Source organism: Cellulophaga sp. RHA_52 (assembly GCF_007827205.1).
GTDB classification, from domain to species: domain Bacteria; phylum Bacteroidota; class Bacteroidia; order Flavobacteriales; family Flavobacteriaceae; genus Cellulophaga; species Cellulophaga lytica.
Window position 1 is genome coordinate 461372 of the sequence record NZ_VIRZ01000001.1, and the last position, 57671, is coordinate 519042.

Annotated in this window: 51 protein-coding genes (2 of these 51 running past the window's edge); 29 read left to right on the forward strand and 22 right to left on the reverse strand. The window is 33.0% G+C overall.

Translation table 11 applies throughout. The annotated features are described in order from the left end of the window. Positions 1-3464 carry the 5' portion of a DNA polymerase III subunit alpha gene (gene dnaE, locus JM80_RS02000; protein ID WP_034644823.1) on the reverse strand. It extends 976 nt beyond the left edge of the window, so the window shows 3464 of its 4440 coding nt (coding positions 1-3464); the start codon lies at positions 3462-3464; its stop codon lies off the left edge, out of view. A gap of 151 nt (positions 3465-3615) precedes the next feature. Further along, positions 3616-4086 carry a PA2169 family four-helix-bundle protein gene (locus JM80_RS02005; RefSeq protein WP_013621270.1) on the reverse strand — a complete coding sequence of 157 codons (471 nt, stop codon included), beginning with the start codon at positions 4084-4086 and terminating at the stop codon, positions 3616-3618. 258 nt (positions 4087-4344) lie between these two features. Between JM80_RS02005 and JM80_RS02010 the strand changes: the two genes are divergently transcribed. From JM80_RS02010 to JM80_RS02045, 8 genes are all read left to right on the forward strand, one after another. After that, entirely contained in the window at positions 4345-4863 is a 519-nt protein-coding gene (locus JM80_RS02010) for a 30S ribosomal protein S16 (protein WP_013621269.1), read from the forward strand. Between the two features lie 18 nt (positions 4864-4881). Further along, positions 4882-5409 (forward strand): ribosome maturation factor RimM, encoded by a 528-nt coding sequence (gene rimM, locus JM80_RS02015; protein WP_038505755.1) that lies wholly within the window; start codon positions 4882-4884, stop codon positions 5407-5409. 53 nt (positions 5410-5462) lie between these two features. Beyond that, positions 5463-6155, forward strand: coding sequence for an NUDIX domain-containing protein (locus JM80_RS02020; protein ID WP_013621267.1), 693 nt, complete (start codon positions 5463-5465; stop codon positions 6153-6155). A gap of 63 nt (positions 6156-6218) precedes the next feature. Beyond that, positions 6219-7061: a ribose-phosphate diphosphokinase gene (gene prs / locus JM80_RS02025; protein WP_034644812.1), complete on the forward strand. Its 843-nt coding sequence runs from the start codon at positions 6219-6221 to the stop codon at positions 7059-7061. 26 nt (positions 7062-7087) lie between these two features. Next, positions 7088-8536: a nicotinate phosphoribosyltransferase gene (locus tag JM80_RS02030; RefSeq protein WP_144709085.1), complete on the forward strand. Its 1449-nt coding sequence runs from the start codon at positions 7088-7090 to the stop codon at positions 8534-8536. Positions 8537-8609: 73 nt separating this feature from the next. Next, positions 8610-9347, forward strand: a complete 738-nt coding sequence (locus tag JM80_RS02035) for a tRNA1(Val) (adenine(37)-N6)-methyltransferase (protein WP_013621264.1) — start codon at positions 8610-8612, stop codon at positions 9345-9347. Between the two features lie 64 nt (positions 9348-9411). Then, entirely contained in the window at positions 9412-10590 is a 1179-nt protein-coding gene (locus tag JM80_RS02040) for an acyl-CoA dehydrogenase family protein (RefSeq protein WP_013621263.1), read from the forward strand. 497 nt (positions 10591-11087) lie between these two features. Continuing rightward, on the forward strand, positions 11088-12605 hold the full coding sequence (locus tag JM80_RS02045) for a carboxypeptidase-like regulatory domain-containing protein (RefSeq protein ID WP_144709086.1): 1518 nt from the start codon (positions 11088-11090) through the stop codon (positions 12603-12605). Between the two features lie 8 nt (positions 12606-12613). Here the strand turns inward: JM80_RS02045 and JM80_RS02050 are convergent, their stop codons facing one another. Genes JM80_RS02050 through JM80_RS02080 form a run of 7 tightly spaced genes read right to left on the reverse strand, consistent with a single transcriptional unit; the run spans position 12614 to position 18121 of the window. Further along, complete coding sequence (locus JM80_RS02050) at positions 12614-12994, reverse strand: DUF423 domain-containing protein (RefSeq protein ID WP_144709087.1); 381 nt, start codon at positions 12992-12994, stop codon at positions 12614-12616. Between the two features lie 20 nt (positions 12995-13014). After that, positions 13015-13446 (reverse strand): hypothetical protein, encoded by a 432-nt coding sequence (locus JM80_RS02055; RefSeq protein WP_144709088.1) that lies wholly within the window; start codon positions 13444-13446, stop codon positions 13015-13017. 42 nt (positions 13447-13488) lie between these two features. Further along, positions 13489-14649, reverse strand: coding sequence for a metal ABC transporter permease (locus tag JM80_RS02060; RefSeq protein WP_144709089.1), 1161 nt, complete (start codon positions 14647-14649; stop codon positions 13489-13491). Then, complete coding sequence (locus JM80_RS02065; RefSeq protein WP_013621258.1) at positions 14642-15766, reverse strand: metal ABC transporter permease; 1125 nt, start codon at positions 15764-15766, stop codon at positions 14642-14644. The genes JM80_RS02060 and JM80_RS02065 overlap by 8 nt, the downstream gene beginning before the upstream one ends. Positions 15767-15788: 22 nt before the next feature. Next, complete coding sequence (locus JM80_RS02070) at positions 15789-16526, reverse strand: metal ABC transporter ATP-binding protein (protein WP_144709090.1); 738 nt, start codon at positions 16524-16526, stop codon at positions 15789-15791. 6 nt (positions 16527-16532) lie between these two features. Then, on the reverse strand, positions 16533-17456 hold the full coding sequence (locus tag JM80_RS02075) for a metal ABC transporter solute-binding protein, Zn/Mn family (RefSeq protein ID WP_144709091.1): 924 nt from the start codon (positions 17454-17456) through the stop codon (positions 16533-16535). An 8-nt stretch (positions 17457-17464) separates the two neighbouring features. Next, complete coding sequence (locus JM80_RS02080) at positions 17465-18121, reverse strand: metal-dependent transcriptional regulator (RefSeq protein WP_013621255.1); 657 nt, start codon at positions 18119-18121, stop codon at positions 17465-17467. Positions 18122-18200: 79 nt separating this feature from the next. Here JM80_RS02080 and JM80_RS02085 point away from each other — a divergent pair, with 79 nt between their 5' ends. Genes JM80_RS02085 through JM80_RS02095 form a run of 3 tightly spaced genes read left to right on the forward strand, consistent with a single transcriptional unit; the run spans position 18201 to position 22030 of the window. Beyond that, the gene (locus JM80_RS02085; protein ID WP_144709092.1) at positions 18201-20495 is read left to right on the forward strand and encodes a TonB-dependent receptor; all 2295 of its coding nucleotides are present in this window, start codon (positions 18201-18203) and stop codon (positions 20493-20495) included. Positions 20496-20500: 5 nt separating this feature from the next. Continuing rightward, positions 20501-20980 carry a thioredoxin domain-containing protein gene (locus JM80_RS02090; RefSeq protein ID WP_089118413.1) on the forward strand — a complete coding sequence of 160 codons (480 nt, stop codon included), beginning with the start codon at positions 20501-20503 and terminating at the stop codon, positions 20978-20980. Between the two features lie 54 nt (positions 20981-21034). Beyond that, entirely contained in the window at positions 21035-22030 is a 996-nt protein-coding gene (locus tag JM80_RS02095; RefSeq protein ID WP_144709093.1) for a hypothetical protein, read from the forward strand. A gap of 4 nt (positions 22031-22034) precedes the next feature. Here the strand turns inward: JM80_RS02095 and JM80_RS02100 are convergent, their stop codons facing one another. After that, a complete protein-coding gene (locus tag JM80_RS02100) occupies positions 22035-23009 on the reverse strand; it encodes a polyprenyl synthetase family protein (protein WP_144709094.1) in 975 nt (324 codons plus the stop codon). A 144-nt stretch (positions 23010-23153) separates the two neighbouring features. Here JM80_RS02100 and JM80_RS02105 point away from each other — a divergent pair, with 144 nt between their 5' ends. From JM80_RS02105 to JM80_RS02120, 4 genes are read left to right on the forward strand one after another with little or no spacing between them, the layout of a single operon-like run. Continuing rightward, positions 23154-23759, forward strand: coding sequence for a TetR/AcrR family transcriptional regulator (locus JM80_RS02105; RefSeq protein WP_034644782.1), 606 nt, complete (start codon positions 23154-23156; stop codon positions 23757-23759). After that, the gene (locus JM80_RS02110; protein WP_144709095.1) at positions 23760-25094 is read left to right on the forward strand and encodes a TolC family protein; all 1335 of its coding nucleotides are present in this window, start codon (positions 23760-23762) and stop codon (positions 25092-25094) included. A 31-nt stretch (positions 25095-25125) separates the two neighbouring features. Next, positions 25126-26292, forward strand: coding sequence for an efflux RND transporter periplasmic adaptor subunit (locus tag JM80_RS02115; protein ID WP_013621248.1), 1167 nt, complete (start codon positions 25126-25128; stop codon positions 26290-26292). A gap of 4 nt (positions 26293-26296) precedes the next feature. Next, positions 26297-29779, forward strand: coding sequence for an efflux RND transporter permease subunit (locus JM80_RS02120; protein WP_013621247.1), 3483 nt, complete (start codon positions 26297-26299; stop codon positions 29777-29779). Between the two features lie 71 nt (positions 29780-29850). Here JM80_RS02120 and JM80_RS02125 read toward each other — a convergent pair whose 3' ends face one another. Both JM80_RS02125 and JM80_RS02130 read right to left on the reverse strand, forming a co-directional pair. After that, positions 29851-30051: a hypothetical protein gene (locus tag JM80_RS02125; protein WP_013621246.1), complete on the reverse strand. Its 201-nt coding sequence runs from the start codon at positions 30049-30051 to the stop codon at positions 29851-29853. A 12-nt stretch (positions 30052-30063) separates the two neighbouring features. Beyond that, the gene (locus JM80_RS02130) at positions 30064-30645 is read right to left on the reverse strand and encodes a MarC family protein (RefSeq protein WP_013621245.1); all 582 of its coding nucleotides are present in this window, start codon (positions 30643-30645) and stop codon (positions 30064-30066) included. Between the two features lie 123 nt (positions 30646-30768). On the opposite strand from JM80_RS02130, the gene JM80_RS02135 reads away from it, so the two are divergent. After that, positions 30769-31356 carry a DUF3109 family protein gene (locus JM80_RS02135; protein WP_034644776.1) on the forward strand — a complete coding sequence of 196 codons (588 nt, stop codon included), beginning with the start codon at positions 30769-30771 and terminating at the stop codon, positions 31354-31356. Here the strand turns inward: JM80_RS02135 and JM80_RS02140 are convergent. Beyond that, entirely contained in the window at positions 31336-33303 is a 1968-nt protein-coding gene (locus JM80_RS02140; protein ID WP_144709096.1) for a tetratricopeptide repeat protein, read from the reverse strand. The two genes, JM80_RS02135 and JM80_RS02140, sit on opposite strands and share 21 nt — an antisense overlap. A gap of 7 nt (positions 33304-33310) precedes the next feature. Continuing rightward, positions 33311-34045 (reverse strand): LytTR family DNA-binding domain-containing protein, encoded by a 735-nt coding sequence (locus JM80_RS02145; protein WP_013621242.1) that lies wholly within the window; start codon positions 34043-34045, stop codon positions 33311-33313. Between the two features lie 240 nt (positions 34046-34285). On the opposite strand from JM80_RS02145, the gene JM80_RS16400 reads away from it, so the two are divergent. The 3 genes from JM80_RS16400 to JM80_RS02155 all read left to right on the forward strand — a co-directional run bounded on the left by JM80_RS16400 (position 34286) and on the right by JM80_RS02155 (position 38537). Continuing rightward, positions 34286-34450, forward strand: a complete 165-nt coding sequence (locus JM80_RS16400) for a hypothetical protein (protein ID WP_161633457.1) — start codon at positions 34286-34288, stop codon at positions 34448-34450. A 507-nt stretch (positions 34451-34957) separates the two neighbouring features. Further along, positions 34958-35944 carry a ribonucleotide-diphosphate reductase subunit beta gene (locus tag JM80_RS02150; protein ID WP_013621240.1) on the forward strand — a complete coding sequence of 329 codons (987 nt, stop codon included), beginning with the start codon at positions 34958-34960 and terminating at the stop codon, positions 35942-35944. A gap of 115 nt (positions 35945-36059) precedes the next feature. Further along, positions 36060-38537 (forward strand): ribonucleoside-diphosphate reductase subunit alpha, encoded by a 2478-nt coding sequence (locus tag JM80_RS02155; RefSeq protein WP_013621239.1) that lies wholly within the window; start codon positions 36060-36062, stop codon positions 38535-38537. Between the two features lie 523 nt (positions 38538-39060). On the opposite strand, the gene JM80_RS02160 is transcribed toward JM80_RS02155, so the two are convergent. Genes JM80_RS02160 through JM80_RS02170 form a run of 3 tightly spaced genes read right to left on the reverse strand, consistent with a single transcriptional unit; the run spans position 39061 to position 42355 of the window. Next, the gene (locus JM80_RS02160; RefSeq protein ID WP_144709097.1) at positions 39061-39978 is read right to left on the reverse strand and encodes a hydroxypyruvate isomerase family protein; all 918 of its coding nucleotides are present in this window, start codon (positions 39976-39978) and stop codon (positions 39061-39063) included. Positions 39979-39989: 11 nt separating this feature from the next. Next, the gene (locus tag JM80_RS02165) at positions 39990-40637 is read right to left on the reverse strand and encodes a gluconate 2-dehydrogenase subunit 3 family protein (protein WP_013621237.1); all 648 of its coding nucleotides are present in this window, start codon (positions 40635-40637) and stop codon (positions 39990-39992) included. Further along, positions 40637-42355 (reverse strand): GMC oxidoreductase, encoded by a 1719-nt coding sequence (locus tag JM80_RS02170; protein ID WP_034644771.1) that lies wholly within the window; start codon positions 42353-42355, stop codon positions 40637-40639. Before JM80_RS02170 ends, JM80_RS02165 begins: the two co-directional genes overlap by 1 nt. A 133-nt stretch (positions 42356-42488) precedes the next feature. Here JM80_RS02170 and JM80_RS02175 point away from each other — a divergent pair, with 133 nt between their 5' ends. Next, positions 42489-43478, forward strand: coding sequence for a sugar phosphate isomerase/epimerase (locus JM80_RS02175; RefSeq protein ID WP_013621235.1), 990 nt, complete (start codon positions 42489-42491; stop codon positions 43476-43478). Between the two features lie 25 nt (positions 43479-43503). After that, entirely contained in the window at positions 43504-44640 is a 1137-nt protein-coding gene (locus tag JM80_RS02180; RefSeq protein WP_144709098.1) for a Gfo/Idh/MocA family protein, read from the forward strand. Positions 44641-44711: 71 nt separating this feature from the next. Here the strand turns inward: JM80_RS02180 and JM80_RS02185 are convergent, their stop codons facing one another. Further along, the gene (locus JM80_RS02185; RefSeq protein ID WP_013621233.1) at positions 44712-45173 is read right to left on the reverse strand and encodes an ASCH domain-containing protein; all 462 of its coding nucleotides are present in this window, start codon (positions 45171-45173) and stop codon (positions 44712-44714) included. A gap of 178 nt (positions 45174-45351) precedes the next feature. Between JM80_RS02185 and JM80_RS02190 the strand changes: the two genes are divergently transcribed. The 6 genes from JM80_RS02190 (at position 45352) to nadD (ending at position 50222) form a co-directional block, all read left to right on the forward strand. Then, positions 45352-46404 carry a sugar phosphate isomerase/epimerase gene (locus JM80_RS02190; protein WP_034644767.1) on the forward strand — a complete coding sequence of 351 codons (1053 nt, stop codon included), beginning with the start codon at positions 45352-45354 and terminating at the stop codon, positions 46402-46404. Positions 46405-46428: 24 nt separating this feature from the next. Then, positions 46429-47187: a DUF1080 domain-containing protein gene (locus JM80_RS02195; RefSeq protein ID WP_034644765.1), complete on the forward strand. Its 759-nt coding sequence runs from the start codon at positions 46429-46431 to the stop codon at positions 47185-47187. A 2-nt stretch (positions 47188-47189) separates the two neighbouring features. Continuing rightward, positions 47190-47999 carry a DUF1080 domain-containing protein gene (locus JM80_RS02200; RefSeq protein ID WP_144709099.1) on the forward strand — a complete coding sequence of 270 codons (810 nt, stop codon included), beginning with the start codon at positions 47190-47192 and terminating at the stop codon, positions 47997-47999. A gap of 183 nt (positions 48000-48182) precedes the next feature. Next, complete coding sequence (locus tag JM80_RS02205) at positions 48183-49040, forward strand: YicC/YloC family endoribonuclease (RefSeq protein WP_034644762.1); 858 nt, start codon at positions 48183-48185, stop codon at positions 49038-49040. After that, positions 49040-49633, forward strand: coding sequence for a guanylate kinase (gene gmk / locus JM80_RS02210; protein WP_013621228.1), 594 nt, complete (start codon positions 49040-49042; stop codon positions 49631-49633). The genes JM80_RS02205 and gmk overlap by 1 nt, the downstream gene beginning before the upstream one ends. 1 nt (position 49634) lies before the next feature. Beyond that, positions 49635-50222 (forward strand): nicotinate (nicotinamide) nucleotide adenylyltransferase, encoded by a 588-nt coding sequence (gene nadD / locus JM80_RS02215; protein ID WP_038505722.1) that lies wholly within the window; start codon positions 49635-49637, stop codon positions 50220-50222. Between the two features lie 4 nt (positions 50223-50226). Here nadD and JM80_RS02220 read toward each other — a convergent pair whose 3' ends face one another. Beyond that, positions 50227-51252: a YiiG family protein gene (locus tag JM80_RS02220; RefSeq protein ID WP_144709100.1), complete on the reverse strand. Its 1026-nt coding sequence runs from the start codon at positions 51250-51252 to the stop codon at positions 50227-50229. A gap of 165 nt (positions 51253-51417) precedes the next feature. On the opposite strand from JM80_RS02220, the gene JM80_RS02225 reads away from it, so the two are divergent. Continuing rightward, on the forward strand, positions 51418-53874 hold the full coding sequence (locus tag JM80_RS02225) for a zinc-dependent metalloprotease (protein WP_144709101.1): 2457 nt from the start codon (positions 51418-51420) through the stop codon (positions 53872-53874). Positions 53875-53942: 68 nt separating this feature from the next. On the opposite strand, the gene JM80_RS02230 is transcribed toward JM80_RS02225, so the two are convergent. Beyond that, the gene (locus JM80_RS02230; protein WP_144709102.1) at positions 53943-54656 is read right to left on the reverse strand and encodes a DUF6503 family protein; all 714 of its coding nucleotides are present in this window, start codon (positions 54654-54656) and stop codon (positions 53943-53945) included. A gap of 92 nt (positions 54657-54748) precedes the next feature. On the opposite strand from JM80_RS02230, the gene JM80_RS02235 reads away from it, so the two are divergent. After that, positions 54749-55111: a hypothetical protein gene (locus JM80_RS02235; protein ID WP_013621223.1), complete on the forward strand. Its 363-nt coding sequence runs from the start codon at positions 54749-54751 to the stop codon at positions 55109-55111. Between the two features lie 71 nt (positions 55112-55182). Here JM80_RS02235 and JM80_RS02240 read toward each other — a convergent pair whose 3' ends face one another. Continuing rightward, the gene (locus JM80_RS02240) at positions 55183-57474 is read right to left on the reverse strand and encodes an inorganic phosphate transporter (RefSeq protein WP_013621222.1); all 2292 of its coding nucleotides are present in this window, start codon (positions 57472-57474) and stop codon (positions 55183-55185) included. Between the two features lie 74 nt (positions 57475-57548). Beyond that, positions 57549-57671, reverse strand: partial view of a porin gene (locus tag JM80_RS02245; RefSeq protein WP_144709103.1) — the end only. Its footprint extends 1083 nt past the window's final position; 123 of the gene's 1206 nt are visible here — the last part of the coding sequence; its start codon lies off the right edge, out of view — the gene reads right to left on this strand; it ends in the stop codon at positions 57549-57551.

A 57671-nucleotide genomic window follows, 5' to 3' on the forward strand; every position in this document is an offset into this window, starting at 1 on the left:
GTTTCTACAGCACCACGACCAACACCTTTAACAGCTCCCATACCAAAACGAACTGCACCAGCGTCGTTTACAGCAAATTTATAGTAAGATTCGTTTACATCTGGCCCCAAAACCTCTAACCCCATACGTTTACACTCTTCCATAAAAAAGGTAACTGTTTTAATATCATTCATATTATTAGACAGTACCGCAGCCATATATTCTGCTGGGTAGTGTGCCTTACAATATGCAGTTTGGTAAGCAATCCATGCGTAACAGGTAGAGTGAGATTTATTAAATGCATATGCCGCAAAAGCTTCCCAATCTTTCCAAATTTTTTCTAATTTATCTACTGCATGTCCTTTTGCAGAAGCCTGTTCTATAAATTTAGGCTTCATTTTATCTAGAACGTGCTTTTGCTTTTTACCCATTGCCTTACGCAAGACATCGGCTTCACCCTTGGTAAAATCTGCCAATTTTTGAGACAAAAGCATTACTTGCTCTTGGTAAACCGTAATACCATAGGTTTCTGCTAAATACTCTTCACAGGCATCTAAATCATAAATAATTTCTTCGGTACCGTGCTTACGAGCAATAAAGCTTGGTATGTATTCCATTGGCCCTGGACGGTACAATGCATTCATGGCAATTAAATCTGCAAACACTGTAGGTTTTAGTGATCGCATGTGTTTTTGCATTCCAGGAGATTCATATTGGAAAACCCCTACTGTTTCTCCTCTCTGGAAAAGCTCATATGTTTTTTGATCATCTAACGGAAAATTCTCTGGATCTAGCTCAACACCATGTTTTGCTTTTACAATTTTTACGGTGTCTTTAATTAGGGTTAGAGTTTTTAATCCTAAAAAGTCCATTTTTAACAATCCAGCACTTTCCACAACAGAGTTATCAAACTGCGTACAATACATGTCTGAGTCCTTTGCTAGTGCAACAGGTACAAACTTTGTAATATCGTCTGGAGTAATAATAACTCCACAGGCGTGTATACCTGTGTTACGTACAGAACCTTCTAAAACATAAGCTTGGTTTAGTGTTTCGGACTCTAAATCATCTCCTTCAGAAATTTCTAAAAGCTCATTAATTTTGGCTAGTTCCTCACTATTAAACTTACTTTTTAAAGTTTTTTCATCTACACCAATAATTTTTTTAAGCTTAGACATGTTAGGAATAAGCTTTGCCATACGGTCTGCATCACCCAACGGCAAATCTAACGCGCGGGCAGTATCTCTAATTGAAGATTTGGCTGCCATTGTACCATAGGTAATAATTTGCGCCACTTGGTTAGAGCCATATTTATCTATTACGTAATCCATTACACGGCCACGCCCTTCATCATCAAAATCTATATCAATATCTGGCATAGACACACGATCTGGATTTAGGAAACGCTCAAAAAGTAAATCGTACTTAATAGGATCTAAATTGGTAATCCATAAACAATAGGCAACAGCAGAACCTGCTGCAGAACCACGACCAGGACCAACAGACACGTCCATTTTACGAGCCGCTCTAATAAAATCTTCTACAATTAAGAAGTATCCTGGATATCCTGTTTTTTCAATTACCTTAAGCTCAAAATCTAAACGCTCATCAATCTCTGGTGTAATTTCACCATATCGTATTTTTGCGCCTTCGTATGTTAAATGCCTTAAAAACTTATTTTCTCCACGCTTACCACCATCAATTTTATCTTCCTCAAAAACAAACTCTTCAGGAATATCAAAAGCAGGTAACAGTACATCTCTAGCAAGTGTAAACGTTTCTATTTTATCTACAACCTCTTGTATATTGGTTATTGCCTCTGGTATATCTTTAAAAAGCTCCTTCATTTCATCAGAAGATTTAAAATAATACTCCTGATTAGGCAAACCGTAGCGGTAACCACGACCACGGCCTATTGGTGTGCTTTGTTTTTCTCCATCTTTTACACACAATAAAATATCATGTGCATATGCATTTTCTTTTTCTACATAATATGTATTATTGGTTGCTACCAATTTTACGTTATGTTTTTTTGCAAACTTTATTAAAACCTGGTTTACACGGTCTTCATCTTCTTGGCCATGGCGCATAATTTCCATGTACAAGTCGTCTCCAAACTGCTCTTTCCACCAAAGTAACGCATCCTCTGCTTGATTTTCACCCACATTTAAGACCAAACTTGGCACCTCTCCGTATAAATTACCTGTAAGTACAATTAAATCTTCTTTGTACTGTTCTATAATTTTTTTATCAATCCTAGGCACATAATATTTACCATCTACAAAGGCAATAGAAGACATTTTAGCCAGGTTATGATACCCATTTTTATTTTTAGCTAAAAATACTATTTGGTACCCATTGTCTTTTTGAGACTTGTTGGTATGATCCTCACACACCTGAAACTCGCATCCTATTATTGGTGTAATTTCTTTTTCTGGAATAAATTCATGCAAAGGCTCTTCGCCTTCTTCCAATCTATTTTCCTGCGTAGCTTCATACCGTATTTCATTAGCATCATTTCTAGATTTTACACCTTTGTTGTGGTTAAGAACACCATTTACAAAGTGAAAAGCTCCCATCATATTAGCATGATCTGTCATTGCAACAGCAGGCATATTGTTTTTAGCTGTTGCTTTTATTAAATCTGGGACACTAATGGTAGATTGTAATATAGAAAACTGTGTATGGTTGTGTAGGTGAGAAAACTCGGCCGACTCTAAAGTTGCTAAATTTTCTTTAATTTCTTCTTTACTAACACCACCAGTATCTTTAGCCCAAAGTGCATCTGCTATTTTTTTTGATGCCTTTTTTAGGTTAATGTGTTTTAACCCTATAAGTTCTATTGGCTTAGGATTAGCTTCTGAAAAGTTTTTAAAATAATCTGGCTGAACATCTAACTGTTCTGCGGTATATTGTTGCTTACGTATAAGCTCTAAAAAACAACGTGTAGTTGCCTCAACATCTGCTGTTGCGTTGTGCGCTTCTCCAAAAGGTTCACCAAATAAAAATTGATGCAATTCTGTTAGTGTTGGCAATTTAAATTTACCTCCACGACCACCGGGAATTTGACACAAGCTAGCTGTATGCTCTGTACACGTATCTAACACTGGCAGCTCTTGCAACTGGTTTTCTACCTGAAGACGATGAAACTCTGCTCCCATAATGTTAAGGTCAAACCCAACATTTTGCCCAACTACAAATTTTGTTTTTTCTAATGCAGCATTAAATTTCTCTAAAACCTCTGCCAAAGGCACACCATCTTGTTCTGCTAAAGCAGTAGAAATGCCGTGTATTTTTTCGGCATCATACGGAATATTAAATCCGTCTGGCTTCACCAAATAATCTTGATGCTCAATAACATTACCCATATCATCATGCAATTGCCATGCAATTTGAATACACCTTGGCCAGTTATCTGTATCTGTATAAGGAGCATCCCAGCGCTTAGGTAATCCGGTAGTTTCGGTATCAAAAATTAAGTACATAGTGTAATGTTTGTAGTCTTAAAAAAGCAGTGGATAAAAATACCAAAAACCATTGGTTTTATAAAGCCATTTAAAGAAGAGTTATTAACGGCATAAAAAAAGCAGGACTTTCGTCCTGCTCCCTCAACAATTAACCAAACATACAAGATAATTATGAAACCATTTCCTGATACACCTTTGCAGTGTTTAACGCAGATTGCACACTATTGCGCTGCGCAATTAACAGGTTTTCTGTAGATGGTGCTAACACCATATCTTTGTCATTTAATATATCATCATACTCTTCTATAAAAGATTGTTCTCCGCGTTCTACCTCGTCTAAAATGCGTTCTTCTTCATTAGAAGATAAAGTAGCCGTTAGGTTCATCCAAGTTCTATGTAAGTCACCCTTAATTGTTCCACTTTTTTCTGGCAAGTGTCCGTATGCCAAAATCTCAGACTTTAATTGGTGACCAAAATTGTAACGTTGTTCTGCTTTACCCTCTAAAAATCTTTTTACAGACGGGTTTTCTACTTTTTCTGCGCCAAGCTTGTACCCTTTCTCGGCGTCGTAAGTTTTTTCTAATAAATTGTTTAATCTGTTTGTAATTTCTTCAGTATACTTCATAATATCTCTTATCATTTAAATTAATTAACATTGCTGACTATCAACAATCTTGTTCCTCTAAATTATAAACTGAAAAACCTAATAACAAGAAAATACATCGGTTTAGCCTAAGTTTAACGCCAACTCTTAATAATTGTTAAGTTAAAACCATTATTTTTGCTGCATAAAGTATTGCAGATTAAACAGAAAGTGTATATTTGCACCCGCTTTTAAGCCAAAAGCAATTAAACGAATTAATAACAGGGGTCGGGCACCCTACAAATTTAATGTGATATGCCAGTTAGAATTAGATTACAAAGACACGGAAAAAAAGGAAAACCTTTCTATTGGGTAGTAGCAGCAGATTCTCGTGCTAAAAGAGATGGTAAATTCTTAGAAAAATTAGGAACTTACAATCCAAACACTAACCCAGCAACAATTAACTTAGACGTAGATAGTTCTGTAAAATGGTTATCTAATGGTGCGCAACCATCTGATACTGCTAAAAGAATTTTATCATACAAAGGTGTATTATTAAAGCACCATTTACAAGGTGGTGTACGTAAAGGTGCATTAACTGAAGAGCAAGCAGAAGAAAAATTTAATGCTTGGGTTGCTGAAAAAGAAAAATCTGTAGCTGGTAAAGTTGAAGGTTTAGATAAAGTTAAAGCTGATGAAGCTGCAAAGAAATTTGAAGCAGAAAAAGCAATTAACGAAAAACGTGCAGCAGATGCAGCAGCGGCAGCAGCTCCTGTAGCAGAAGAAGCGCCAGCAGATTCTGAAGATGCAGCAGCAGCTTCTGAAGAAGAATAAATTTATACAAAAAACGATATGCAAAAGGAAGATTGTTTCTACTTAGGTAAAATCGTTTCAAAATATAGTTTTAAGGGTGAAGTGTTAATTAAGGTTGACGCAGATGAACCCGACTTATACGAAAATATGGAATCAGTGTTTATTTCTTTAGGAAATAACCTGGTTCCATTTTTTATTGATAAATGTAGGTTACATAAATCTAGTTTATTACGTATTAGGTTTGAAGAGGTTTTAAACGAGTCTGATGCAGACCGTATTATGGGCTCTAAACTTTACTTACCACTTACAATGTTACCCAAATTAACTGGTAACAAATTTTACTTTCACGAAGTTATAGGTTTTACTTTACAAGATGATGTACACGGAGATATTGGAGAAATTACCAGTGTTAACGACACCACATCACAAGCACTTTTTGAGGTTGAAAAAGGAGATAAACAATTGCTAATACCTATTAACGATGAAATTATCAACAAAGTAGATCGTGAAAATAAAACCATTTTTGTAACCACACCAGAAGGCTTAGTAGACTTATACTTAAGCTAAATTTAGCTTGCACATAATAAAACCTGTATTTTTGCGTATATACTACACATATTATGCAGAACAATCAGAATATAAAAGTAGCAGTAGATGCCGTTGTTTTTGGCTACCATAACAATGCACTTTATGTATTGTTAGTACAACAAAAGTATGGTGTTTATAAAGATCAGTGGGTTTTACCTGGCGGCTTAGTACATAATGGAGAAACATTAACTAATGCCGTACACAGAGAATTACAAGAAGAAGCAGGCATAAACATTAACTACCTAGAGCAACTGTATACTTTTGGTGATGACGTTGAGCGAGATAAGAGAAACCAAGTAATATCTGTTTCCTATTTTGCCTTGGTAAATCCAGATAATTTAAAACTATCTGCCGCTACAGATGCACAAGACGTAAAGTGGCAAAACATTAATAACATACCAAAACTACCGTTTGACCATAATTTAATAATAGATACTGCTTTTAAAAGAATAAAAGCAAAACTACACTACCAACCTATTGGCTTTGATTTGCTTCCTAAAAAGTTTCCTTTTTCGGATTTAGAGCATTTGTATGCAACTATTTTAGAACAAGAAATAGACCGAAGAAACTTTAGAAAAAAGATCTTAAGCTTTGGTTTTATAAAAAAATGCAACGAAAAACAAAAAAATGGCAGCGGTAGACCAGCACAGCTATATACCTTTGACCCCAACAAATACAAAGCTTTAGAGAAAAATGGAATGCACTTTGAAATTAAGTTTGCGTAAATTTAACACAAATAATTTTTGTCAATTCATTTTCTCGATTAACTTTGTGTAAAAATAACGCAAATGATATTAAATTTAGATCCACAGTTTAACCCGTTCCCAAATCAGAAAAGCATCGAATTTAAATCGTTTTTATTTTCTGGTGGTGAACCTCACATTAAAATTGAAAACAATTTTAATACCTCAGATACTATAACAGTAACACACAGACTGCAGTCCTTTAATGATGTTGGCTTATTGCTACTTACTATAGACGCCTTAAAACGTATGGGCGTAAAAACAATTAATGCTTTTATACCATATTTTCCGGCTGCTAGGCAAGATAGGCTAATGGTTCCAGGAGAATCATTATCTGTAAAAGTGTATGCAGAATTAATAAATAATCTTCAATTAAATGAAGTTATTGTTTATGACCCACATTCTGAGGTTACCCCTGCTCTATTACACAATTGCACTACAATTACAAATTACACTTTTATACAAAAGGTTATATCAATCTTAAATAACAATGTTTTATTAATTTCTCCAGACGGAGGTGCGCTTAAAAAAATTTATAAAGTAGCCGAATATCTAGGAGGCAAAGAAGTAATAGAATGCTCCAAAACTAGAGATGTTAAAACCGGCAAGTTATCTGGTTTTAAAGTGTACGCAGATGATTTACAAGGCAAAGATTGTTTGGTTGTAGATGATATTTGCGATGGTGGTGGAACTTTTAATGGTTTAGCTCAAGAATTAAAAAATAAAAATGCTGGCAACTTATACCTAGCTGTTAGTCACGGTATATTTAGTAAAGGATTAGAGAGCTTAAGCAGTTATTACAGTGGCATTTTTACTACAGATTCTTTTAACTCAATTGACGAACAACCAAAGGTTACACAAATACCACTTGCTACCATACTACAATAAGACATTAAAAACAAAATATAGATATTATGAATCCACTATTATATACAGACGGTTACAAAGTAGACCACAGAAGACAATATCCAGAAGGTACAACCTTAGTATACTCTAACTGGACACCAAGAAAAAGTAGAATAGACGCTATAGATGAAGTTGTATTTTTTGGACTTCAATATTTTATAAAAAAATACATTATTGAAGAATTTAACACCAACTTTTTTAACAAACCTAAAAAGGAAATTGCAGAAAAGTACAGCAGAAGAATTAATAATTATTTAGGACCAAATGCTGTTGGTATTAAACACATAGAAGATTTACACGACCTTGGTTATTTACCAATGGTAATAAAAGCATTACCTGAAGGATCTAGTGTGCCTATACGTGTACCTATGATGACAATGTACAATACATTACCAGAATTTTTTTGGCTAACTAATTATTTTGAGACTATTTTAAGCACTACTATTTGGATGCCTTGTACCTCTGCTACCATTGCTAAACAGTACAGGAAAATATTAGATAAGTATGCAGAAGAGACATCTACAGCTCTTGAATTTGTAGATTGGCAAGGTCACGATTTTTCTATGCGAGGTATTGCAGGTATGGAAGCTGCTGTTATGAGTGCATCTGGACATTTACTTAGCTTTTCTGGCACAGATACAATTCCTGCTATAGACTTTTTAGAGGAATATTACAATGCCAATTCTGATACTGAACTAGTTGGTGGCTCTGTAGCAGCCACAGAACACTCTGTAATGTGTATGGGAACAAATACTGGAGAGCAAGAAACTTTTAAAAGATTAATTACAGAAGTTTACCCTAACGGAATTGTTTCTATTGTTTCTGACACTTGGGATTTATGGAAAGTACTTACCGAATACTTACCTAATTTAAAGGAAGATGTGTTGGCAAGAGATGGCAAAGTTGTAATTAGACCAGATAGTGGAGATCCTGCAGATATTATTTGTGGTAATCCTAACGGAAAAACCGAAGAGGAGAAAAAAGGAGTTATTGAATTGCTATGGGAGATATTTGGCGGACAAACTAACATCAAAGGCTACAAAGAATTAGACTCACACATTGGTGCTATTTATGGCGATAGTATTACTACAGAACGCGCTACAGATATTTGTGAACGATTAAAGCAAAAAGGGTTTGCGTCTACAAACGTAGTTTTAGGTATTGGCTCTTTTACGTACCAATACAATACTAGAGATACTTTTGGTTTTGCAATGAAAGCTACATATGGCGAAGTAAATGGTGAAGGAAGAGAAATTTTTAAAGATCCTATTACAGATAATGGAACAAAAAAGTCTGCCAAAGGTTTACTTAAAATTGAAAAAGAAAACGGAACTTATAAACTTGTAGACCAAGTAAATTGGGAGCAAGAAAAAACAGGAGAATTAAAAGAGGTATTTAAAGATGGTAAATTACTTATTGATGATTCTTTACAAGATATTAGAAATAGAGTAAGATAAACTTCTTAATTTTGCAACCGTAAGAGGCAAGCTTTTTTACAAGCTTGCCTCTACTGTTTTAAAAAACTTTATAATGAGCAAACCTTTTATTTTTAAACAGTTTACAATAAACCAAGACCGTTGTGCTATGAAAATTGGTACAGACGGAGTTTTATTAGGTGCTTGGGCATCTGTAGACCACAATCCGTATTCAATTTTAGATATTGGTGCTGGTACAGGAATCATAGCGTTAATGTTAGCACAGCGTAGTGCTGCAGACAATATAGAAGCTATAGAATTAGATGCTGATGCCTATGAGCAGTGCACAAATAACTTTGAAGCATCGGACTGGGCAGATAGACTATTTTGTTTTCACGCTGGTTTTGATGAGTTTGTAGATGAATACGCTACAGATGAAACAGAAGAAGATGAGTTGTATGATTTAATTGTATCTAACCCTCCTTTTTACGCAGAAGAAGTTACTAGTGGTAATAAAGCAAGAGATAATGCACGCCAAAACACATCCTTACCTTTTAGTGAGTTGGTAAGTGGCGTGGCCAAATTATTAACTACAAACGGAAGATTTGCTACCATAATACCATATAAAGAAGAAGAAGAATTCATAAAACTAGCAGAAAATTTTAAACTATACCCGCTAAAAATTACCAGAGTTAAAGGCAATGTAAAAGCAGAGGTTAAACGTAGTCTGTTAGAGTTTCAAAAAACACCTTGCACCAACATAAAAACAGAAGAGCTTGTTATAGAGAACGATAGACACGTATACACCGAAGATTACATTAATCTAACTAAAGATTTTTATTTAAAAATGTAACATTTAGTCTTTGTATTGTTATATTTCTTTACCTATCTTTGGTTACATATCCTAATACATAGCTATGAAACCAGACTTATTTGAAGCACCAGATTATTATAACATAGACGATTTATTGTCTGAAGAACATAAGTTGGTGAGAGATGCAGCCCGCCAATGGGTTAAGAGAGATGTATCTCCTATAATTGAAGATTATGCTCAAAAAGCAGAATTTCCAAAACAAATAATAAGTGGTTTAGCAGAAATAGGGGCTTTTGGTCCGTATATACCAGAAGAATATGGCGGTGCAGGATTAGACCAAATTAGTTACGGTTTAATTATGCAAGAGATAGAACGTGGTGATAGTGGCGTACGCTCTACAGCATCTGTACAATCATCACTAGTAATGTACCCAATATACACTTACGGCACAGAAGAACAACGCAAAAAGTATTTACCTAAACTTGCCAGTGGTGAGTTTATGGGCAGTTTTGGACTTACAGAACCAAACCACGGATCTAACCCTGGTGGTATGGAAACCAAGTATAAAGATATGGGCGACCATTACCTTTTAAATGGTGCTAAATTATGGATCTCTAATGCTCCTTTTTGTGATGTAGCTGTTGTGTGGGCAAAAAATGAAGAGGGTAGAATAAACGGACTAATTGTAGAGCGAGGAATGGAAGGCTTCTCCACACCAGAAACTCACAACAAATGGTCTTTAAGAGCATCTGCTACAGGTGAGCTTATTTTTGACAATGTGAAAGTGCCAAAAGAAAATTTACTACCAAATAAAAACGGTTTAGGTGCTCCGTTGGGTTGTTTAGACTCGGCTCGTTACGGTATTGCTTGGGGTGCAATAGGCGCTGCAATGGATTGTTATGACACCGCATTACGTTATGCAAAAGAACGCATACAATTTGGAAAACCAATTGGTGCATACCAATTACAGCAAAAAAAGCTAGCAGAAATGGTTACCGAAATTACTAAAGCACAATTACTAGCGTTGCGTCTAGGACAGCTTAAAAATGAAGGTAAAGCAACAACAGCACAAATATCAATGGCAAAACGTAACAATGTAGATATGGCTTTAAATATTGCTAGAGAAGCTAGGCAAGTATTAGGAGCTATGGGCATAACTGGTGAGTACAGTATTATGAGACATATGATGAATTTAGAAAGTGTTATTACCTATGAAGGTACACACGATATTCACTTACTTATCACGGGTATGGATATTACAGGGCTTAATGCCTTTAAGTAAAAAATAATTCCTTATCTTTACACAGTCTAAATAAGGGTTGTCTTGTTTACAAAAACAACCCTTAAATATGTAAGATTATGGAAACACTACAACACATTTTAGTTTTTATTACTGCAACTATTGCATTTGGGTATATTGCTAAAAAATTCTCTCTTCCTAAATCTCTTTTCACAAGTAACAAAAGCAAAAAGTCTTGCGGGTCTGACAATTGCGGCTGTAGCTAAATAGGCTGCCAAATACTCAGTACTTTTCTTAAAACATTCACAATTTCGTTAAAGAAATAAGAATTGTATATTAAAATTATCAAAAAACGCTTTTTTGTAGTCTTTATATTACTTTAATTAGCCGTCAGCTAAAAAACTACAAAAAAAGAGACCTATTAAACTACTTACAACCAAAGTATTACACTATTTTTTTAGTTGTTTTAGCTTCATTGGGCAACACAAACCACATTGTTGTTGTCTATACTAACAAGAAACAAAACTAAAAAATCAAAAATGCGTAAAACTATTCAGCTTGCTCTACTTATCATCATTTTACTTACGGGTAACTTTTTAAAATCCCAAGAATTAAATGCTAGTATAAAAGATGCAAACAGCAAAGAGCCAATACCATATGTTTCAGTTGTTTTATCTAACAAAAAAGGTGTTATTACAAATGGCGAAGGTAAATTTTCATTAAGCACTGCAAATACAACTGCTATAGATTCTATTTTTATTTCTTGTATTGGCTACAATACCATTGCGCAACCAGTATCTACTTTTACAGATAGTATTATTTATATGAAACCTAAAACAATAGAGCTTAGAGAGGTACTGGTTTCTAATAAAAACTACACTGGAGAAGAAATTATAGATATGGTTAAAGATAGTTTAGACAAAAACTACAACAAGGATTTCACTAGAAAAAAAATGTTCTTTAGAGAGTCTTACTACCAAGGTTTCGATAAAACGAATTACACATTTATGAAGTCTACAATTAAGGAATTAAATAAACCTTTTATTGATAGTATTTTAAATGCTGTACCCAAAAGAGATAATAGTTATTCGGAAATTTTATGTGACTTGTACGGGAACTACAATAGAGAAAATATGAAGATTGACGGTATAAAAGCTTGCAAATTATATGATGAAAAATCGGAATTAGATATAAACAACCTTGAGGAAAAGTTTAATGAAATTATAAAAGATAACGTAAGACCAGATTCTTATTTTAAAATAAAATCGGGCATATTTAGCACAAAAGTAGATGCAGAAGAAATGGGCGTTGCAGACGTTAAAAAAGACAGCACAGAGTTACAGAAAGAGCTTGAAAAAAGGAAAGAAGAAGAACGTATAAGAAATGTAGGCTTTGCAATTCATAGAAAACACACTATAGGAAGGCAGTTTGAAAACTTGTTTTATATGGATGATGCCAAATTAAATGTAATAACAAAATCTGGCCGTTACAATTTTACTATTACAGACTACACATATTGGGGAAATGCGCCAGTATACATATTAAATTTTGAACCAAAAAGAGGTGAAGATTACAAGGGTACAATGTATGTAAACGCAGATGATTTTGCGGTTATAAGAATAGACTATCAAAATGTAAAAAACTTAAAAAGCATAAAACTATTTGGCATATCTTACCAAGAGCATTTAGCAAATGGTAAAATGATTTTTGCTAAAAATGAAAATAACACCTATGACTTACAATATTTAGAAAGAGAAACCGGAAGCAAATCTGGTATTAATAGACCATTAAAAATAATTGAAAAGAATAAAGTTGTAAAAGGAAGAAATAAGCAGAATGAACTTTATGTTAAGTTAGATATGGCTTTTACTAATGTTATAAAATATGAAATTGTTGTTTTTGATGCAGAACCAATAACAAAAGCTGACTTTACTAATTTTGAAGAAAAGAAGGGTGTTAAACCAGAGCTCTTGCGTAAATACGATCCTGAGTTTTGGAAAGGATATAATATTATAGAGCCCAACCAAGCTATTAAAGAGTTTACAGCAGAAGAGTAACTACAATATTACGCCTGCAAAAAAATAATTAATAAAAGCGCCCAACCTAGGACTAGCCCCAAGCCTCCTAGGGGCGTAATTGGCCCTAAGAATTTCATTTTTTTTCCTTTGGCAGATGAAATACACAAACCGTATATGCTAAAAGAGAATAAAAATATACCTATAACAAAGGCATAGCCCATTACAACCTCTATGGTTGAAGAAAAACTATAGTTAAAACCTAAAACTAACAACACAATAGCATGATACATTTGATACTTTACACCAGTTTCAAAATTTTTGAGTTGGTCATCTGTGAATACCTTTTTTAAGGCGTGAGCACCAAAAGCTCCAAAAATAACGGCCAACATACCGTAAAGAGCTCCAAATACTTTTATAGTAATAATCATAAGTATAATTTATAAATGAATTATTTAATACTAGACAAGCTATCTAACTTATTAGAAAAAACAGTATATAGTTTCTCTGTCTCTAAAGAATCTGAAACGTTAAAAAATAGCTGAAGAGAGTCTTTATAAGTAACCTTTACCTTATGCTTAGATAATTTATCTACAAAAATATAGACTTCTGTATTGTAGACAGAATCTTTAAAAATACCTTTTTCTGTTTCACTTACAGAAAACCCATTAATACGTTCTAAAGATGGAATTTTTTCTACCATTTCTACAGCATTAACATCTGTAAAATTGATTGTTTTATAATATACACCAGATAATATTTTAAATTGATTGTTTTCAATCTTTATCCAGTTTTTATAATGAGCCATAAAAGCAATAACTACCACCATAAGTGTTAGTACTATTACTATATTCCAAAGCCAGTGTTTTTTTCTATTCTTCATTGTAAATACGAATGTACAATTTTTAAAAAATAAGAAGAATAATTACCCTCTAAATAAAAAGAAATCTTCTTTCATTTTTTCAATAGCTACAGTACTATTTGTTGTAATATAATCTATAGCTTTATCTGTAAAACCCTGGCCTTTTTCTGTTAAAGATATAATATTGTTGTTTATTACTATCATATTATTTTTCAAAGCCAAATCTACTACTGTTTTAGATTGCATTTTACCCCAATTTATATGCTCGTTTAAGTGGTTTATGTGTCGTTCAGACTCCTCACTATGGTTTTGTAAATGCAACATAAATGTAAGTAAATACACTTCTACCTGTTGTCTTTTTTGCCTAAACAACACAGATATTAAGCCTTTACTTGGTGCAAACAAATACACTAATAAAAATAAAACTCCTAAAACCGTAGTCATAGATCCAGCTATAGAAGCGTCTAGATAATGCGCAACCCAATACCCTATTAAAGCAGAAGCCACAGCCGCAACAACAGCTATTACTAGCATTTTTATTAAGTTGTTTGTTAACAAGTAAGCCATTGCTGCAGGAGCAATCATAAGAGCTACAACTAATATTGCACCAACAGCATCAAAAGCACCAACAGTTGTAATAGAGGCTACAGACATTAAACCATAATGCAATACTAAAGGAGAAAAACCCAAGGTTGCAGCAAGTTGCTTATCAAACGTGCTTACTTTTAGCTCTTTAAAAAAAGCAAACAACAATACTAATGTTACTAATACAATACTACCAATAACCCAGAGCGATTTTGCACCTATATCTACACCATTTATAATAAGCCTATCAAAAGGAGCAAAAGCAAGCTCACCTAATAAAACAGCATCTACATCTAAATGCACATCATTAGCATTTTTTGCAATTAAAATAACGCCAATACTAAATAGTGAAGGAAAAACCAGTCCTATAGCGGTGTCTTCTTTTACGAGTCCGGTTTTTTGAATATACTCTACTAAAACTACTGTAATAACGCCTGTAACAGCAGCAAGTAATATTAACCAAGGTGAGTTTAAATCTTCTGTTATAAAAAAACCAATTACCAAGCCTGGCAGTATAGAGTGACTAATAGCATCGCTAATCATTGCCATTTTACGAAGCACTAAAAAAGTACCAGGTATAGCACAAGCAATAGCCACCAAACAAGCAATAAGTTGTATTTCTAATTGTGCACTACTCATTTTCTTCTAATTGATTATATAAATTTGCAGCCGTACTAAAGCCTTTTTCTGTTAAAGACCACATTGTTTTGGTTACTGTTATTAGCTCTCTGTCTTCTAATTTTTGAAGTGATTTACGTGTAAAACCGTGAAAATTATTTAATATTTTTATAGCGTGAGGATGATTTATATTGTCATGAGACGCTACAATTTGATACATAAAAGCTAACGTTTTATTTAACTCTAAATCTTTACGGTTGTTACGGTATCTAATCTCCTTAAACAACAATCCTCTTTTAGGTGAAAAAATAAACGAAAACAACACAAAAACAGCCGCTATTAATACAATTACTGGTCCTGTAGACAAATTATTAGAACTTGCACTAATTGCCGTGCCAAAAACTCCAGAAAAAGCACCAAAAACAGCAGCCAAAACCACCATTACACCTAAACTATTTGTCCACTGTCTTGCTGCAGCTGCAGGAGCTAACAGCATAGCACTCATTAAAACAACACCAACAGTTTGCAAGCCAACTACAATAGAAATAACTATAAAAAATGTAATTAAGACATCTAAAAATTTCACATTAAAACCTAGTGATTTAGTATAATCAGCATCAAAAAGCAACAGTTTAAACTCTTTCCAAAACACCAACAAAATAAGCAAACTTAAACCAGCTATAACACACATTGTCCAAACATCACTGGCTACTAAAGTTGCCGCTTGCCCAAATAAGTATTTATCTAAACCAGCTTGGTTTGCATTGGGCATTTTTTGTATAAAGGTTAACAACAACATTCCAAAACCAAAGAATAGAGATAATATAAGTCCTAAAGCGGTATCAGATTTTAAATGTGTTTTTTTTACAATGCCTCTAATCCAAAAAGTACCAACCAAACCGCTTACCAAAGCACCAATTAATAAAGTATTGCTGTCTTTAGCTCCTGTAATTAAAAAAGCCAAAGCAATACCAGGCAAAGCTGCATGGGATATTGCATCTCCTAGCAAACTCTGTTTACGCAACACCGCAAAACTCCCTAGCATACCACACAAAGCACCTAAAATTGCTGTACCTAATGTTATTGTTTGCAGGGTATAATCTGTAAATAAAAGATTAAAATATTCTGTTATGTTCACAATTTAATTGTTTTATATAAACTTACTCTTGCACACTTACTTTATAGTTTATACCATAAGTTTTAGTTAGGTTACCATCATTAAAAATATCTTTAACAGGCCCTGTTGCTATTTTCTTCACATTTAAAAACGTAACCCAATCAAAATATTCTGGTACCGTTTGCAAATCATGATGTACCACAATTAATGTTTTTCCGGCTTTACGCAATTCTTTTAAAATATTAATAATGGCTTTTTCTGTTGTAGCATCTACTCCCTGAAAAGGTTCATCCATTAAATAAATACTTGCATTTTGCACTAATGCTCTAGCTAAAAATATACGTTGTTGTTGTCCGCCACTAAGCTGACTAATTTGTCTTGATTTAAAAGACAACATACCCACTTTTTCTAATGCTTCTAATGCTGCTTTTTTCTCTTTTTGCCCAGGTCTTTTAATCCACCCCAAACCACCATAAGTTCCCATCATTACAACATCTAAAGCAGTGGTAGGAAAATCCCAATCTACACTACCTTTTTGCGGCACGTAAGCAACCTCTTTAAACTGTTTTTTATAGGGTTTATCAAAAATTTTTACACTACCAGCAATAGGCTTAATAATACCTAAAATAGATTTTATTAGAGTAGATTTACCTGCACCGTTAGGACCAACAATAGCCATAAGCACGCCTTCTGGTATTGCCAAATCTATATCCCATAAAACAGGTTTATAGTTGTAAGCAACCGTAAGGTCATCTACAGTAATAGCGTATTTAGTTTTCATAAGTTGTTATTTTAACGCATTTACAATTGTAGTTACATTGTATTTAAACATTCCTATATATGTACCTTCTACAGTTCCTTTATCACCTAAAGCGTCAGAATATAATGTACCTCCTATGGCAACATCATGATTTTTAGATGTAACAGATGCCTGTAAAGCCTCTATTGTACGTTTAGGTACAGAACTCTCTACAAAAATAGCTTTCACTTTATTTTCTATTATAAATTTAGACAATTCTTGTACATCTTGCACACCAGCTTCTGTTGCTGTAGATAATCCTTGCAAACCAACCACATTAAAATTATATGATGCTCCAAAATAATTAAAAGCATCATGGGCTGTTACTAAAATTCTTTTGTCTTGTGGTAGCTCATTAATTTTTTCTCTTACTTCTGCATCTAGTTTTGTTAATTCTTGCAAGTATTTTTTGCTGTTTTGCTCATAAACAGCAGCATTTTTAGGGTCTGCCTTTTTTAACTCATTTGTAACATAGGTAGTTATTTGTTTCCAAAATGTAACATTAAACCAAATATGCGGATCGTAATTAGAAGCAAAATACTCAGAACCAATAAGTTCTTTTTTATTTAAAGCATCAGAAACAGCTATTGTTTTTTTTCCTGTTCTTTCCATTTTTTCAAACACCTCAACAAGCTTACCTTCTAAATGTAAACCGCCATAAAAAACTACGTCTGCGTTTACCAATTTCGTTACATCACCCTCACTAGCCTTGTACAAGTGCGGATCTACACCACTGCCCATTAAACCAACAACATTTATAGTATTACCGCCAATATTCTGTAATAAATCTGTAATCATTGTAGTTGTTGTAACTACGTTTAATTTTCCGTTAACAGCTTTTTTAGCATCCGTTTTACAAGCAGATAAACTCACCATTAAAACGCTAATTAGTACATATATAATCTTTTTCATTTTGTTATTTATTCTGTTATCTGCACAAACAAATTAGAAGCAATTTGGTTAGACACGTTAAAACTGTTTGCATTAATTTTTAATTGAAAAGATCCGTCAAAATCTTCCTTATCTATTACTTCTATCACATCTCCTAATGCAATTTTATTTTTATCTAAAAACTTTAAAAACTGACTAGAAGAATCCTTTACCCCTACACAAATACCTTTATCATTTACAGAAAGTTCACTCAAAAGCTTTTTATCTATCACTTTAAAATTACCATTCTTATCTGGTATTGGGTCTCCGTGCGGATCATACTTAGGGTAATCTAAAAGCTTATCTAACTTATCTATTAATTTTTCACTTTTAATATGCTCTAATTGTTCTGCTACCTCATGCACTTCATCCCAAGAAAACTCTAACTTTTCTACTAAAAAAACTTCCCATAACCTGTGCTTTCTAATAATAGACAAAGCCATAGATTTACCAGTATCTGTTAATGAAACACCTTTGTATTTTTTATAGTTTACTAGATTTTTTTCAGATAATTTTTTAATCATATCTGTTACAGAAGATGGCTTAGTTTCCATTTGCTCTGCAATAGCATTTGTAGAGATCTCATTAACTCCTCCTTTACCAATGTGAAAAATTGCTTTTAAATAATTTTCCTCGGAATGCGTCATCAAATTTAATTTTTACCAAAAATACATTTTTATTTCTAAAAACAAATTTTTAGATTTGTCTAAATTTAATTTTAAACTTATGAAAAAAATAATTTTACTATTAATAATTATTCCCTATTCTATTTTTTCTCAAGACTTTAACATTAAAGGAAAAGTAAGTAATTACAACACACCATTAGCATATGCATCTGTACACGTTAAAGGAAAGCCTATTGGCACTACAACAAATGAAGAGGGATTTTACAGTTTAAAACTAAGTAAAGGGGATTACATTTTAGTATGCCAAAGTGTAGGCTTTACCACTATTGAAAAGCAAGTTACAGTTAACAACAACCAAGCTCTTAATTTTAACCTTAAGGAAGATGTTTTGGGCTTAGACCAAATTGTGGTTACCGGTACCAAAACAGAAAAAAGAAGAACAGACTCTCCTGTAATTGTAAACCTTATAAACAGTAAAACGTTAGATAATGTTGTTGCCACTAACTTATCTGAGGGACTTAGGTTTCAACCAGGTTTAAGGATAGAAACAGATTGCCAAACTTGCAATTACACACAATTACGTATGAATGGCTTACAGGGTGGTTATTCTCAAATATTAATAAACGGGAGACCTGTATTTAGTCCGCTAACCGGTTTATATGGTATGGAACAAATTCCGGTAAATATGATAGAACGCATTGAAGTGGTAAGAGGTGGTGTTTCTGCACTATACGGCTCTAGTGCTATTGGCGGCACAGTTAACGTAATTACCAAAATACCTATTAAAAACGAATACAACTTAACCTATACCTACCAGAGTATTAACAATAACGCATCTGATAATATTTTACTTGGTAATGCTACGGTTGTAAATAATGATAGATCTGCCGGTGCTACATTTTTCATCAATAAAAGAGATAGAAATACGTATGATGATAATGGCGATAATTACTCTGAATTGCCTAGCCTAAAAAACAATTCTTTTGGGGCAAATTTATTTTATTTACCTTCTGAAAACGAAAAAATAGAAGCAAGTATAAGTAGTATTTATGAATACAGATATGGTGGCGAGCAAGTAAATAAAGCTGCTCATTTAGCAAAACAGTCTGAAGAACGCACCCATAATATAATAATGGGAAGTTTAGATTATCAGATAAATTTTAATGAAGATAAAAATAGTTTTATTGCCTACTATGGCGGACAAATTACAGACCGAGACCACTATACTGGCATACTACCAGATGATGAAAATGAGTTAAACTCTTTTTTGGTAAACCCACCATACGGAACCTCTAAAGTAGAGACTCACCAAGCTGGTGTGCAATTAAACCATAAAGTAGATTCATTTGTAGGCGGAGAAGCAATTTTTACTTTTGGTACCGAGTATGTTTATGATGATGTTTTAGATGTAATAGAGGCGTACAATTATAAAATAGACCAAACAACCCGAAATTGGGGTGCATTTTTACAAAGCGATTGGGATATTACTCCTAAAATTAATTTTTTATCAGGACTAAGAATAGACAAACACAACTTACTAGATAAAGTAATTGCTAGTCCTAGACTATCATTTTTATACAAAATGAATAAAGAATCTCAATTTAGATTAGGTTGGGGAACAGGCTTTAGAGCGCCACAAGCTTTTGATACCGATTTGCATATTGCCTTTGCAGGGGGAGGAATTTCTAGAATATCTTTGTCTGATAATTTATTTGAAGAACGCTCTAACAGCTACACGGCTTCTTTTAATTATGACAAAGCTACAGAGCATTTAATTGCTGGCTTTACAGTAGAAGGCTTTTACACAAAATTAAATGATGCTTTTTACCTTTTTCCTTTAGGCGAAGATAGTTTTGGTGAGTTATTTGAAAAAAGAAATGGTGACGGAGCCGTTGTGAAAGGTATAACAGTAGAAACAAGAGCTAATTTTGATTATGTTCTACAGGTTGATGCAGGCTTTACATTACAATCTAGCAAATTTACAGAAGCAGTAGAAAATATTGAAGGCTTACCTACTAAAAAAGAATTTTTAAGAACACCAAACACCTATGGTTTTGCAACACTAACGTACACACCAACTAAAAGGTTTAATGCCTCTGCTAATTTGGTTTATACAGGCAGTATGGATATTGCACATTTTGGAGGAGAAAACACGGGTCAGGCTATAGATGAGTACAAGGACACCCCATCTTTTTTAGAAACAAGCTTAAGATTAGGCTATACTTTTAACAGCAACAAATTAAATACTGGCTTAGAGGTGTTTGGTGGCGTAAAAAACATAACCAATGCTTATCAAAACGATTTTGATATCGGGAAAAACAGAGATAGTAATTACGTTTACGGTCCGTCTTTACCAAGAACCATTTTTTTAGGACTAAGATTAAAAAGTTTGTAACTAAAATGAAATTGCACTACCCAAAAATACTTATTGGCCTATTAATTGGCTATATAAACTGTACTCAATTAAATGCACAAGCGCACAAATTAAACTGGCTAAGCTTTAACCAGCTTGAAGACTCTTTAGCTGTAAAACCAAAAAAAGTACTCATACACTTTTATGCAGACTGGTGTAGTTTATGCAATAAAATGGAACGTAAAACATACAAAGACACCACCGTAATTAACAAACTAAAAAAAGAGTATTACGTAGTTAAAATGAATGTAGAATCTACTAAAAAAATAACATTTGGCGGCAAAATTTATGAGAACAAAAACTTTAAAAAAGTAAATGCTATTCATGAAATACCTTTATTAATGGCTAGCCGAAAAAACAAACCATTTTCATTACCAGTAACAGTTATTTTAGATGATACATTTACAGCAACAGCTAGGTATTTTCAATATTTAAATGCAAAACAACTTTTAAAAACAATACAATAACAATTTATTACGTTTGAAAAAAAATAACTTTAGTTACATTTACAAAAAAAAGCTATGAAATACCTTGTCTGTTTTTTTACCCTACTGTTTTGCATTACCACTATAAATGCACAGCAAAAACAAGACACTACTTTTACGGTTAGCAAAACTGAGGATTATAAATTATTATTTTCCGCTAACAAAAATGATCATATACATTTGAGTTTAAAGGCTAAAGGAAAAGGAGATATAGTTTATACCATAAGTAAGTATAAAGATGTAAATACAGCAATTTTTAAAACTTTAGGCAAAAAAGCAAATTATTGGCTAGAAGCTCCAGACACAGACCTATACCAATTAATTATAAAAACCAGCAATAGTAAGGATTCAAAAATAAGCTTAAATTTTAAAGTAGATTCTTTTAACAAACAAGCGCCTATTATTGCCTACAAAGAAGTTGCAGACACAACATATGCTACACCAATAAAAACAGACACAGAGGTTACTAAACTAAAAACAATCTCTTTACAGCAAGATAATTTTTACCTTAACAGTAGGTCTAACGACTTATTAAAAGGAGGAAAAAGCAGAGTTCTAGTACCAATTGCATTACCAAAAAATACAGTTTCTTGGTATTACGTTTTTAGTGCCTCTAGAGAAGAACAAGACATAAAAAACACAATAAAAAGTTTTGGTTTAGCCTCTACATTGTCTAATTATATAGATACGGAAAATTCTTTTTCGGGCGCAGTAGAAAATTTGAGTCCACCACCTGGAGCTAATATTTGCGACATTTATTTACTAAACGAAGAAAATGCATTACTCTTTAAACAAAAAGAAGACTATGCTCCCTACTTATTTGGCTCTAGAGAAAACTACAAGTCTGGTATTGTAAATGTAACAGACACTACCAAAGGCACATTTTATTTAGGACTTAATAATCCAGATAATATTTACGGCATACACATTGGCATAGAGGTTATTTGCATTGTAGAACAACAGCAAACCATACAGCAAATGCTAAGTAAGCCAATAATTACATTAAAGAAGGTTCCGTATTTGGCAGACTAAAAAGTTACACTTTTCTGGTCATTAGCCATAACCCAAATTGCTTTAATGCTTCTTTGTTTGTAGCAGGTATTTCTAGCTTATCTAAAACATTAAAGGCTTTTTGCGTATAATCTTCTATAGCTTGCTTTGTAGCAACATCTGCTTTAGACTCTTCAAAAATAACTTTTACAGTAGCTATTTTATCATTATTATTTGTTGGTTGTATAGAAAACAACTGATCTAATGAGTTTTGCTCTGCCTTAGAGGAAAGTTCTAATGCTTTTAAGTACAAGTATGTTTTTTTGTTTTCTATAATATCACCACCTACTTGTTTACCAAATGTCTTTGGGTCACCAAAAGCATCTAAATAATCATCTTGCAACTGAAAAGCTATACCTAAATTTTTACCAAAATCGTAAATTAAGTCTTCATTTTCTACCGTAGTTTCTGCTATTATAGCTCCCATTTTCATAGCAGCAGCAACCAAAACAGCAGTTTTATACTCAATCATTTTTAAGTATTCTGGTATGGTAACATCATCTCTAGTTTCAAAATCAACATCATATTGCTGCCCTTCACAAACTTGCAAAGCAGTAGTACTAAAAAGTACATTTAGTTTTTTGTATTGCTCACCATCATACTGTTCTAAAAGCCTATATGCTTCAATTAGCATTGCATCACCAGATAAAATACCAGTATTAATATCCCATTTTTCATGCACAGTTGCTTTTCCTCTTCTTAATGGTGCATCATCCATAATATCATCATGAACTAAAGAAAAATTATGAAAAACCTCAACGGCCATAGCTGCTGGTATCGCTTTTTTAAAATCTGTCTCAAAAATATCTGCAGTCATTAATGCCAAAATAGGACGCAAACGCTTACCACCTAATTGCAGTATATAATTAATAGGTTCATATAAGTTTTTAGGCTCCTTTTCTGTTGTAATTTTGTTTAATTTTTCTAAAAAAGACTCTCTATACTGGTCAATGGTGTGCATCTTTATTTTTTTTCCAAAAATACATGAAATACTTTTTAAGTAATTATAAATGTAACATTCATTTTAAACTAAGGTTAAGTAATAATAAAACTTAGGAAACTTTTTTTGTATTCTAAGTTTCCTGACTTATATTTGCGCCACATTATGAAAGAAAAAATTTTAGAAAAAGCTACAGATTTATTCTTAAGCCTAGGTTTTAAGAGTGTTACAATGGATGATTTAGCCAACGAATTGGGGATGTCTAAAAAAACCATTTACACCTACTTTGACAATAAAACAAAGTTAATAGAGGAAAGTACCTCTCATTTATTTTGTAATATTACTAAAGGGATAAACAATATTTGTGCGTTAAACCACAACCCTATTGAAGAAATGTTTGAGATAAGAAAATTTATAATCTCTAACCTAAAAGATGAAAGTTCATCTCCAATTTATCAACTACAAAAGTACTATCCTAAAATACACCAATCATTAAAAAAAGAGCAGTTTACATTTATGCAAAAATGTGTATTAGCAAATTTAGATGAAGGAATAAAATTGGGATTATTTAGAAAAAATTTAGACACAGAATTTATTTCTAGAATATACTTTTCTGGGATGACGGCTATTAAGGATGATGACTTTTTTCCGCCTGAAAAATTTTCAAAAATAAAATTAATGGACAATTATTTAGAATACCACTTAAGAGGAATAGTAACTATAAAAGGAGAAAAATTATTAACTGATATTATCAAATCAAATCAATCATAAATGAAAAGGAGTTTAACATTATTAGTATTGCTTTTGAGCATACAAATGGGATTTTCTCAGGAGAAACCCACTAGTTTCTCGCTACAAGAAGCAATTAACTACGCATTAGAGCACAATTATAGTGCTATAAATGCAGAACGAGACATAGAAGATGCGCAAAAGCAAAAATGGGAAACTATTGCTAGCGGTTTACCGCAAGTAAATGGTGCAATTAGCTACCAAAACCAATTAAAGCAACCTGTATCTTTAATACCAGGAGAATTAGCAGGTGGTGCACCAGGGTCTTTTATACCTGTAGTTTTTGGACAAAAACAATCTACTAGTGCTACAGCAACTTTAAGTCAGCAAATTTTTGATGGCTCATATATTGTAGGTGTACAAGCAACTAAAACGTTTATAGATTACAGCGCTAATAGTAAAGAAAAAAATGCTTTAGATGTACGCAAGGCAGTTGTAGAAGCATATGGCAATGTACTTTTAGCAGAAGAAAGTGCTGCTATATTAGAGAAAAACAAAACCGCTTTAGAAAAAAACCTTAACGAAACGCAAAAGATTTTTGAAAATGGTTTAACTGAAGAAGAGAGTGTAGAGCAACTGCAAATTACTTTAGCATCTATAACAAACCAGTTAAAAAACGCAATTAGACTTAAAAAAATTACAGTGCAAATGCTAAATTTAGTAATGGGCTTAGAACTAGACAACCCAACTAAATTAACAGAAGACTTAGATATTTTAACTGAAAAGCAGATAGATTTTAATTTAGTAGAAAGCGATTTAGTTTTAGAAAATAATGTAGACTACAAAATGGCACTTAACTTAAATGAGCAACGTGCATTAGAGCTTAAGTTAGAAAAAAGTAAAGCACTACCAACACTTAATGCTTTTGTAAATTTTGGATACACAGCTTACAGTCAAGAATTTGATTTTTTAAAGAAGGAAACAGATTGGTTTAACTCATCAATTTTAGGTTTTGATCTTAATATTCCAATATTTAGTTCTTTACGCAGAAGTGCATCTACACAACGTGCCAAAATTGCATTAGAAAAAGCAAAAACACAAAAAACAGAAGCAGAAGAATCTTTACGTTTAAGTTGGGAAAATGCAAAAAGTGAATACATTTTAGCAATAGAACAATACCAAACAAATAAAGACAATTTAGGCTTAGCAGAACGCATAGAGAAAAAAAACCAGGTAAAGTATTTTGAAGGTTTAACTACAAGTTTTGAACTTAGACAGGCACAAACACAATTGTACGCAGTACAACAAGAGTACTTACAGTCTATGGTAGACGTAATTAATAAAAAAACAGCTTTAGAATTAATTCTAAATAACTAACCCCAACACAACAATTTGTAACACAAACAACATGAAAAAAATATTCTACATACTAACACTTACAGCAGTTGTTACTGCCTGCGGAAGCAAAAACAATTCTGTAGAAAGCATTATTGCTAAGGGAGATATAGAAGCCATAAGAGAAAAGAAAGCTACGGTTTCTGAAGAGCACAAAAAGCTAGAGATGCAAATGTTTAAGCTAGACTCTGCCATTGCAGAAATACAAGGAAACAAAAACCTTCCTTTAGTAAGTACATTAACCACTAAAAATCAGGTTTTTAATCACTTTTTAGAACTACAAGGTAACGTACAAACAAAACAAAATGTTTTAATATACCCAGAAATGGCTGGTACATTAAAAAGAGTATACGTTAAAGAAGGACAAAAAGTAAACAAAGGGCAAATACTTGCTACTATAGATGATGGTGGTATGAGCAGTCAACTTGCACAATTAAAAACACAAGCAGAACTGGCAAAAACTACTTACGAAAGGCAACAAAGACTTTGGGAGCAAAAAATAGGTTCTGAAATACAATACCTACAGGCTAAAACCAATTACGAAGCCCAAGTAAACGCTATTAAACAGGCAGAAAGTCAATTAGGCAAATCTAGCATTAGAGCTCCTTTTACTGGCATTATAGACGATGTTATTAAAGAGCAAGGAACTGTTGTTGCCCCTGGTATGGGATCTGAAGTTTTTAGAATTGTAAACTTATCTAATATGTATTTAGATGTAGAGGTACCAGAGACCTACATTAAAAGCATAAAAAACGGAAAAGAAGCTGTTGTATATTTTCCAATTTTAAATGATAGCGTAGTTACTAAGGTTCGCCAAACTGGTAACTTTATTAATCCTAGTAACAGATCTTTTGTAGTAGAAATTCCGGTTCCTAATAAAAACGGAAATATAAAACCAAACTTAACAGCAAAAGTTAGACTTAATGACTACACTAGCAATGAGGCTATTTTAATACCACAAAGTGTAATTTCTGAAAATGCAAACGGAGAACAGTATGTTTATGTAGCAGAAAAAACAGAAGAAAACTATGCTAATGCTAAAAAGAAAATAATTACGACTGGTAAAAGTCAAGGCCCATTAACAGAGGTTGTATCTGGCCTAACAGCTAATGAACACGTAATTAAAGAAGGTGCAAGAACAGTTAAAGACGGACAAAAAGTTGAAATTTTAAATCAATAATTCCATGAGCAAAATACAAAAAAACGCCGACAAGGAATTTAAAATATCCTCATGGGCAATAGATAACCCTTCCGTTATTTATGTGCTAATTGGACTATTTTTATGGATAGGACTCTCTGCTTATATGGCAATGCCAAGAGAAGATTTCCCTGAAGTAATTGAAACCAAAATATATATAAGCACACCATACCCTGGTAACACTGCTGAAGATATAGAACGTTTAATTACAGATCCTTTAGAAGATAAAATAAAAAACGTAAGTAATGTTGTAGAGGTAACATCTACCTCGCAAGAAGACTATGCTATGATTATAGTAGAGTTTGACGAAGGCATTACTGTACAAGAGGCTAAACAAAAAATTAAAGACGAGGTAGATGCAGAAAAAGCAAGTGAAGACTGGCCTACTTTTAATGGTGCAAAAGTAGAACCTAATGTTTTTGATCTTAACTTGTCTGAAGAAATGCCTATTATGAACATTAACTTTACAGGAGATTATCCTGTAGAAAAGTTAAAAGATTTTGCAGAGTATTTACAAGATAAAGTTGAAGACTTGCAAGAAATAAAACAGGCAGACATACGTGGTGCTCAAGAAAAAGAAGTAGAAATTGCAGTAGACATTTATAAAATGATGGCTGCTAAAATTAGTTTTGATGATGTTTTAAATACAATAAGAGGCGGTAATGTTACTATGTCTGCTGGTAATTTAAAAACAAAAGAACAAAGAAGAACTATACGTATTTTAGGCGAAGTAAAAGACCCACAATTACTAAACAACTTTGTGGTTAAATCAGAAAATGGTGCTACTTACCTTAGAGATATTGCTACTATTACTTTTTCTGAAGAAGATAAAACTACCTATGCCAGAGAGTTTGGAGAAAGCGTAGTAATGTTAGATGTAAAAAAGAGAGCAGGACAAAACTCAATTTCTGCATCAGACCAAATAAAAGAAATTGTAAAAAAGGCCCAAAAAGAGTATTACCCACCAGATTTAAAAATTTCTATTGCAAACGACTCATCAACAAAAACCTTAAACCAAGTAGACGATCTTGTAAACAACATCATCTTTGGTATTATATTAGTTGTAACCGTTTTAATGTTCTTTTTAGGATTTAGAAACGCACTATTTGTTGGTTTTGCCATTCCTATGTCTATGTTTATGTCTTTTATGATATTATCTTTACTAGGCTACACCCTAAACACAATGATTCTTTTTGGAATGATTATGGGACTTGGTATGCTTGTAGATAACGGTATTGTGGTTGTAGAAAACGTATACCGTTTAATGGATGAAGGTTTGTCTAAAGTTGAAGCTGCAAAAAAAGGTGTTGGCGAAATTGCTTTCCCAATTATTGTATCTACACTTACAACTGTTGCAGCCTTTGTACCTCTTGGTTTATGGCCGGGTGTAATGGGCCAGTTTATGAAGTTTTTCCCAATAACACTATCTGTTGTTTTAGGTTCTTCATTACTTGTTGCTATTTTAATGAACTCTATGCTGGTTTCTAGATTTATGGAACTAGGCGAAAAAGAACTTACCGTTAAACAACTTATACGCTTAAGTATTATTCTTGGTGGTTTTGGTTTACTAATATTAATTTTTGGTGGCGCAATGAGAGGCTTAGGCTCTGTAATGATTATTACTGCAATAATGTTCTGGGCTTACAAGTATTTTATTAAAAAATTGGCTATTCGTTTCCAAAAAAACACAATGGTTAAGTTTGAAAACTGGTACGAGCGCAGATTAAAACACGCCTTAAGAGGCGGCAACGTTTACTGGTATGTAGGCGTAACTTTTGTGCTTTTACTTGTTGTTTTTATGCTTTTTGGTATGTCTATTGGCAGTAAAAGAACCAAAATAGAATTTTTCCCTGACAACATTCCTAATGAAATATCTGTTTACATAGAATATCCTGAAGGTACTTCTATTGAGAAAACAAATGCCATTACAAAGGTTATAGAAAAAAGAGTTTATGATCTTTTAGATGATGATATTTACAAGCACAATGGAGAAAATTTTATTGTAGATTCTGCAGTTTCTCAAGTTGGTGAGGGTGCTGGCAACCCACAAACAGATGGTGGTTCTACCGCAGAAATGCCGCATAAAGGTAAAATAACGGTAAACTTTAGCGAGTTTAAATTTAGAAGAGGAATTAACACAGAAGATATACGTGCAAAGGTGCAAAAAGCACTAAGCGGCATTTACCCAGGTGTAAATATATCTGTAGAAAAAGACTCTAATGGACCACCTGCTGGCTACCCTATTAATATAGAATTAGAAGGTAAAGACTATAATGAACTTATAGCAACAGCAGAAAGCATTAAAAACTTTATTAACACCAAAAATATAGCTGGTATAGAAGAAATAAAGATTGATGTAAACAAGAGTAAACCTTCTATGGAGGTTGTGGTAGACCGCGAAAAAGCTGGTGAACTAGGAGTATCTGTTGCTCAAGTTGGCAATCAATTACGTAGAGCATTGTTTGGAGAAAAAGCAGGGGTTTACAAAGAGGATGGTGATGATTATGACATTAACGTTCGCTTTAATGAAGATTTACGCTACAATACAAATGCATTATTTAACCAGAATATAATTTTTAGAGATCCATCTAACGGACAAATAAAAGAAATTCCGGTTTCTGCTGTTGCCACTACTAAAAACACCTCTGGTTTTAGCGCTATTAAGCACAGAGATAACGAGCGTGTTGTAACAATCTACTCTGGTTTAGAACCTGGTTTTACAGATGCTGCTGCAATTGTAGATGAGATACAAAAAGAAATGGAGGATTACAAAGGCAAACCTTCTACCGTAAAAATAGATTACACTGGCCAAATTGAAGAGCAAAATAAACAAATGATATTTCTTGTTAGTGCATTCTTTTCTGGTCTAGGCTTAATTATGCTAATTCTAATATTTCAGTTTGGTGGTATTTCTAAACCAATAATTATAATGATAGCCATTTTCCTAAGCTTTATTGGTGTGTTTGGTGGACTAATGATTACTGGGTGGTCTTTTGTTATAATGATGACAATGATGGGTATTATATCCTTAGCAGGTATTGTAGTAAACAATGGTGTTGTATTGTTAGATTATACCCAAATACTTATAGACCGTAAAAAAGTGAAGCTTGGCTTAGATGAAGGAGATGTTTTATCTAGAGCGGAAGCCACAGAAGCAATTGTAACTGGTGGTAAAGCAAGGTTAAGACCTGTAATTTTAACCGCAGTTACTACGGTACTTGGGCTAATACCACTTGCCATTGGTTTAAATATAGATTTCTTTGCTCTATTCTCAGAGTTTAATCCGCATATATACATTGGTGGTGACAACGTTATATTCTGGGGACCTTTAGCTTGGACAGTTATATTTGGACTTATAGTAGCTACATTTTTAACCTTAATAATTGTACCTGCATTGTTTGACATAACATACAGGTTAAAAATAAGGTTCTCTAAAAAAACTGAAGAAACTAAAATTAGTGCAGAGTAATTACTGTTATATACCATAAAAAAAGGCGCAATAAATGGCGCCTTTTTCTTTTAATTTTTTTTAGCTAAAAGCTATTCTTTTATTTTATCCTGAATTTTTTTAGAAATCATAAAAATTACCAACAACACAATAGCGCACAAAGCTGCAACAATACAGATAAGGGCAATAGTGCTTGGGCCGTTTAGTGGATCTTCAAAATTTATCTGAGTTACGTTGTACCCAATTAGCAATCCTGCTATTAAAAACAAGATTATAAATATTACTTTATTCATTTTAACTTCTATTTAAAATAGTTCATTAATATTTGCTGCAAATAGTTTTACTGCTATTGCAAGCAAAATTACACCAAAAACTTTTCTAATTACATTTAATCCGCTTTTTCCCAGTACTCTTTCTATTTTTTTAGAAGACTTTAACACTATATAAACAAAAAGTATGTTTACTAAGATAGCTACAATTATATTTTGTACGTGATATTCTGCTCGTAAAGATAATAAAGACGTCATTGTACCAGCACCCGCAATTAACGGAAAAGCTATTGGTACTATAGATGCCGTTTCAGGAACATCATCTTTATAAAGTGTAATACCCAATATCATTTCTATTGCCATAAAAAAGATAATAAAAGAACCCGCTACGGCAAAAGAGTTTACATCTATACCAATAAGGCCAAGTATTTCTTCACCTACAAACAAAAAAGCAACCATAATTAAAGTAGCTACTAGCGAAGCTTTTTCAGACTGTATATGTCCAACTTTAGCTCTTAAACTAATAATTATAGGTATACTACCAATAATATCTATTACCGCAAAAAGAATCATACTAGCAGTAACAATCTCCTTAAAATCAAAAAAACTAGAAGGCATAATTTAACTTTTTTTAAAAATCGGTGCAAACTTACACTTTATAAAACGGTTTTAAATTACTAAAATTAAAAATAACAACTTATTAACGTTAAAAAAGTATCTTTGCAATCTTATATTACGCATATGTTTCAAATAGGAAAAACTATAGTATCTGAAGAAATTATTGACAACGATTTTGTTTGCAATTTAACGGCATGCAAGGGCGCTTGCTGCATAGACGGTGACGCTGGCGCTCCTTTAGATGACAAGGAAACGGAAATATTGGTAGATATTTACCAGGATGTTAAGCCTTTTTTAAGGCCAGAAGGTATTGCTGCCATAGAAGAGCAAGGTGCTTTTGTTAAAGGAGAAGATGGTGAGTGGGAAACTCCTTTAGTAAATGGAAGTGAATGTGCTTATGTGGTTTTTTCTGATAACGGAACAGCTAAATGTGGATTAGAAGATGCTTACAACGAAGGCATTACCAGCTGGAAAAAACCGGTATCTTGCCACCTATATCCTGTTAGAACAAGAGAATACACAGAGTTTACAGGTGTAAATTACCACAAATGGGAAATTTGTGATACAGCTTGCTCATTAGGTCAAGAATTAAAAGTACCTATTTACAAGTTTGTAAAAGAAGCTTTAATTAGAAAGTTTGGAGAAGATTGGTATAATGAATTAGACTTGGTAGCAAAAGAATACACCAAGTTAAATAATGGGAATAGTTAAAATAACTTCTGTACCCAAAGCTTTTTTATCTTCATCTTTTAAGTCTATAAACTCTACTTTAAAAGAGTTTAAATAGTCTTTAGAAAAGTTTTTTAAGCGTTCTTTTGTAATATCTATACCTAAAGATTTTCTTTTAAGCACTTTGGCTTCTTTAATTTTTTCTGATGCCGCTCTGCCTATACCATTATCTGTTATACGAATTATTATAAACTCTTCATCTTGTTTTGAGATATGAAGGTGTATTTTTTTAATCCCTTTTTTAGATGACAACCCATGCCATAAAGCGTTTTCTAAAAAAGGTTGAAGAATTAGTGATGGTATTTTTACTTGGTTTACATCTACATCCCTATCAACATCTACCGTAAAATCTATTTTATTAGAAAATCTAATGTTTTCTATATGCATATACAAGCTAACGGTTTCTAACTCGTCTTCTAATGAAATTTCTCTTAATGAGGATGCTTCTAATATTTTACGAACTAGTTTAGAAAACTTATTTAGATAATGCACCGCATTTTTCTTTTCATTATTAATAATGTAAAGCTTAATAGAATTTAAAGAATTAAATAAAAAATGAGGGTTCATTTGGCTACGCAGCATAGTTTGCTCTAGCGTGAGCATTTTTTTATCGCTGGTTAATTGGTTTTGCTTGTAAAAGACAAACAAAACAACCATTAATAACACTAAAGAAATACCTATGATAAGTAAAGTAGCTCTATTCTTTTTAAGCTTTAACTTTACTATTTCATTGTCTTTCCTAAGGTTTTCTATTTCATTATTAATTTTTTCATTCTCGTACCTTAAAATAACATCGTTGGCATAACGTATGTTTCTAGTACTACTAATTTTTTTTTCTAACTCTATAGCTCTTTTGTAGTAAGTTAAAGCATTATCATGATTACCTTTTAATTGCTCTAACTCAGACAATCTTTTGGTTCCTAAAGCAATTATTCTTGGTATACCTTGGTCTTTACCAATTTCTATACTCCTTTTTATGTGGTTCTCTGCTTTTTCAATGTTATTTAACTGCATGTAAGCCCAACCCATATTTGCCTCTACAAAAGCAGTAATGTACTTATCTCCTATTTGTTTGGCGCCAACTAAAGCAGTTTCTAAAAGCACAATGGCTTTTTTAGTTTTATTCTGTTTTAGGTAAACTTGAGCTATACTATTATTACAAATTACCTGCCCTTTGTCTGAGTCTATTTCTTCATTATACGCTAATGAAGTTCTGTATTTTTCCAAGGCTTCCTCTAATTTACCTTGTTCCTCTAAAGCTTCTCCTATATTTTGGTAATTAATAGCTAAACCAAGCTTATTACCCAACTCTTCTTCTATTTTTAAAGATGCATTATACCTGTTAATAGCCAAGTTATACTGTTCTAAACTATGGTATAAATTACCAATACTATTTAGAGATACATTAATACTTCGTTTTAAATCTTTACTAGGCTTTTTTACACTTTCTGCTAGCTCTAAGGCCTGTTGGTTATAATCTAAAGCGGTACGTATTGCATCTATTCTTCTGTAGTCTACACCCAACATATTTAAGCTATATACCTTAAACTCTATATTGTCTGCTAATGTAGATGCCTCTAAACCTAGTTTATGTAATTGTATTGCTTTTTTATATTGAGATAAATTTCTGTATACCGTTCCTAATTGATTATAAGCATAAGATGCACCTACAAAATACTTACTTTTATCTGCCCTAGCCACAAAATACCTTAACAATAAAGTATCCTTTTTACTGTATTTAACAACAGTATTTATTTGGTCATAAGTTTGCGGTTTTGCAAGTATTAAACTATCTATTTTTTGTTTACTTTTTTTACTAAGTGTAGTCTGTGCTTTTACTTCTGCACTAAGCAGACATAAAACACACATTAATAAAATATGTAGTAATTGCTTTGTAGTAATTATGTTGTTTTTTAATTTAAAAGTCATAACCAAATTAAAGCAAATCTAAAAAGTTAGACTTTTTTTGTCTAGACACAGGAATTCTGTCGTTAGATTGCAACACCAAGTAACCATCTGTTTTAATAAATTCTTTTACCTTATTTACATTTACAATGTAAGAGTTATGCACCCTAAAAAAGTTTTCTAAGGTAAGCATATCATCAACCTCTTTTAGTTTTTTTGTTAATACAACTTTATTGCCATCATCTAAATATAGTGTACTATAGTTACCATCAGACTCAGCATACATAATTTCATCACTATTTAAAAAAATAAGCTTTCCGTCTGTATTTATAGTAATCCTTTTATTTGCTTTATTAGAATTAAATCCTAAAAGCAATCGTTCCAAACGCTCAATGGTATCGTTTTTCTGATTGTATTTTTTAATCTTAACAATAGTATCATTTAAGTCATCTGTATCTATAGGTTTTAGCAAGTAATCTATAGCTTCATTTTTAAGAGCCTTAATAGCATATTGGTTGTATGCAGTGGTAATTACAATAGGATATTCTCTGTCTTTCACCTTTTGCATAAACTGAAACCCGTCCATAATTGGCATTTCTATATCTAAAAAAACACAATCTGGTATATTTCCGTCTAAGTAATTAAGGGCCTCATAAGGGTCTGTAAAAGAAGCTACCACTTTAATTTCATCACTAAAGTTGGTTAACTCCCAAGTTAAGCTCTGTATGGCTTTTATTTCATCGTCAATTACAACTGCTTCTATCATAACAAAGATTTAGAATAGTAAATGTACAATACAATGTTTAAAACAATATTTTTTTTGTGTAGTTGGTTAAAAATTACGTGTTAATTGCTTAAAAAAGCTGATTTTCATACAAACTATACATTTTTTTTCTCCATCTATACATTGTTAACGCATAGATTAGTAAATGATTATAAATTAGCAATGTATTAGATGTGCGTAATACAACATTTATAAAGTAAACCTAAAAGCAATTACAGAATTATGAAAAAATGTATTTTTATGTTTAGCCTATTAGTAATTACTATAGTTATTGCCGCGCTAATAGAAAACAACAAAACAACAACAAAAGACAAAAAACAAGAGGCTGCTTTAATTACAACAGATAAAAACGCAGATTCTTTACTAGCAACAACAGTAAATAAATAACAAAATTAATTTTATGATACCACCAAACTAAGAGTTTACGATTCTAAAGGACGTGTATTAAAAAAACAGAATACACAACTGCGTTAAGCAGCCTGCTTTAATAAAACGTTAAATGGTTTTTATTGCAAATGGTTTAAAGGTTTCGGGGGGAACTACCTGAATCATATAATAGTTCATTTTTGTTTGTATTAAAGTCAGAATCGTAAAGTTTGGTGCGTCATAAATTGCTACTTCACTCACAAACAACACTTCTAAATAATATACTTTTTGGTTTATTTTTTTACAGCATTTTCCTGTTTAAAAACTAAAAAAACATATAAATTCTTCAAAGGCAATAAACATCACTGGCGAGGACACATGTCAACAATTACTGTTAAAAACTTATAGCCTAAAAGCCGCAAAAGCCCTTTACCATGTGGCTACATTTTACAATCTTTGTAGTCCCCCAAGGTTTAAGGGTCAATTCTCCTTAAAATTTTTAAAACAGTTATAATCCAGATTTAAATTATGTCAGCAGCAATAGAACCTATTTTAGAAAAAAACGAAGACAGATTTGTAATTTTCCCTATTAAACACAACGATTTATGGGATTGGTATAAGAAATGTGAAGCTAGTTTCTGGACAGCTGAAGAAATAGATTTACACGCTGATCTTGATGATTGGAAAAATAAATTAAATGACGACGAGCGTTACTTTATTAAACATATACTAGCATTTTTTGCTGCATCTGATGGTATTGTAAATGAAAACCTAGCAGAAAACTTTGTTAGCGAAGTACAGTATGCAGAAGCAAAATTCTTTTATGGTTTCCAAATTATGATGGAAAACATACACTCGGAAACATACTCATTGTTAATTGATACATATGTTAAAGATGAAAAAGAAAAAGATATTTTATTTCACGCATTAGAAAACTTTCCTGCTATTAGAAAAAAAGCAGATTGGGCATTAAAATGGATAGAGTCTCCAAGCTTTGCAGAGCGTTTAATTGCTTTTGCTGCAGTAGAAGGTATATTCTTTTCTGGTTCTTTCTGTTCTATATTTTGGCTTAAGAAAAGAGGCCTAATGCCAGGATTAACCTTCTCTAACGAATTAATATCTAGAGATGAAGGTATGCATTGTGATTATGCTGTTCACCTACACAACCACCATTTAATTAATAAAGTACCTAAAGAGCGTATTACAGAAATACTTGTAGACGCATTAGATATAGAAAGAGAATTTATTACAGAATCTTTACCTGTAAGCTTAATTGGTATGAACTCTAAATTAATGACACAATATTTAGAATTTGTAACAGACCGCTTATTAGTAGAATTAAACTGTGACAAAGTGTACAACTCTACAAATCCATTTGACTTTATGGATATGATTTCTCTTCAAGGAAAAACAAACTTCTTTGAAAAAAGAGTAGCCGAGTACCAAAAATCTGGAGTTGCCAACAATAATGATGGTGACGACGCACAGAAAATTAGCTTTGACGCAGATTTTTAAAATTTAACCCTTTTATTTTTTAGAATAAATTTCTAAAAAAAGCACTATAAATAACCAATTTGTTGAGTCTCACAAGACTTGACCTAACCAACGTATCACTAAAAACAATTGTAGCATGTATGTAGTAAAAAGAGACGGCAGAAAAGAATTAATAATGTTTGACAAGATTACGGCAAGAGTTCGTAAGCTTTGTTATGGCTTAAACGCATTAGTAGACCCACTAAAAGTGGCTATGCGTGTAATAGAAGGTTTATACGATGGTGTAACAACATCTGAGTTAGATAATTTAGCAGCTGAAATTGCAGCTACTATGACAACCACTCACCCAGACTACGCCAAGCTAGCTGCGCGTATATCTGTATCTAACTTACACAAAAACACAAAAAAATCTTTCTCTGAGGTAATGAAAGATTTATATGAATATGTAAACCCTAGAACAGGTAAAAAAGCACCTCTTTTATCTGACGAAGTCTTTAAAGTGATACAAGACAACTCAGAAAAACTTGACTCTACTATTATATACAACCGAGATTTTGGCTACGATTATTTTGGATTTAAAACCTTAGAACGTTCTTACCTATTAAAACTTAACGGTAAAATAGCAGAACGCCCGCAACATATGTTAATGCGTGTTTCTATTGGTATACATTTAAACGATTTAGATGCTGCTATAGAGACATATGAACTTATGTCTAAAAAATATTTTACCCACGCTACACCAACATTGTTTAACTCTGGTACTCCAAAGCCACAAATGTCTTCATGCTTTTTACTTGCTATGCAAGACGATAGTATTGATGGTATTTATGACACATTAAAGCAAACTGCTAAAATATCTCAGTCTGCTGGTGGTATTGGTTTATCTATACACAATGTAAGAGCTACAGGCTCTTATATTGCAGGTACAAACGGTACATCTAATGGTGTGGTGCCAATGCTACGCGTTTATAATGACACGGCTCGTTATGTAGATCAAGGAGGAGGAAAACGTAAAGGTAGCTTTGCTGTTTATGTAGAACCATGGCATGCAGATATTTTTGAGTTCCTAGATCTAAAAAAGAACCACGGTAAAGAAGAAATGCGTGCGCGTGACCTTTTTTATGCAATGTGGATTCCAGATTTATTCATGCAAAGAGTTGAAGCTAACGCAGATTGGACATTAATGTGCCCTAATGAATGCCCTGACTTATACAAAAAGCATGATAAAGAGTTTGAAGAGGCATACTTAGCCTTTGAAGCAGAAGGCAAAGGAAGAAAAACAATTAAAGCTCGTGATCTTTGGGAAAAAATACTAGAATCTCAAATAGAAACTGGTACACCTTATATGCTATATAAAGATGCAGCAAATCGCAAGAGCAACCAAAAGAACCTAGGTACCATACGTTCTTCTAACTTATGTACAGAAATTATGGAGTATACTGCTCCTGATGAAGTTGCTGTGTGTAACCTTGCCTCTATTGCATTACCAATGTTTGTAAAAAATGGCGAGTTTGATCATAAAGAACTTTTCCGTGTAACAAAACGTGTCACCAGAAACTTAAACACAGTAATAGACCGTAACTACTACCCAGTAGTAGAAGCAGAAAACTCTAACATGCGCCACAGACCAATTGGTTTAGGTGTACAAGGTTTAGCAGATGCATTTATTATGATGCGTATGCCTTTTACTAGTGATGAGGCAAAAAAATTAAATCAAGAGATTTTTGAAACATTATACTATGCTGCCGTAACAGCTTCTATGGAAATGGCTAAAGAAGATGGGCCATACTCTAGCTACGAAGGGTCTCCAATATCTAAAGGAGATTTTCAGCATAACTTATGGGGTATTAAGGATGATGAATTATCTGGTAGATGGGACTGGGAAAAATTACGTAAAAGCGTACTAAAAAATGGGGTTAGAAACTCTCTTTTAGTTGCTCCTATGCCAACAGCATCTACATCTCAAATTTTAGGAAATAATGAATGTTTTGAGCCTTATACATCTAATATTTATACACGTAGAGTATTATCTGGTGAGTTTATTGTTGTAAACAAGCATTTATTAGAAGATTTAGTACAATTAGGGCTTTGGAACGAGAGCCTAAAGCAAGAGCTTATGCGTGCTAACGGCTCTATACAACATATTGATATTATTCCTGAAGATATTAAGGAACTATACAAAACAGTTTGGGAGTTAAGCATGAAAGACATTATTGATATGTCTAGACACCGTGGATATTTCATTGACCAAAGTCAGTCTTTAAACTTATTTATGGAAAATGCAAACTACTCTAAGTTAACGTCTATGCACTTTTACGCATGGAAAAGCGGACTTAAAACTGGTATGTACTACTTAAGAACTAAGGCTGCTGCAGATGCAATTAAATTTACAGTAGACAACAGCAAGAAAAAAGAGAAACCAGTTGTTGAGGCTCCAGAGCCTAAGTTAGCTGCAGTTAGCGCTGCACCTAAAGCAACTGCAACAGAGTTAAAAGTAAACCCTACACCTGCAGATTCAGATGTAGAACCAATGAGTGCAGCAGAAATGAAAGCACTTATAGAACAAGCTAAAGCTGGCCAAGCAGATGACGATTGTTTAATGTGCGGCTCATAACAGCGTAAAGCTTTATGAACACCTCTCGTTATGGACGAGAAAAAAAATACCTCAACTATGCCCTCCCCTAATTTGGCATAGCTTGAGGTTTTTTATTTTTCAATATTATTTTACCAACTACACCAAACAAAAAAGCATCATTAAACACTACCATAATAGTAGATTTAATGATGCTTTTAAAATCTATATAAAAGCTATGCAATAGCCATAGCTATTCTTTTCTAAGTCTAGGTCTAATAATTGTAGAATACACTAATGCAGATGTATACACAATTAATAAAATAAAATAATTCTCCATAGTAGTATGTATTTTCTAAAGAATAACAATTTAAACATTACCCTTTTGTTATTTATACGTTATGAAAATACAAAAAGTTTACATACAACCAAATAAAAGCGCACTTAATCGATAAACATTTAGAGAATTTAACTTGAAATTACAATTTTTAACACAATTTGAGAGTTTCAAAAACAAAAAAAGCTATGCATACACATAGCTTTTTCAATATTTTAAACCTAATCTTTACATAAAACTATCTACTGTTTTATAAGCCTCTATAACAGCACGTTCACCAGCCTTATTAGGTCTAGAATTGCCGTGCTCCATACCTAAAATACCAGTAAATTTTTTATCGTGAATAAATTTAAATACATTTTTATAATTTATTTCTCCTGTAGTAGGTTCTTTTCTTCCTGGGTTATCACCAATTTGTATGTAAGCAATTTCATCCCAACTTGCTTCCATATTTGGTATTAAATTACCCTCTTGTATTTGCTGGTGATAAATATCAAATAAAATTTTACAAGATGGAGAATCTACAGCCTTACAAATTTCATAAGCTTGCGGAGACTCTGTTAAAAACAACCCTGGATGATCTCTAAAATTTAACGGTTCTAACACCATTATAATTCCGTGAGGCTCTAATATAGCTGCTGCTTGCTTTAAAGACTCTATTACATGAGCAGTTTGGTAACCCATAGACTGCTTTAAATCTACGTGTCCTGGCACCACAGTAACCCATTTTGCATTAACACGCTTTGCTACCTCAACAGATCTTTTAATATCAGACAAAAACTTTTCTCTAATGGTTAAATCACCAGAAGTTAAACTAGGTTTTTTCCAAAAAATTTCATGCGCCACAAAAACACCCATTTCTATGCCTAAATTTTGCATTGTCTTGGCAAGTTTGGTTTGTGTTGCCACATTACGACTAAGCATTGTGTTATCTTCTAAAGCAGTAAAACCTTCATCTGCCATAAAACGCAATTGATCTTCTAAACTTTCTGCGTGGTTAGAAAACATTCCAAAATGAGGCGCATACTTTAAATTAAATGCGTGCTTAGCATTTGTGTTATAACCAGCCCCGTAACCATAAGCAGTACCTAAAGTTAATGCACCTGCAGTTAATGCCGATTTTTGTATAAAGCTTCTCCTTTTCATTTAATAAATTATTATAAAGCCCAAGCTTTACCTCCTGTAAACTCTTCTGTAGTACCACAAGGAACATATTTACCCGGTATAGGATCAAAAGCTAAAAAGTTTTTAGCTATTTCTTCCGTAGCCTTATAGCCTCTAATTGTCCACCCCCTAAGCTCATGAGCAAAAGCAATAGCTCCAGAGTTTATATCTAATTCGGCCACTTCTCCATTGGCAATAGCATTATTATAATTACGCATCGTAATATTTTGTTGTTTAATTTGCTCTTCAGATAATTTTAAACAACTTGCCAAGGCGCTTTCTAACTCTTCAGCTGTAATATCTGTTACAGCATCTTTACCAGATTTGCTCTTAGCTAATGATAAAAAACTAGCCATTTTAGCTTTAAACAATGCTTTTTCTTCTTCTGTATTAGATACATTTATATATTGATCTACAAACATATGCACATTTGCTTCAGATGCAGAAGGAGAATCAGTTTTTGGTAAAATAATATCCATTAAGGTTATCACAACATTACCTTCTTCCTCTGAAAAAAATTCTGGAGCAAAAGCAACACCTTTATCGTTTTTACAACTTTGTACAATACTAATTAAGGTTGGCGTAGCTACAACATAGCCTAATGACAAACCTAGGTTCTTAAGTGCTAATCTTCTATTCATTATAATAATCCTTTTTTAATTTGTTCTGCAGCATGGTTTGCTGCTCTTGCAGTAAAAGCCATATATGTTAATGATGGATTAACACATGAAGACGATGTCATAAAAGACCCATCTGTTACATACACATTAGGTACAGAGTGCACTTGGTTGTATTTATTTAATACAGACGTTTTAGGATTATGACCCATACGAGCAGTACCCATTTCATGTATTCCAAGGCCTAAAGCTCCTAAATTATCAAAAACATTAACATCTCTAAATCCTGCAGATTTTAACATTGCCGCAGCCTGTTCTTTAATGTCTTCTCGCATTTTTAGTTCGTTCTCTTTAAACTCAGCATCAAAAGTAACAGTTGGTAATCCCCAATCATCTAACTTATTATAGTCTAATGTAAACCTGTTATCTTCATAAGGCAATACTTCACCAAAGCCCATAATACCCATTGTCCATCCACCAGGTTTTAAAATAGCATCTTTTAAATCTTTACCATAACCCGTTTCTGCAACTACCTCTTGCCAGTTACCTCTACTTGCACCACCTTGGTAACCATAGCCTCTAATAAAATCTTTACGGTCTGTGTCTCCTCCTAAATTCCTAAATCTAGGAATATAAACACCGTTAGCTTTTCTTCCTTTATAGTATTTATCTTCAAAACCATCAAACTTACCATTTGCACCACAACCTAAATGGTGATCCATAATGTTTCTACCTAATTGATCTGACTCATTACCCATACCATTTGGGAAAGTATCAGACTTAGACTGCATTAATATAGCTGTAGAAGCAATAGCCGATGCACACAAGAAAATTACTTTTGCTTTAAACTCTATTTTTTCTTTTGTTACCCTATCAATAACCTTAACTCCTGTTGCTTTTTTAGTTTCTTCATCATAAATAACCTCATAAACAATAGAGTCTGGCCTTAACGTTAAATTACCTGTAGCTTCAGCAGCAGGCAAGGTAGAAGAGTTACTACTAAAATAAGCTCCAAACGGACACCCTCTACTACAACGATTACGAAATTGACATTTAGATCTTCCGTCTCCTGCAAATTTTTTATCACTAGTAATGTGGGCAACTCTACCAGCAGTAATAACACGGCCGTTAAAATTCTCGGCAACGCTTTCCTTTAATTTTTCTTCAACACAATTTAACGGCATCATTGGCTCAAACTTACTATCTGGTAGTTGGGGTAAACCTAAACTTTCTCCAGACACACCAATAAATGTCTCAACCTTTTCATACCAAGGCTCAATATCTTTATAACGCACTGGCCAATCTACACCATGACCATCTTTTTTATTAGCTTCAAAATCTATATCACTCCAACGGTAACTATGCCTACCCCACATTATAGATCTACCTCCTACGTGGTAACCACGCATCCAGTCAAAACGCTTAGTTTCATTGTAAGGATGCTTTAAATCATTTACAAACCAATGCTTAGTATCTGCATTTGTAGTATAACCAGTTCTAGATTGCTTTAACTGTTTTGCTTTCTCTTCCGGAGAAATGGCTCCGTTATTTGGCAAATCCCAAGACTCTTTAAAAGCGGTAGGGTAATCCTCCCTATGTTTTACCATTCTACCTCTTTCTAAAATTAAAGTCTTTAAACCAGCTTCACATAATTCTTTAGCAGCCCATCCGCCACTTATACCAGTTCCTACAACTATAGCATCATAAGACTCTTGTTCTTCGTTATAATAAAATTTGCCCATTCTTTGCGTTGTTTATTTGATAATTTTCTCAAATATAAAATAAATTTTCTACATTTAAACCCTGTAAATATTGAGGTTAACGTACTATAACGTTATAGTTGATGTAAATTCCTAAAAATTAAATATCTAAAAAATGAAAGTTAAAAACCTAGTTAAACAAAGTGTAAAATATCCATTAGTTTTACTTGTTTTTTGTTTTGCATCATGTAAGGATGCTCCTAAAAAAACCGAAGAAGTAAAAGAAGAAATTGCGAAAACTAAAGTAGACGAAAAAAAACCATTTTTTGAGTTGTCTTTAGCGCAGTGGTCGCTACACAAGCAAGTTTTTGATGGCGGAAATCCTTATGATTTTGCTGAGAACGCGAAAAAATTAGGTTTTACAGGTTTAGAATATGTTAGCGCTCTTTACAATGATGTTAAGGAGGCAAATTATTCTGATGAGGCTATGGCAGAATTTGTAGCTAAATCTAATGAAGCTGCTAAAAAACATGATATGAAAAATGTTTTAATTATGGTAGACGGACAAGGAGATCTTGCTTTGGCAGATGCCGCTGAACGTAAAAAAACTGTTGAAGCTCATTACAAATGGGTAAAAGCTGCCGCAGAAATGGGATGCCACGCTATACGCGTAAATTTAGCAGGTGCTACAGAAGAAAAAGAATGGGTTGCCAGCTCTGTAGATGGATTAACACAACTTGGCACTTTTGCTAAGGAACATAATATAAATGTTATTGTAGAAAACCACGGCGGATTGTCATCTAATGGAAAATTACTTTCTGAAGTAATGAGCAAAGTTAATATGGACAACGTTGGTACATTACCAGATTTTGGAAACTTTTGTATTAAAAAAGCAGAAGATGGTAGCTGTGAAGATATGTATGACATTTACAAAGGGATAACTGAATTAATGCCATATGCAAAAGCAGTTAGTGCTAAGTCTTACAATTTTGATGCAGAAGGAAATGAAACGAAAATAGACTATGCCAAAATGTTACAAATTGTAAAAGATGCTGGTTATACTGGTTTTATTGGGGTTGAATATGAAGGTGAAGAAAAAAGTGAAGAAGAAGGTATTATTGCTACCAGAGACTTACTAATTAATGCATCTAAAAACTTAAAATAAAAAATAAGCCTTAAAAGATACTTTTATGAGTAAAAAAATTAGACTAGGAATTCTAGGTGGCGGTGGAGATTCTTTAATTGGTGTTTTACACAGGGTTGCTTCTTTTATTAATGACAATTACCAAATTACTGGTGCTGTTTTTAATCCTAATTTAGAAGATAGCTTAAGTTTTGCAAAACAAATAGATATTCCTACCAACAGAATATATAAAGATTTTGACACACTTATTGAGGAAGAATTAAAACTACCTGCAGAAGAAAGAATACAAGTATGCTCTATACTTACTCCTAACTTTTTACATTTTCCTATGGCTAAAAAGTTATTAGAAAATGGCTTTCATGTTATTTGTGAAAAACCAATGACAACCACTTACGAAGAGGCTAAAATTTTACAAGCTACTTTAGAAAAAGCAGGTACAATTTTTGCCGTTACACATACGTATACTGGCTACCCTATGGTACGCCAAATGCGAGAAATGATTAAAGCTGGTGCTATAGGAGACATTCAAAAAGTAGATGCGCAATACTACCAAGGATGGATAAACCCTATAATTCATGAAAAGGATAAAAGAGCCAGCACTTGGCGTTTAGATCCCGAAAAATCTGGCATTAGCTGTTGTATGGGAGACATAGGTGTACACTCGTTTAATATGATAGAGTACACAACTGGTATGCAAATAAAATCTTTATTATCAGATTTAAATTATTTATATGATGATAATAAAATGGACATAGACGGTACAGCTCTTGTTCGTTTTAACAGTAACGCAAAAGGTATTATTAGAGCTAGCCAAATAGCTACTGGTGAAGAAAACGGACTTACCATTAAAATTTACGGGAACAAAGGCGGGTTAAAATGGGAGCAAGAAAACCCAAATTATCTGTATGTTATGAGTGATGATAAACCTTTGCAGGTATACAAACCAGGACACGCTTATAACTCTGATTTATCTTTAGACGGAACCAAATTACCTCCAGGGCATCCAGAAGGTATTTTTGATGCAATGGCTAACATTTATTTAGGCGTTGCCAGAGCTGTAAGAGGTGAAAAGTACAATGATGGGGAATTCCCAACAATGTTAGATGGCGTGCGTGGTCTTAACTTTATACAAAGTAGCGTAACCTCTCACCAAAAAGGAAATGTTTGGATAGATTTAGATTAACTAATACACCAATATAAAAACAAAAAGCCACACTTTAAAAGTGTGGCTTTTTTATATAATGTAGTGCCAGTTTAAAAAACTTTTTCAAATTCCTCACAAACAACTATCATACTATCTGTGGGCTTACGTTTAAACTCTGCCAATTCTCTTGTATAATAATCTACGTGTGTAGTTCTCCAATACGATAAACTTTTATCTCCCTCACCCTCTTTCTGCGCATAACTTTCGTCAATACTAAACAAAGGCTTTAATTTAACAGCCGTAGTACGCACAATACATTTTGCTTGGCCACTCCAGTCGGTAACAATTCTAAAATCACCTATTTTTGGTAAGGATTCATTACGCAATTGCAAACCAAGTAAAGAGTGCGTAGTTGCTTTTTTTATTCCTTTAACAACCAGTGTAGCACACTCATTTGCATCTTTTTCATTATCGCAGAAATGTTCTACTTTAGGGTCTTTTACAAAAGCATCTTCCAAATGCTTATCTAAATAATCTCCCCATAAATTCTTAGCCGATTTATTGTTTTCCACAGATATAAATTTATATTTTTAGTCCAATACGGTTTTTATGTTGTTCGTCGCACAAAACCACTCAATTCGTATAAAAAGCTACCCCAAATCGTTTACAAATTATTATATTTATAACTTGGGTTATTCTTCTTTATAGCCTTAAAAATTAAACGTTAAATATAGCATTAAATTACATAAAATGAAGACAATAAAAGGTCCATCGGTATTTTTAGCACAATTTGTAGACAGTAAAGCTCCATTTAATTCCTTAGAAGGATTATGCAAATGGGCAGCAGACCTTGGGTATAAGGGTATACAAATACCTACTTGGGAAACTTTTTTAATAGACCTAGACAAGGCCGCAGATAGCCAAGAATATTGTGATGAACTTAAAGCAAAAGTAAATTCTTATGGTTTAGAAATTGCAGAACTATCTACTCATTTACAAGGACAATTGGTTGCTGTACACCCAGCTTATGACGTAATGTTTGATGGTTTTGCACCAGAACATTTACGTGGAAATCCACAAGCAAGAACAGAATGGGCAATAGAAACCGTTAAAAAAGCTGGTACTGCAAGTAGGCGATTAGGTATTAAATCTCACGCTACTTTTTCTGGTTCTTTGTTATGGCATACAATGCACCCTTGGCCACAAAGACCTCCTGGTTTAGTAGAACTTGGTTTTGAAGAACTTGCAGCTAGATGGTTACCTATACTAGACCATTTTGACAAAGAAGATGTAGATGTTTGCTATGAAATTCATCCAGGAGAAGACCTTCATGACGGAGATACCTTTGAGCGTTTTTTAGAAGCTACAGGCAACCACAAACGTGTAAATATTTTGTATGACCCAAGTCATTTTGTACTACAACAACTAGACTATATTGCTTTTATAGACCATTACCATCCATACATAAAGTCTTTTCACGTAAAAGATTCTGAGTTTAACCCAACAGGTAAAAAAGGTGCTTTTGGTGGTTATAATGACTGGAAAGACAGGGCAGGAAGGTATCGTTCTTTAGGAGACGGACAAATAGATTTTAAAACTATTTTCTCTAAGCTTACCCAATATGGATGCGATGTTTGGGCTACTATGGAATGGGAATGCTGTATTAAAAGTCCTGAGCAAGGTGCTACAGAAGGTGCTAAATTTATACAAGACCACATAATTGAAGCTACAGAAAAAACTTTTGATGATTTTGCTAAAACTGGTACAGATAAAGAGTTGCTAAAAAAAATGTTAGGCATTTAAAATAACAAACAACAATAACTACTTATGAAAAAATTAGTATTAATAAGCTGCTTAACTGCATTAACTTTTAGCTGCAAAGACAAAGCAACCCAAGAAACAAAAGAAAAAGAAATTACTGCAGAAAACACCATAAAAGAAGCACCTACAAAAAATGAATGGACAGTGCTTTTTGATGGCAGTAACCTTGACAATTTAAAATTGTACGGAAACGATAACGCTATTGAAAATTGGAAGATTGAAGGTGACGCCCTAGTTTTTCATCCACCAACAAACAGACCTAAAGACACCCATTACAATCTTGTTTCTAAAAAAGAATACACAAATTTTGTATTGTCTATAGATTGGAAAATATCTGAAGGAGGAAATAGTGGTATTTTTTGGGGAATTAAAGATGATGGCACATACGGACAGCCTTATGAAACAGGTTTAGAAGTACAGGTACTAGACAACCAAAAACACCCTGATGCAAAAAACGGAACAGATCGCCAAGCTGGTGCTTTATATGATTTAGTTGCTCCTAGTAAAGACGCAACAAAACCAGTTGGAGAGTGGAATACAACAGTTATTACAATTAACCACAACACCAACAAGGGTAGTTCTGTTCTAAATGGTGTTACGGTAGCAGAATTTCCTTTAGAAGGAGAAGAATGGAACTCCTTACTAGAGAATTCTAAATTTAACGGCTGGGATGGTTTTGCTAAATATAAAACAGGTAAAATTGGCGTGCAAGACCACGGTGATGTGGTATCATACAGAAACATAAAAATTAAAGAATTAAATTAAGCATGAAAAAAATTACCTGGTCTCTTTTAGGGCTTCTAATTATTAGCTGCCAAGAGAAAGCAACAGTAGAAACCCCTGAAACCAAATCTGAAGTAGATTACATAATCCACGAGGAATACAGTGGCACAGAACCTACAAAACCCGAAGAAACAGAATTATACAAACCAGTACCACCAACAGTTACACCTGCAAAAAATAATGCCGCTCCTAGTGATGCTATTGTATTATTTAACGGTAATAACTTAGACCAATGGGTTGGCACAGATGGCAAACCAGCCCCTTGGGATGTTAATGAAGAAGATGGTTTTTTTACAGTAAAAGATAAATCTGGAGACATTAAAACAAAAAAGGAATTTGGCAGTATACAACTGCATATAGAATGGAGGTCTCCTAAAGAAATTTTAAGAGATGGACAAAACCGTGCAAATAGCGGTGTGTTTCTTCAAGATAGATATGAAATACAAGTACTAGATAACAACAATAATGATACTTATGTAAACGGACAAGTTGGCTCAATATACAAACAACATATTCCGCTTGCAAAAGCATCTGTACCTACTGGAGAGTGGAACACTTATGATGTTGTGTACCACGCACCAGAATTTAATAAAGCTGGTAAAAAAATAAAATCTGGGACACTAACACTTTTACACAACGGAATTCTAGTTTTAGACCATGTAGAAATTAAAGGCACAACACCTTACATTGGATGGCCTAAAAACGAAGCTCACGGTAAAGCCCCTTTAAGATTGCAAGATCACGGAGACAACAGCAGGGTTAGCTATAGAAATATTTGGGTAAGAGAACTCTAATAGCAATTCTTAAAAAACAGAAAAATTCTGTCTATTACAACTAGGCAGAATTTTTTACTTTAATCAGAAAATTAAAGTATTTATCCTATCATTTGTTTTCAAACTAGTGAAATAGCGTTATTAGAATAGACTGGTAGCCTCAACTAGTATAGTTTAATTATATTTGCATAAAATTTACAATATATGATTCAGTCCATGACCGGATTTGGAAAACACGTAGTGCAACTTCCATCAAAAAAAATTACTATTGAAATTAAGTCTTTAAACAGCAAAAGTTTAGATTTAAATGCACGTATGCCATCTGCATACAGAGAGAAAGAATTGGAGTTACGCAAAACTATTGCTAATGGCTTACAAAGAGGTAAAATAGACTTTAATCTTTATATTGAAAGTACTGGAGCAGATACTTCATCACAAATAAATGAAGCAATTGTTAAGCAGTACATGCAACAATTAAAAAACATAGCAGAAGGTGATGATGTTAAGCTTTTAGAAATGGCTTTACGTTTACCAGATGCTATGAAAACAGAGCGTGAAGAGATTGACGCTGAAGAGTACAAAGCAATACAAAATACACTTGTAGAAGCCTTAAAAGAAATTAACGTATTTAGAACTGAAGAAGGCGCTGTTTTAGAACAAGACTTTAAACAACGTATTACTTCATTAGAAAGCTTGCTACAACAAGTAATTGCTATAGATCCAGACAGGCAAACTGCATTACGAGAACGTTTAGAAAAAGCTGTATCTGACCTAAAGACTGATGTAGACGAAAATAGGTTTGAACAAGAACTTATTTACTATTTAGAGAAATATGACATTACAGAAGAAAAAGTTCGTTTAGCAAACCACTTATCTTACTTTACAACTACAATAAACTCTGCCGACTCTAACGGAAAAAAATTAGGTTTTATATCTCAGGAAATTGGTAGAGAAATTAACACCATTGGCTCTAAAGCTAATTATGCGCCAATGCAACAGTTGGTAGTGCAAATGAAAGACGAGCTTGAAAAAATTAAAGAACAAATGCTAAATGTTTTATAATGAAAGGCGGCAAACTTATCATATTTTCAGCACCATCTGGTAGTGGCAAAACAACTATAGTTAGACATTTATTAGGTAAAAAACACTTAAACCTAGCATTTTCAGTATCTGCAACATCTAGACCTAAAAGAGGAAAAGAAAAAAATGGCGAACACTACTATTTTTTATCATTATCTGAATTTAAAAACCATATAAAAAACGATGATTTTTTAGAATGGGAAGAGGTTTACAGAGATAACTTTTACGGAACACTAAAAACAGAAGTAGAACGTTTATGGGCTGAAGGCAAAAACGTTATTTTTGACATAGATGTTGTTGGAGGATTGCGTATAAAAAAGAAATTTCCAGAACAAACACTGGCAGTTTTTGTAAAGCCACCTAGCATAGACGAGCTTAAGATTAGGTTAAAAAAGCGTAGCACAGAAAGCGACGATAAAATTAATATGCGTATAGCAAAAGCATCTGTAGAATTAGCTACCGCTCCACAATTTGATACCGTTATTAAAAATTACGATTTAGACACTGCTTTAGCTGAAGCAGAAAAACTGGTTGAAGATTTTATAAGCAAACCAAACCCAGAAAAAGAAGCGTAAAATGAAGAAAGTAGGGTTGTATTTTGGAACCTTTAACCCAATACATTTAGGACACTTAGTTATAGCAAACCACTTAGTAGAATTTACAGATTTAGACGAAGTTTGGTTTGTAATAACACCTCAGAGTCCGTTTAAAACAAAACAATCTTTATTAAGCAATCACCACAGGTACCAAATGGTTTTAGAGGCTACTGAAGAATACCCTAAACTAAAACCATCTAACATAGAGTTTAATTTACCACAACCCAATTATACGGTACATACTTTAGCTCATTTACTAGAGAAGTACCCAAATGGTTACGATTTTTCATTAATAATGGGAGAAGACAACCTAAAAAGTCTTCATAAGTGGAAAAACTACGAGGTTATTTTAGAAAACCACAATATTTATGTGTACCCTAGGGTTTCTTCTGGCACAATAGACCATCAATTTAAAAATAACCCTAAAATAAAAATGGTAACAGATGCTCCTATAATGGAAATCTCATCTACGTTTATTCGTAAAAATCACAAATTAGGTAAAAACATTACGCCTTTATTACCTGCCGCAGTTTTTAAGTATATGGATGAAATGAATTTTTACAGATAAATACTTAATTTATACTTCTGTATTCGTTTACCATAGCTATAAATTCTAGCTCTAGCTTTAAAGGAGAACCGTCTGCAGCAATGTTTGGATGATCTTTACCATAATCAAAATCATTATTAGCAATTCGCAATTTTAAACTAGTTAACCCCATTAAAATGTTTCCTAAATGGTTGGTAAAATTAGTAACAACTGGCATAGGCTTACCAAATTCTTTTACTATTAAATCTTGGTTTTCCTTTAATCCTTCTAATGCAACATATGCCGCTCTAAGCTCTTTTATTTTTTGGTTAATTACCGTAAAATCTAAAGTTAAAAGTCCGTCTACATCTCTACCTCCAATTTCATTTAAAATAGCCTCTGTAGCATTTATAGCAGTAAATAAATTGTATTGCACTACCAACTCTTGCTCTTTATACTTCTCTTTTTTATACTTTTCAACATCGTCTTGCAACCTGTAAAAAACAATAGACATATCATCAAAAGTAGAAAAGTAATTACGGTAAGCTTCTAGCAATTTTATGTGAAGCTTTTTAGTTTTATTAACATCTACAGACTCTACAATTCCTTTTTTATAATACGCATCTACTTCTAAAATAGTATTGTATAAAATTTCTGCAGTTTTGTACACCAAAAGCATATTGGCATCTACCTTTTTTATAGCAGGACTATGAACTATGGTAGATTTTAAAATGTTTAACTCTTCTAAAGGTAAACCAATTTTACTTTTTAAATTTGTAGTTCCGCTAGTCTCTTTTTGGTTAACCCAACTTAAGTAATTAGCGTAAGATTTACGTACTTTATCATCATAAGTATTAAAAAACTCTATGTAGTTATTGTATTTCACCACAAATTCTGTAGAGTTATATGCGTCTTTAATAGTGCTAACTACAAGTTTTTTTTCATCAGAAGAAAACGGTTCTAAAGAACTAATTACCGTTTCCATACCCTTGTCATCCTTTTCTTGCTTTATGTTTTTGCAACTTACAAATACAAAAGCAATTAAACAGGTATGTACAAGGTAGTTTTTCATTTCTTATTTTTAATGTGGTGCAAAAATAAACAAAGTTATTATGTTAACTATCACGGCATACCGTGATTATTTATAATTGTTATGAACAATCTATTATTATATTAACTTTTCACTAACAAACATACAATTCTACATTTATTATATTGTAGCCCTAACAAACCACTAATGAAAAAAATACTCTTATTTTGCATAGCAGCATCGTTATTTTCTGCTGCTAGCACAACTGCCCAAAAGAAAAAAAAATCTAAAAAAGGGAAAACAGAACAAACAGCTCCTGCTCAAAAACCAAAAAAAGGAGACATTAAAAATTACAGTCAGGTTGTAACAAAAGATGCCGTTACTGACAATGGTCTCTTTACAGTGCATAAGGTTGATAAAAAGTATTTATACGAAATACCTTTTAGCAAGCTAAACAAAGATATGCTTTGGGTTACTAGAATAGCTAAAATACCTACCGGACTTGGCGGCGGATATATGAATGCCGGCTCTAAAACTAATGAGCAATTAGTACATTGGGTTCGTTTTCAAGACAAAATTTTACTTAAAGCAAAATCTTATGATAATGTTGCAGATAGCAGCAAAGCAATAAGTGCATCTGTAAAAGTTAACAACTATGAGCCTACCCTATTTGCTTTTGACATAGAAGCTTTTAACACAGACTCTACAAGTGTTGTTGTAGACGTAACTGCTTTATTTAACACAGATGTACCTGCAATTAGCGGACTATCTAGCAGATTAAGAAAAACATACAAAGTAAAAAGATTAGATCCAAAACGTAGTTTTATAAACAGTGTTAAAAGTTTTCCTGAAAACATAGAAGTAAAACAAGACTTTACTTTTAATGCATCAGAACCATCTACACTTAGAGCAACAGAATCTATTAGCTTACAAATAAATCAGTCTATGATTTTGTTACCAGAGCAACCAATGCAACCACGTATTTTTGACCCAAGGGTTGGCTTTTTTACTGTTAGTCAGTATGATTTTGGTAGTGACGAGCTAAAAGCAGATAAAAAAACATACATTAGACGTTGGAGGTTAGAACCAAAAGACCCTGAAGCATATGCAAGAGGAGAATTGGTAGAACCTATAAAACCAATTGTTTACTACTTAGATCCTGGTACACCTGAAAATTTAAAAGAATACATTAAACAAGGTATTGAAGACTGGCAAAAACCATTTGAAACTGCTGGTTTTAAAAATGCAATAATTGCACGAGACGCTCCTACACCAGAAGAAGACCCAGAATTTAGCCCTGAAGACATTAGATATTCTATGATACGCTATGTTGCTAGCACAACAAGAAATGCAGTTGGCCCAAGTGTATCTGACCCAAGAAGCGGAGAAATTATTGAGAGTGATATTATTTGGTACCACAACCATTTACGTAGTTACAGAAACAGGTATTTATTAGAAACTGGTGCTGCTAACCCTAATGCAAGAACACTCAACACCAAACCTAAAGAAATAGGAGATATGATGCGTATGGTTATAGCACATGAGGTTGGCCATGCATTAGGTTACCCTCACAATATGGCTGCAAGTTATGCTTATCCTGTAGACTCTTTACGTAATGGAGAATTTACTCAAAAAAATGGTATTGCTGCTAGTATAATGGATTATGCTCGCTACAATTATATTGCGCAACCAGGAGATAAAAACATTAGATTTATTAGACAAATGGGACCTTATGACCATTATGTTACAAACTGGGGTTATCGTTATTTAGCGGCTAATTCTCCTGAAGCAGAAGTACCTACTTTAAGTAAATGGATCTTAGAAAAAGCAGACAATCCTATTTATAAATTTGGAAGACAGTCTAGCCGTTTTGATCCTCAATCACAAACTGAAGGATTAGGAGATGATCCAGTTAAAGCAAGCTCATACGGAGTAAAAAACCTTAAATATGTAGCAAAAAACCTTAGCAATTGGACATCTGACCAAACAAATAACTATGATGATTTAGAAGAATTATACGGAGAATTATTAGGTGTTTATAGTAGATACGCAGGCCATGTAGTAACCAATATTGGTGGTGTTTTTGAAAACTTAAAAACACCAAAACAAAATGGTCCCGTGTATACACCTTTAAGCAAAACTAAGCAAAAAGAGTCTATGAAATGGCTACAAGACAATGTGTTTAGCACCCAATCATGGTTAGTAGATAATGCCATTTTACAAAACATAGATTATGCTGGCTATCCAGAAAATTTACGTAAAGTACAAGCAAGACATTTAAATGGTGTTTTAAGCGCAGACCGCATTGGTAGGCTGCTAGATGCAGAAACCACAAACAAAACATACTACAGCGCTTTAGAAATGTTGTCTGACTTACGTAAAGGCATATGGAAAGAAGCTTACATTGGTAAAAGCGCAGATATTTACCGTAGAAACTTACAACGAACATATTTAGAACGTATGGGAACATTATTAAATGCAAAAAATAGCAGCAGATCTAGTTTTAATGTTACCACATCTGACGTAAGCTCTTTAGTTAGAGGAGAATTAAAAACCTTACGCTCTAAATTAAAAGTAGCAAAAAATGGAAGCATTAATACTGTTACACGCTACCATTATGAAGATGCTATTGCTAAAATAGACCAAGCTTTAGAACCTAAATAAAACACAGCACTACACATAAAAAGAGGGGTGATTTGTATAAATTACCCCTCTTTTTTATATCTTAAAAACTACTTTTTAGTTAACACATCAGTACCTAAAAGCTTATCATCTTTATTGGTATACCAAGCTCTAACGGCGGGCATACGCACACCATTTATAATTTCTGTATTAGACAATAAAATGTATTCTCCATCATTTTTAGTTTCGTCATGAAAAAACTGATACATCTCCATATCTAAAGATTTAGGGTTAAAATAAAAATACCAAGTATCTTTACCCACTTCTTTATCATAAGTTACCTTAATAACCTTATACCATTTTTTATTAATTGTTTTAGAATAAAGCTTAGGATCTACTATAGTGCCTTTGTCTTTTAGTTTCATTGGCAAACCGTATAAGTATGTATAGTAGTTTCTCATAAAAAGTGCACGTTCCTTATTAAACTTTAGCTTTTTTTGCTCTTCCTCATTTACAATCTGTCTGTCATCAACAAAAAAATGAACACTATCATTTACAACCCTAACAGTATGCTTTTTACCTTCTTTTGAGTTAGATAAAACAAAAGTGCTTTTAGGCTGGTTTATATGAATATCTGTAACTCTATCTTTTTTATTAGGAGTGCTCATTGTAACCACAAAGTCACCTTTAAAAGTAGGCCAATTATTATTAGGATCATGACGAGCAATTACTTTGTCTAAAAACTCAAAAGCTCCAGTTTCTTGAGCCTTTAAACTGGCAAAAGCTAGCATACAAAATGTAAAAAACAAAAATTTAATATTCATAAAATATTTTTTTTAAGGGTAATAATACTCCTAAAGTATAAAAACTATTTTTAGTTTAATTAAAAATTAATATTTTGTAAGAAAAATAGGCTATGAAAAAATCTTTAATACTTATAGCAGCTTTAGGCTTAATAGCAACTGCATCTTTAGCTCAGCAAAAAAATGTGTTCGCGGTAGATTCTACATTGCTAAACAAAACTACAACTCCTAATATCACAAGTCTATACAGCAATAAAAATTCTGATGCTTTCTCTAGGTTTAGAGAAAAAAATTTAGAAAAGTACAACAAGCAAAATAATTTTTATCTAACAGACGTAACTAGGCAAAAGAACAAACACAGTAGTAAAATGCCAGTTTATAAACCAAAGGGCAACTATTACACAAGAAACATTACAATAGATACTACCGCTACTTATAACCTAAAAATTATATCTCCTGATAAGATTAAAAACTAGTTGTAATTAAAATAGTGAGTCAAAAAAAAGCCCAACATAATTGTTGGGCTTTATATTTATATGCTCACTACTTATGAAATTGTAGCTGGCGGCACACTACTATCATGCTCGTTGTAATACAACTCTAACATAGTCATTGTAGCCGTCATCAAATCTTTAGTCTCTAATAATAATGAGAAATACAAAGTAGTATTTTTTGGACTAGATTCTTCTGTTCTAGTACGCTCTACTTGTTTTTGTATTTTTTGAGAAAGTAACTCAAACAACTCCTCTTTTTCTTCTAAAATCTGCGCAATTCCATCAAAAGAACGCGTTTCAAATACAACCTGAGTTTCATTTAAAATATGCTCTAATTTATAGTCTATTTCTTTTAGCTCTTTAATTTGGTTATATTTTAATTTTTTATGGTTGTTATTAATATGCTTGTATGATATTTTAGTAATGTACTCTAAAGACTGCGTCATATCTTGTAAAGAGCCTAAAATATTTATGTAAAAATTACTTGCCCCAACACTAGCATCATCTAAGTTTTTAATAAAATAAAAGATATGATCTCTTAAATCATCTACCTCATCACCCAATTTAACAACTCCTTTTTTATTCTTTTTAAGAATGTCTAAGTTTTGCTTAGCCAACCCATCAATAGAATTGGTATAAATTTTATTTGTTCTTTTAACAACATTAGCTGTGTTTTTAGCACTTTCAACAATAACACCTTGGATAGAACTACTTTCTGCTCTTCTAAGGCTATCTTCAGCCTTAATTTCTTTAGATTTTTTATTGTATGATATATAGTTTCTTGCCAATAATAAAATAGCAACAAATAATAATATTGAAATAGCTGCACCAGTACCAAAATTTATAAGAGTTAAAATAATACCAGCTGCAGTAAATGCAATAATTGCAGTTCCAAACCAACCACCAATAACATTTAAAACACCAGCAACTCTGTACACAGCACTTTCTGCACCCCAAGCTCTATCTGCTAAAGAAGTACCCATTGCTACCATAAAAGTTACATAAGTTGTAGACAATGGTAGTTTAAATGATGTAGCTACAGAAATTAAAATACCCGCAACAACTAAGTTAACAGCTGCCCTTACCATATCAAAAGCAGGCATTTCATAAGTTTTATCTTTAGCTAACGCTATTTTTGGTTTTTCAAATCTTGCTTCTACTTTATCAGAAATAGATTTAGGCATTACAGCAGATGTATATGTAGAAATTGCCATTCCTATTCTAACAATACCTCTAGACAAAAAGTTAGGTTCAAAACGTTCTTTACCTTCGCCTTCTCTAGACAAGTTTATTTCTGTTTCTGCTACATAGCGTGCCTTTTTAGAGAACCAAAGTGTTGCAACCATTATCATACCCGAAATAAACAACAACAACGTTGGCGTAGGCACTTTTTCTGACAAAATAGACATGCTAAAAGCAGTTGCGTCTACACCAGATGCAGACCACTCTGTATAAGATTGGTATGCTGCAATTGGCACACCTATAAAGTTAACCAAATCATTACCTGCAAAGGCTAATGCTAACGCAAATGTACCAACACCAATAATAATTTTATAAATATTAAGCTTTGCAATTGCTGTTAGTATATATGATAAAACAAACCAAACAACAAAATTTACCAAAACAATAGGAAACCACTTAACCTCTAAAAAGTGCTTAATAGTCATATCTCCAATAAGCTCAAAACTCTGACTAGCAAATGCTGTACCTTTAATACCTTTCATAAAAATAAAGTAGGTAATAGCAGATAAACCAATACCACCAAATACAGAACCTACCCATTTTGCTTTTTTATCAAAATCATAAGATAAAAGTAAACGAGAAAACCACTGTACAATAGCACCTATTGAAAAAGCAATAACAACGGAGAGGAGAATACCAATTATAATTTCTGTTGCTTTGGAAGTATTAATATAATTTACAACGTCTGATGCACTACCACCAGCCTGTAATATTTTAATTAATGCCATTGCCACAGCTGCACCTAAAAGTTCAAAAACAATAGAAACCGTTGTAGATGTAGGCATACCCAAGGTATTAAAAAAATCTAACAACAGAATATCTGTAATCATTACGGCCATAAAAATGAACATAATCTCATTAAAATAGAACTCATTAGGGTTAAAAATACCTTTTCTAGCAACCTCCATCATCCCACTAGAAAATATAGCTCCGCAGGCAATACCAACACTAGCAACAATCATTATAGATCTAAAGGAAATAGCCTTAGATCCTATAGCTGAATTTAAAAAGTTGACTGCATCATTACTCACGCCAACTACAAGATCCGCAATAGCCAAAACCGCTAAAGCTATAATCATTATTAAATAAATATTACTCTCCATAATTTATAAAAATTCAATTTGCAAATATGCTTTGTTTTTAACTGTCTAACGTTATGTTAAGGTTATTTTTTTACTTAAAAATGCACCTCTAATTGCAGTCTACATATAAGCCCCTCAGGACCATCTACTTCGCTTAAATAAGTAGCATCTGTTTGCACTTTTAACTTATGCCCAACAATGTATTTAGAAACGCCTAA

Bases quoted from the DNA above. Each gene is read 5' to 3' on its own strand.
- JM80_RS02115 (WP_013621248.1), top strand. From the start codon at position 25,126: ATGAAAAAAATATTCTACATACTAACACTTACAGCAGTTGTTACTGCC.
- JM80_RS02105 (WP_034644782.1), top strand. From the start codon at position 23,154: ATGAAAGAAAAAATTTTAGAAAAAGCTACAGATTTATTCTTAAGCCTA.
- JM80_RS02100 (WP_144709094.1), bottom strand. From the start codon at position 23,009: ATGCACACCATTGACCAGTATAGAGAGTCTTTTTTAGAAAAATTAAAC.
- JM80_RS02055 (WP_144709088.1), bottom strand. From the start codon at position 13,446: ATGAAGAATAGAAAAAAACACTGGCTTTGGAATATAGTAATAGTACTA.
- JM80_RS02020 (WP_013621267.1), top strand. From the start codon at position 5,463: ATGCAGAACAATCAGAATATAAAAGTAGCAGTAGATGCCGTTGTTTTT.
- JM80_RS02205 (WP_034644762.1), top strand. From the start codon at position 48,183: ATGATTCAGTCCATGACCGGATTTGGAAAACACGTAGTGCAACTTCCA.
- JM80_RS02195 (WP_034644765.1), top strand. From the start codon at position 46,429: ATGAAAAAATTAGTATTAATAAGCTGCTTAACTGCATTAACTTTTAGC.
- gmk (WP_013621228.1), top strand. From the start codon at position 49,040: ATGAAAGGCGGCAAACTTATCATATTTTCAGCACCATCTGGTAGTGGC.
- JM80_RS02085 (WP_144709092.1), top strand. From the start codon at position 18,201: ATGAAAAAAATAATTTTACTATTAATAATTATTCCCTATTCTATTTTT.
- JM80_RS02155 (WP_013621239.1), top strand. From the start codon at position 36,060: ATGTATGTAGTAAAAAGAGACGGCAGAAAAGAATTAATAATGTTTGAC.
- JM80_RS02035 (WP_013621264.1), top strand. From the start codon at position 8,610: ATGAGCAAACCTTTTATTTTTAAACAGTTTACAATAAACCAAGACCGT.
- JM80_RS02150 (WP_013621240.1), top strand. From the start codon at position 34,958: ATGTCAGCAGCAATAGAACCTATTTTAGAAAAAAACGAAGACAGATTT.
- JM80_RS02175 (WP_013621235.1), top strand. From the start codon at position 42,489: ATGAAAGTTAAAAACCTAGTTAAACAAAGTGTAAAATATCCATTAGTT.
- JM80_RS02235 (WP_013621223.1), top strand. From the start codon at position 54,749: ATGAAAAAATCTTTAATACTTATAGCAGCTTTAGGCTTAATAGCAACT.
- JM80_RS02160 (WP_144709097.1), bottom strand. From the start codon at position 39,978: ATGAAAAGGAGAAGCTTTATACAAAAATCGGCATTAACTGCAGGTGCA.
- JM80_RS02045 (WP_144709086.1), top strand. From the start codon at position 11,088: ATGCGTAAAACTATTCAGCTTGCTCTACTTATCATCATTTTACTTACG.
- JM80_RS02090 (WP_089118413.1), top strand. From the start codon at position 20,501: ATGAAATTGCACTACCCAAAAATACTTATTGGCCTATTAATTGGCTAT.
- JM80_RS02225 (WP_144709101.1), top strand. From the start codon at position 51,418: ATGAAAAAAATACTCTTATTTTGCATAGCAGCATCGTTATTTTCTGCT.
- JM80_RS02120 (WP_013621247.1), top strand. From the start codon at position 26,297: ATGAGCAAAATACAAAAAAACGCCGACAAGGAATTTAAAATATCCTCA.
- JM80_RS02230 (WP_144709102.1), bottom strand. From the start codon at position 54,656: ATGAATATTAAATTTTTGTTTTTTACATTTTGTATGCTAGCTTTTGCC.
- rimM (WP_038505755.1), top strand. From the start codon at position 4,882: ATGCAAAAGGAAGATTGTTTCTACTTAGGTAAAATCGTTTCAAAATAT.
- JM80_RS02050 (WP_144709087.1), bottom strand. From the start codon at position 12,994: ATGATTATTACTATAAAAGTATTTGGAGCTCTTTACGGTATGTTGGCC.
- JM80_RS02140 (WP_144709096.1), bottom strand. From the start codon at position 33,303: ATGACTTTTAAATTAAAAAACAACATAATTACTACAAAGCAATTACTA.
- JM80_RS02095 (WP_144709093.1), top strand. From the start codon at position 21,035: ATGAAATACCTTGTCTGTTTTTTTACCCTACTGTTTTGCATTACCACT.
- JM80_RS02030 (WP_144709085.1), top strand. From the start codon at position 7,088: ATGAATCCACTATTATATACAGACGGTTACAAAGTAGACCACAGAAGA.
- nadD (WP_038505722.1), top strand. From the start codon at position 49,635: ATGAAGAAAGTAGGGTTGTATTTTGGAACCTTTAACCCAATACATTTA.
- JM80_RS02130 (WP_013621245.1), bottom strand. From the start codon at position 30,645: ATGCCTTCTAGTTTTTTTGATTTTAAGGAGATTGTTACTGCTAGTATG.
- JM80_RS02010 (WP_013621269.1), top strand. From the start codon at position 4,345: ATGCCAGTTAGAATTAGATTACAAAGACACGGAAAAAAAGGAAAACCT.
- JM80_RS02200 (WP_144709099.1), top strand. From the start codon at position 47,190: ATGAAAAAAATTACCTGGTCTCTTTTAGGGCTTCTAATTATTAGCTGC.
- prs (WP_034644812.1), top strand. From the start codon at position 6,219: ATGATATTAAATTTAGATCCACAGTTTAACCCGTTCCCAAATCAGAAA.
- JM80_RS02060 (WP_144709089.1), bottom strand. From the start codon at position 14,649: ATGAGTAGTGCACAATTAGAAATACAACTTATTGCTTGTTTGGTGGCT.
- JM80_RS02135 (WP_034644776.1), top strand. From the start codon at position 30,769: ATGTTTCAAATAGGAAAAACTATAGTATCTGAAGAAATTATTGACAAC.
- JM80_RS02165 (WP_013621237.1), bottom strand. From the start codon at position 40,637: ATGAATAGAAGATTAGCACTTAAGAACCTAGGTTTGTCATTAGGCTAT.
- JM80_RS02220 (WP_144709100.1), bottom strand. From the start codon at position 51,252: ATGAAAAACTACCTTGTACATACCTGTTTAATTGCTTTTGTATTTGTA.
- JM80_RS02125 (WP_013621246.1), bottom strand. From the start codon at position 30,051: ATGAATAAAGTAATATTTATAATCTTGTTTTTAATAGCAGGATTGCTA.
- JM80_RS02070 (WP_144709090.1), bottom strand. From the start codon at position 16,526: ATGAAAACTAAATACGCTATTACTGTAGATGACCTTACGGTTGCTTAC.
- JM80_RS02180 (WP_144709098.1), top strand. From the start codon at position 43,504: ATGAGTAAAAAAATTAGACTAGGAATTCTAGGTGGCGGTGGAGATTCT.
- JM80_RS02110 (WP_144709095.1), top strand. From the start codon at position 23,760: ATGAAAAGGAGTTTAACATTATTAGTATTGCTTTTGAGCATACAAATG.
- JM80_RS02240 (WP_013621222.1), bottom strand. From the start codon at position 57,474: ATGGAGAGTAATATTTATTTAATAATGATTATAGCTTTAGCGGTTTTG.
- JM80_RS02075 (WP_144709091.1), bottom strand. From the start codon at position 17,456: ATGAAAAAGATTATATATGTACTAATTAGCGTTTTAATGGTGAGTTTA.
- JM80_RS16400 (WP_161633457.1), top strand. From the start codon at position 34,286: ATGAAAAAATGTATTTTTATGTTTAGCCTATTAGTAATTACTATAGTT.
- JM80_RS02080 (WP_013621255.1), bottom strand. From the start codon at position 18,121: ATGACGCATTCCGAGGAAAATTATTTAAAAGCAATTTTTCACATTGGT.
- JM80_RS02040 (WP_013621263.1), top strand. From the start codon at position 9,412: ATGAAACCAGACTTATTTGAAGCACCAGATTATTATAACATAGACGAT.
- JM80_RS02190 (WP_034644767.1), top strand. From the start codon at position 45,352: ATGAAGACAATAAAAGGTCCATCGGTATTTTTAGCACAATTTGTAGAC.
- JM80_RS02170 (WP_034644771.1), bottom strand. From the start codon at position 42,355: ATGGGCAAATTTTATTATAACGAAGAACAAGAGTCTTATGATGCTATA.
- JM80_RS02145 (WP_013621242.1), bottom strand. From the start codon at position 34,045: ATGATAGAAGCAGTTGTAATTGACGATGAAATAAAAGCCATACAGAGC.
- JM80_RS02005 (WP_013621270.1), bottom strand. From the start codon at position 4,086: ATGATAAGAGATATTATGAAGTATACTGAAGAAATTACAAACAGATTA.